At 67.6% G+C, this 54,655-nt stretch carries 57 protein-coding genes, 1 tRNA gene and 2 pseudogenes (2 of these 60 running past the window's edge); 29 read left to right on the forward strand and 31 right to left on the reverse strand.

The features are described 5' to 3' along the window. From MJQ72_RS20900 to MJQ72_RS20910, 3 genes are all read right to left on the reverse strand, one after another. A protein-coding gene (locus MJQ72_RS20900; RefSeq protein WP_240601055.1) for an Asp23/Gls24 family envelope stress response protein crosses the window boundary here: on the reverse strand, nucleotides 1-231 show its start. Its footprint begins 336 nt before the window's first position; the window shows 231 of its 567 coding nt (coding positions 1-231); its start codon is at nucleotides 229-231; its stop codon lies off the left edge, out of view. Continuing rightward, on the reverse strand, nucleotides 222-803 hold the full coding sequence (locus MJQ72_RS20905) for an RNA polymerase sigma factor (protein WP_240601056.1): 582 nt from the start codon (nucleotides 801-803) through the stop codon (nucleotides 222-224). The genes MJQ72_RS20900 and MJQ72_RS20905 overlap by 10 nt, the downstream gene beginning before the upstream one ends. Nucleotides 804-950: 147 nt before the next feature. Then, nucleotides 951-1,724, reverse strand: coding sequence for an ABC transporter permease (locus tag MJQ72_RS20910; RefSeq protein WP_240601057.1), 774 nt, complete (start codon nucleotides 1,722-1,724; stop codon nucleotides 951-953). A gap of 192 nt (nucleotides 1,725-1,916) precedes the next feature. On the opposite strand from MJQ72_RS20910, the gene MJQ72_RS20915 reads away from it, so the two are divergent. After that, nucleotides 1,917-2,390 (forward strand): MarR family winged helix-turn-helix transcriptional regulator, encoded by a 474-nt coding sequence (locus MJQ72_RS20915; RefSeq protein ID WP_240601058.1) that lies wholly within the window; start codon nucleotides 1,917-1,919, stop codon nucleotides 2,388-2,390. An 11-nt stretch (nucleotides 2,391-2,401) separates the two neighbouring features. Here the strand turns inward: MJQ72_RS20915 and MJQ72_RS20920 are convergent, their stop codons facing one another. Both MJQ72_RS20920 and MJQ72_RS20925 read right to left on the reverse strand, forming a co-directional pair. Next, nucleotides 2,402-3,565 (reverse strand): FAD-dependent monooxygenase, encoded by a 1,164-nt coding sequence (locus MJQ72_RS20920; protein ID WP_240601059.1) that lies wholly within the window; start codon nucleotides 3,563-3,565, stop codon nucleotides 2,402-2,404. Between the two features lie 58 nt (nucleotides 3,566-3,623). After that, on the reverse strand, nucleotides 3,624-4,769 hold the full coding sequence (locus MJQ72_RS20925) for a CaiB/BaiF CoA-transferase family protein (RefSeq protein WP_240601060.1): 1,146 nt from the start codon (nucleotides 4,767-4,769) through the stop codon (nucleotides 3,624-3,626). Between the two features lie 137 nt (nucleotides 4,770-4,906). Between MJQ72_RS20925 and MJQ72_RS20930 the strand changes: the two genes are divergently transcribed. Continuing rightward, nucleotides 4,907-5,725, forward strand: coding sequence for an NAD(P)H-binding protein (locus MJQ72_RS20930; RefSeq protein ID WP_240601061.1), 819 nt, complete (start codon nucleotides 4,907-4,909; stop codon nucleotides 5,723-5,725). Nucleotides 5,726-5,734: 9 nt separating this feature from the next. Here MJQ72_RS20930 and MJQ72_RS20935 read toward each other — a convergent pair whose 3' ends face one another. Then, on the reverse strand, nucleotides 5,735-6,172 hold the full coding sequence (locus MJQ72_RS20935) for a DUF5994 family protein (protein WP_240601062.1): 438 nt from the start codon (nucleotides 6,170-6,172) through the stop codon (nucleotides 5,735-5,737). A 149-nt stretch (nucleotides 6,173-6,321) separates the two neighbouring features. Here MJQ72_RS20935 and MJQ72_RS20940 point away from each other — a divergent pair, with 149 nt between their 5' ends. From MJQ72_RS20940 to MJQ72_RS20970, 7 genes are all read left to right on the forward strand, one after another. Further along, entirely contained in the window at nucleotides 6,322-7,470 is a 1,149-nt protein-coding gene (locus MJQ72_RS20940) for a N(5)-(carboxyethyl)ornithine synthase (RefSeq protein ID WP_240601063.1), read from the forward strand. Between the two features lie 73 nt (nucleotides 7,471-7,543). Beyond that, nucleotides 7,544-7,804, forward strand: coding sequence for a hypothetical protein (locus MJQ72_RS20945; protein WP_240601064.1), 261 nt, complete (start codon nucleotides 7,544-7,546; stop codon nucleotides 7,802-7,804). Between the two features lie 9 nt (nucleotides 7,805-7,813). Beyond that, on the forward strand, nucleotides 7,814-9,205 hold the full coding sequence (locus MJQ72_RS20950; protein ID WP_240601065.1) for a cell wall metabolism sensor histidine kinase WalK: 1,392 nt from the start codon (nucleotides 7,814-7,816) through the stop codon (nucleotides 9,203-9,205). Next, nucleotides 9,202-9,864 carry a response regulator transcription factor gene (locus MJQ72_RS20955; RefSeq protein ID WP_240601066.1) on the forward strand — a complete coding sequence of 221 codons (663 nt, stop codon included), beginning with the start codon at nucleotides 9,202-9,204 and terminating at the stop codon, nucleotides 9,862-9,864. The genes MJQ72_RS20950 and MJQ72_RS20955 overlap by 4 nt, the downstream gene beginning before the upstream one ends. Nucleotides 9,865-9,924: 60 nt before the next feature. Continuing rightward, nucleotides 9,925-10,509, forward strand: a complete 585-nt coding sequence (locus MJQ72_RS20960; protein WP_240601067.1) for a DUF4956 domain-containing protein — start codon at nucleotides 9,925-9,927, stop codon at nucleotides 10,507-10,509. Further along, nucleotides 10,506-11,270 carry a polyphosphate polymerase domain-containing protein gene (locus MJQ72_RS20965; RefSeq protein ID WP_240601068.1) on the forward strand — a complete coding sequence of 255 codons (765 nt, stop codon included), beginning with the start codon at nucleotides 10,506-10,508 and terminating at the stop codon, nucleotides 11,268-11,270. Before MJQ72_RS20960 ends, MJQ72_RS20965 begins: the two co-directional genes overlap by 4 nt. 58 nt (nucleotides 11,271-11,328) lie before the next feature. After that, nucleotides 11,329-11,832, forward strand: coding sequence for a hypothetical protein (locus tag MJQ72_RS20970; RefSeq protein WP_240601069.1), 504 nt, complete (start codon nucleotides 11,329-11,331; stop codon nucleotides 11,830-11,832). 25 nt (nucleotides 11,833-11,857) lie between these two features. Here MJQ72_RS20970 and MJQ72_RS20975 read toward each other — a convergent pair whose 3' ends face one another. Then, nucleotides 11,858-12,013, reverse strand: a complete 156-nt coding sequence (locus MJQ72_RS20975; RefSeq protein WP_240601070.1) for a hypothetical protein — start codon at nucleotides 12,011-12,013, stop codon at nucleotides 11,858-11,860. 222 nt (nucleotides 12,014-12,235) lie between these two features. Between MJQ72_RS20975 and MJQ72_RS20980 the strand changes: the two genes are divergently transcribed. The 5 genes from MJQ72_RS20980 to MJQ72_RS21000 all read left to right on the forward strand — a co-directional run bounded on the left by MJQ72_RS20980 (nucleotide 12,236) and on the right by MJQ72_RS21000 (nucleotide 17,284). Then, nucleotides 12,236-12,312: transfer RNA gene (locus tag MJQ72_RS20980), tRNA-Ile, on the forward strand. Nucleotides 12,313-13,274: 962 nt separating this feature from the next. Continuing rightward, on the forward strand, nucleotides 13,275-15,056 hold the full coding sequence (locus MJQ72_RS20985) for an AAA family ATPase (protein ID WP_240601071.1): 1,782 nt from the start codon (nucleotides 13,275-13,277) through the stop codon (nucleotides 15,054-15,056). Nucleotides 15,057-16,129: 1,073 nt separating this feature from the next. Beyond that, nucleotides 16,130-16,303, forward strand: a complete 174-nt coding sequence (locus MJQ72_RS20990; protein WP_240601072.1) for a hypothetical protein — start codon at nucleotides 16,130-16,132, stop codon at nucleotides 16,301-16,303. Continuing rightward, nucleotides 16,296-16,862, forward strand: a complete 567-nt coding sequence (locus MJQ72_RS20995; RefSeq protein WP_240601073.1) for a hypothetical protein — start codon at nucleotides 16,296-16,298, stop codon at nucleotides 16,860-16,862. The genes MJQ72_RS20990 and MJQ72_RS20995 overlap by 8 nt, the downstream gene beginning before the upstream one ends. Continuing rightward, nucleotides 16,859-17,284 (forward strand): hypothetical protein, encoded by a 426-nt coding sequence (locus tag MJQ72_RS21000; protein WP_240601074.1) that lies wholly within the window; start codon nucleotides 16,859-16,861, stop codon nucleotides 17,282-17,284. Before MJQ72_RS20995 ends, MJQ72_RS21000 begins: the two co-directional genes overlap by 4 nt. Before the next feature lie 524 nt (nucleotides 17,285-17,808). On the opposite strand, the gene MJQ72_RS21005 is transcribed toward MJQ72_RS21000, so the two are convergent. Beyond that, complete coding sequence (locus MJQ72_RS21005) at nucleotides 17,809-19,422, reverse strand: TROVE domain-containing protein (protein ID WP_240601075.1); 1,614 nt, start codon at nucleotides 19,420-19,422, stop codon at nucleotides 17,809-17,811. A gap of 320 nt (nucleotides 19,423-19,742) precedes the next feature. Next, nucleotides 19,743-20,021, reverse strand: a complete 279-nt coding sequence (locus tag MJQ72_RS21010; protein WP_038516826.1) for a DUF3892 domain-containing protein — start codon at nucleotides 20,019-20,021, stop codon at nucleotides 19,743-19,745. Between the two features lie 220 nt (nucleotides 20,022-20,241). Between MJQ72_RS21010 and MJQ72_RS21015 the strand changes: the two genes are divergently transcribed. Then, complete coding sequence (locus MJQ72_RS21015) at nucleotides 20,242-20,811, forward strand: hypothetical protein (RefSeq protein ID WP_240601076.1); 570 nt, start codon at nucleotides 20,242-20,244, stop codon at nucleotides 20,809-20,811. Between the two features lie 13 nt (nucleotides 20,812-20,824). Here the strand turns inward: MJQ72_RS21015 and shbA are convergent, their stop codons facing one another. Next, nucleotides 20,825-21,886, reverse strand: coding sequence for an RNA polymerase sigma factor ShbA (gene shbA, locus MJQ72_RS44835; protein WP_315860888.1), 1,062 nt, complete (start codon nucleotides 21,884-21,886; stop codon nucleotides 20,825-20,827). A gap of 291 nt (nucleotides 21,887-22,177) precedes the next feature. On the opposite strand from shbA, the gene MJQ72_RS21030 reads away from it, so the two are divergent. Continuing rightward, nucleotides 22,178-22,429 carry a WhiB family transcriptional regulator gene (locus MJQ72_RS21030; protein WP_315860889.1) on the forward strand — a complete coding sequence of 84 codons (252 nt, stop codon included), beginning with the start codon at nucleotides 22,178-22,180 and terminating at the stop codon, nucleotides 22,427-22,429. Between the two features lie 106 nt (nucleotides 22,430-22,535). Here the strand turns inward: MJQ72_RS21030 and MJQ72_RS21035 are convergent. Together MJQ72_RS21035 and MJQ72_RS21040 are read right to left on the reverse strand one after the other, a co-directional pair. Continuing rightward, nucleotides 22,536-24,100 (reverse strand): annotated as a pseudogene (locus tag MJQ72_RS21035) (MDR family MFS transporter). A gap of 37 nt (nucleotides 24,101-24,137) precedes the next feature. Continuing rightward, complete coding sequence (locus tag MJQ72_RS21040; RefSeq protein ID WP_240601078.1) at nucleotides 24,138-24,764, reverse strand: TetR/AcrR family transcriptional regulator; 627 nt, start codon at nucleotides 24,762-24,764, stop codon at nucleotides 24,138-24,140. 100 nt (nucleotides 24,765-24,864) lie between these two features. On the opposite strand from MJQ72_RS21040, the gene MJQ72_RS21045 reads away from it, so the two are divergent. Both MJQ72_RS21045 and MJQ72_RS21050 read left to right on the forward strand, forming a co-directional pair. Beyond that, complete coding sequence (locus tag MJQ72_RS21045) at nucleotides 24,865-25,608, forward strand: SDR family NAD(P)-dependent oxidoreductase (RefSeq protein ID WP_240601079.1); 744 nt, start codon at nucleotides 24,865-24,867, stop codon at nucleotides 25,606-25,608. A 174-nt stretch (nucleotides 25,609-25,782) separates the two neighbouring features. Beyond that, nucleotides 25,783-26,982, forward strand: a complete 1,200-nt coding sequence (locus MJQ72_RS21050; protein ID WP_240601380.1) for an LCP family protein — start codon at nucleotides 25,783-25,785, stop codon at nucleotides 26,980-26,982. On the opposite strand, the gene MJQ72_RS21055 is transcribed toward MJQ72_RS21050, so the two are convergent. After that, entirely contained in the window at nucleotides 26,891-27,811 is a 921-nt protein-coding gene (locus MJQ72_RS21055; protein ID WP_240601080.1) for a bifunctional 2-polyprenyl-6-hydroxyphenol methylase/3-demethylubiquinol 3-O-methyltransferase UbiG, read from the reverse strand. The two genes, MJQ72_RS21050 and MJQ72_RS21055, sit on opposite strands and share 92 nt — an antisense overlap. Before the next feature lie 508 nt (nucleotides 27,812-28,319). After that, on the reverse strand, nucleotides 28,320-29,519 hold the full coding sequence (locus tag MJQ72_RS21060) for an HNH endonuclease signature motif containing protein (RefSeq protein ID WP_240601381.1): 1,200 nt from the start codon (nucleotides 29,517-29,519) through the stop codon (nucleotides 28,320-28,322). A 404-nt stretch (nucleotides 29,520-29,923) separates the two neighbouring features. On the opposite strand from MJQ72_RS21060, the gene MJQ72_RS21065 reads away from it, so the two are divergent. Beyond that, on the forward strand, nucleotides 29,924-31,303 hold the full coding sequence (locus MJQ72_RS21065) for a neutral zinc metallopeptidase (protein ID WP_240601081.1): 1,380 nt from the start codon (nucleotides 29,924-29,926) through the stop codon (nucleotides 31,301-31,303). Nucleotides 31,304-31,358: 55 nt separating this feature from the next. On the opposite strand, the gene MJQ72_RS21070 is transcribed toward MJQ72_RS21065, so the two are convergent. From MJQ72_RS21070 to MJQ72_RS21115, 10 genes are all read right to left on the reverse strand, one after another. Continuing rightward, on the reverse strand, nucleotides 31,359-32,528 hold the full coding sequence (locus MJQ72_RS21070) for an acyl-CoA dehydrogenase family protein (RefSeq protein ID WP_240601082.1): 1,170 nt from the start codon (nucleotides 32,526-32,528) through the stop codon (nucleotides 31,359-31,361). A 1-nt stretch (nucleotide 32,529) separates the two neighbouring features. Beyond that, on the reverse strand, nucleotides 32,530-33,459 hold the full coding sequence (locus tag MJQ72_RS21075; protein ID WP_240601083.1) for a 3-hydroxyacyl-CoA dehydrogenase NAD-binding domain-containing protein: 930 nt from the start codon (nucleotides 33,457-33,459) through the stop codon (nucleotides 32,530-32,532). Next, nucleotides 33,456-34,202: an acetoacetate decarboxylase gene (locus tag MJQ72_RS21080; protein WP_240601084.1), complete on the reverse strand. Its 747-nt coding sequence runs from the start codon at nucleotides 34,200-34,202 to the stop codon at nucleotides 33,456-33,458. The genes MJQ72_RS21075 and MJQ72_RS21080 overlap by 4 nt, the downstream gene beginning before the upstream one ends. A gap of 1 nt (nucleotide 34,203) precedes the next feature. Further along, on the reverse strand, nucleotides 34,204-34,971 hold the full coding sequence (locus MJQ72_RS21085) for a crotonase/enoyl-CoA hydratase family protein (RefSeq protein WP_240601085.1): 768 nt from the start codon (nucleotides 34,969-34,971) through the stop codon (nucleotides 34,204-34,206). A 9-nt stretch (nucleotides 34,972-34,980) separates the two neighbouring features. Further along, entirely contained in the window at nucleotides 34,981-36,138 is a 1,158-nt protein-coding gene (locus tag MJQ72_RS21090; RefSeq protein ID WP_240601086.1) for a CaiB/BaiF CoA-transferase family protein, read from the reverse strand. Between the two features lie 111 nt (nucleotides 36,139-36,249). After that, a complete protein-coding gene (locus MJQ72_RS21095) occupies nucleotides 36,250-37,158 on the reverse strand; it encodes a LysR family transcriptional regulator (protein WP_240601087.1) in 909 nt (302 codons plus the stop codon). 4 nt (nucleotides 37,159-37,162) lie between these two features. Continuing rightward, nucleotides 37,163-38,512: a HAMP domain-containing sensor histidine kinase gene (locus tag MJQ72_RS21100; protein ID WP_240601088.1), complete on the reverse strand. Its 1,350-nt coding sequence runs from the start codon at nucleotides 38,510-38,512 to the stop codon at nucleotides 37,163-37,165. Further along, a complete protein-coding gene (locus tag MJQ72_RS21105) occupies nucleotides 38,509-39,198 on the reverse strand; it encodes a response regulator transcription factor (protein ID WP_240601089.1) in 690 nt (229 codons plus the stop codon). The genes MJQ72_RS21100 and MJQ72_RS21105 overlap by 4 nt, the downstream gene beginning before the upstream one ends. A gap of 12 nt (nucleotides 39,199-39,210) precedes the next feature. Beyond that, nucleotides 39,211-39,375: a hypothetical protein gene (locus MJQ72_RS21110; protein WP_240601090.1), complete on the reverse strand. Its 165-nt coding sequence runs from the start codon at nucleotides 39,373-39,375 to the stop codon at nucleotides 39,211-39,213. Next, entirely contained in the window at nucleotides 39,372-39,740 is a 369-nt protein-coding gene (locus MJQ72_RS21115; RefSeq protein ID WP_240601091.1) for a hypothetical protein, read from the reverse strand. Before MJQ72_RS21115 ends, MJQ72_RS21110 begins: the two co-directional genes overlap by 4 nt. A gap of 73 nt (nucleotides 39,741-39,813) precedes the next feature. Here MJQ72_RS21115 and MJQ72_RS21120 point away from each other — a divergent pair, with 73 nt between their 5' ends. Genes MJQ72_RS21120 through MJQ72_RS21140 form a run of 5 tightly spaced genes read left to right on the forward strand, consistent with a single transcriptional unit; the run spans nucleotide 39,814 to nucleotide 43,792 of the window. After that, nucleotides 39,814-41,646 carry a CocE/NonD family hydrolase gene (locus MJQ72_RS21120; RefSeq protein ID WP_240601092.1) on the forward strand — a complete coding sequence of 611 codons (1,833 nt, stop codon included), beginning with the start codon at nucleotides 39,814-39,816 and terminating at the stop codon, nucleotides 41,644-41,646. Between the two features lie 10 nt (nucleotides 41,647-41,656). Continuing rightward, nucleotides 41,657-42,313, forward strand: a complete 657-nt coding sequence (locus MJQ72_RS21125; protein ID WP_240601093.1) for a hypothetical protein — start codon at nucleotides 41,657-41,659, stop codon at nucleotides 42,311-42,313. A gap of 10 nt (nucleotides 42,314-42,323) precedes the next feature. Continuing rightward, entirely contained in the window at nucleotides 42,324-42,761 is a 438-nt protein-coding gene (locus MJQ72_RS21130) for an SRPBCC family protein (RefSeq protein ID WP_240601094.1), read from the forward strand. Between the two features lie 51 nt (nucleotides 42,762-42,812). Then, the gene (locus MJQ72_RS21135; RefSeq protein WP_016332589.1) at nucleotides 42,813-43,394 is read left to right on the forward strand and encodes a TetR/AcrR family transcriptional regulator; all 582 of its coding nucleotides are present in this window, start codon (nucleotides 42,813-42,815) and stop codon (nucleotides 43,392-43,394) included. Between the two features lie 35 nt (nucleotides 43,395-43,429). Continuing rightward, nucleotides 43,430-43,792, forward strand: a complete 363-nt coding sequence (locus tag MJQ72_RS21140) for a helix-turn-helix domain-containing protein (protein ID WP_016332590.1) — start codon at nucleotides 43,430-43,432, stop codon at nucleotides 43,790-43,792. Here the strand turns inward: MJQ72_RS21140 and MJQ72_RS21145 are convergent. Next, nucleotides 43,777-44,394, reverse strand: a complete 618-nt coding sequence (locus MJQ72_RS21145) for a TetR/AcrR family transcriptional regulator (RefSeq protein WP_240601095.1) — start codon at nucleotides 44,392-44,394, stop codon at nucleotides 43,777-43,779. The two genes, MJQ72_RS21140 and MJQ72_RS21145, sit on opposite strands and share 16 nt — an antisense overlap. An 84-nt stretch (nucleotides 44,395-44,478) precedes the next feature. Between MJQ72_RS21145 and MJQ72_RS21150 the strand changes: the two genes are divergently transcribed. The 3 genes from MJQ72_RS21150 to MJQ72_RS21160 are packed head-to-tail and all read left to right on the forward strand — an operon-like array spanning nucleotide 44,479 to nucleotide 48,104. Continuing rightward, nucleotides 44,479-44,991, forward strand: a complete 513-nt coding sequence (locus MJQ72_RS21150) for a PH domain-containing protein (protein ID WP_240601096.1) — start codon at nucleotides 44,479-44,481, stop codon at nucleotides 44,989-44,991. Continuing rightward, nucleotides 44,988-46,493 carry a PH domain-containing protein gene (locus MJQ72_RS21155; protein WP_240601097.1) on the forward strand — a complete coding sequence of 502 codons (1,506 nt, stop codon included), beginning with the start codon at nucleotides 44,988-44,990 and terminating at the stop codon, nucleotides 46,491-46,493. The genes MJQ72_RS21150 and MJQ72_RS21155 overlap by 4 nt, the downstream gene beginning before the upstream one ends. Nucleotides 46,494-46,553: 60 nt before the next feature. Beyond that, complete coding sequence (locus MJQ72_RS21160) at nucleotides 46,554-48,104, forward strand: recombinase family protein (protein ID WP_240598123.1); 1,551 nt, start codon at nucleotides 46,554-46,556, stop codon at nucleotides 48,102-48,104. 242 nt (nucleotides 48,105-48,346) lie between these two features. Here the strand turns inward: MJQ72_RS21160 and MJQ72_RS21165 are convergent, their stop codons facing one another. Further along, nucleotides 48,347-49,219: a DUF6338 family protein gene (locus MJQ72_RS21165; protein ID WP_240601098.1), complete on the reverse strand. Its 873-nt coding sequence runs from the start codon at nucleotides 49,217-49,219 to the stop codon at nucleotides 48,347-48,349. A gap of 140 nt (nucleotides 49,220-49,359) precedes the next feature. Here MJQ72_RS21165 and MJQ72_RS21170 point away from each other — a divergent pair, with 140 nt between their 5' ends. Continuing rightward, complete coding sequence (locus tag MJQ72_RS21170) at nucleotides 49,360-50,889, forward strand: HEPN domain-containing protein (RefSeq protein WP_240601099.1); 1,530 nt, start codon at nucleotides 49,360-49,362, stop codon at nucleotides 50,887-50,889. A 101-nt stretch (nucleotides 50,890-50,990) separates the two neighbouring features. On the opposite strand, the gene MJQ72_RS21175 is transcribed toward MJQ72_RS21170, so the two are convergent. The 5 genes and pseudogenes from MJQ72_RS21175 to MJQ72_RS21195 form a co-directional block, all read right to left on the reverse strand. Beyond that, nucleotides 50,991-51,173: a hypothetical protein gene (locus MJQ72_RS21175; protein ID WP_240598120.1), complete on the reverse strand. Its 183-nt coding sequence runs from the start codon at nucleotides 51,171-51,173 to the stop codon at nucleotides 50,991-50,993. After that, nucleotides 51,163-53,342, reverse strand: a pseudogene (locus tag MJQ72_RS21180) (FtsK/SpoIIIE domain-containing protein). Before MJQ72_RS21180 ends, MJQ72_RS21175 begins: the two are co-directional and overlap by 11 nt. Beyond that, nucleotides 53,339-53,671 (reverse strand): hypothetical protein, encoded by a 333-nt coding sequence (locus MJQ72_RS21185; RefSeq protein ID WP_240598118.1) that lies wholly within the window; start codon nucleotides 53,669-53,671, stop codon nucleotides 53,339-53,341. Before MJQ72_RS21185 ends, MJQ72_RS21180 begins: the two are co-directional and overlap by 4 nt. Further along, entirely contained in the window at nucleotides 53,668-54,000 is a 333-nt protein-coding gene (locus tag MJQ72_RS21190; protein ID WP_240598117.1) for a WhiB family transcriptional regulator, read from the reverse strand. The genes MJQ72_RS21185 and MJQ72_RS21190 overlap by 4 nt, the downstream gene beginning before the upstream one ends. After that, nucleotides 53,997-54,191: a helix-turn-helix domain-containing protein gene (locus MJQ72_RS21195; protein ID WP_240598116.1), complete on the reverse strand. Its 195-nt coding sequence runs from the start codon at nucleotides 54,189-54,191 to the stop codon at nucleotides 53,997-53,999. Before MJQ72_RS21195 ends, MJQ72_RS21190 begins: the two co-directional genes overlap by 4 nt. A 167-nt stretch (nucleotides 54,192-54,358) precedes the next feature. Here MJQ72_RS21195 and MJQ72_RS21200 point away from each other — a divergent pair, with 167 nt between their 5' ends. Further along, on the forward strand, nucleotides 54,359-54,655 hold the 5' portion of the coding sequence (locus MJQ72_RS21200; protein ID WP_240598115.1) for an XRE family transcriptional regulator. It continues 90 nt past the right edge of the window; only the first 297 of its 387 coding nucleotides appear in the window; the start codon lies at nucleotides 54,359-54,361; its stop codon lies off the right edge, out of view.

Raw genomic sequence — 54,655 nt, forward strand, 5'->3', positions numbered from 1 at the left:
GGACATGATGCGGCTGGTGAGATCCGGCGACGGCTCGGCGTCGTCTTCGGCCAGTTCCCTGGTCAGCCCCCGCAGCACCAGAAGGCTCTCGCGGGCCGCCCGGCAATGCGGGCAGTCGAGTTCGTGCGCGTCCGCCCGGCCGGCGTCGACCTCGTCGAGCCGTTCCCAGACCTGTTCCACATCACGGCCGCACGGCAGCAGGTAGTCGCGGGTCGCGTGGTTCATCGCCATGGCGCCATCACCTCCGCCAACTGTGCTCGTGCTCGCGCGATGCGTCCGCGCACCGCGGTGGTGGTCGCCCCGATCGCCTTCGCGATCTCCTCGTAGGAGCGCCCGTGGACCTCGCGTAACAGCCAGCAGGCCCGTTGCTCGGCGGTCAGCTGGTCGAGTGCCCCGGTCAGCGCCGCCATCTGCGCGCTCGTCTCGGCCGCGCGATCCGGCCGTCCCGCCGAACCGGTGGACTCCTGCTGATCCAGCTCGACGTCGGCCACCGGCTTCCTGGCGCGGATCACGTTCAGGCACCGGTTGGTCGTCATCCGGTAGAGCCAGCCGACGAACGCCGCGTCCTCCTGCAGCTGGTCGAGCCGCCGCCAGGCGACGAGGAACACCTCCTGGACGACGTCCTCGGCGTCGCCTTTGTTCCCCAGCATCCGCAGCGCCAGCCGGTACATCGGCCCCTGGAACCGCAGGACGAGCTGCTCGTACGCGCGGATCTCGCCGTCGCGGGCGCGCGCCACGAGCGTCGCGTCGTCCAGCACCGTTTCGCCGGCCGCGAGTGGCTCGGTTCTCGCCGAAGTCGTCATCGAGCGCACCTGTGCAGCGCCGTCATGCCGAAGCTCCCTTCACCCCACCCGGGCAGGTGGTCACCCGTAAGACACCGCTTCCCCGGAAACGTCACGCGGGAAACCCGATCCAGCCGACCACGGCCCGGCGGATCGCGCACGCCGAAGTCAGGTGATCGCCCGGCGGCGGAACGCCCGGAGACCCGCGGGGGTGAGCACGACCAGCGCGAGGACCAGCGCGGACGCGCAGAGCCATGCGGGCAGGTGGGCGACTTCCGGGGTCAGCGCGCCGCGCAGGCCCTCGCTGACATAGGTCATCGGGTTCAGCGCGCACAGGGCGCGGAACCAGGGGACGGCGGTGAGCTCGGGGAACGGGAACTGGGCGGAGCCGGTGAACAGCAACGGCGGCATCACCAGCGAGAAGGTGACCCCGATCCGGGCGGGGGAGACGAGTGAGCCGATCGTCACCCCGGCCGCGCCGCCCGCCAGCGCGCCCAGCACCGTGTAGCCGAGTGCCGCCGGGAGACCGGCCGCCCGCCAGGACAACTCGCCGAGCACGAGCGCGCCGACCGGGACCATGAAGACGGCCGTGACCACGCCGCGCGACGCCGCCGCGAAGATCCGCTCGACGACGATCCAGGCGAGCGGCACGGGTGCCCGCAGCCTGTTCTCGATGGTGCGGGTGGCGAATTCCATGGCCAGCGGGAAGGACGCGTTCTGGGCGGCGGCGAAGAACGCGTTCAGCGCGACGAGCCCGGGCAGGAGCAGCCGCGCGTAGCCGGGCGGGGTGTAGCCGAGCGCGCCGAGGACCTTTCCGAACACGAGGAGCATCAGCAGGGGTTGCATGAGCACCTGCGCCAGTACGCCGCCGAGCTGCTTCCGGGTGATGAGCAGATCGTGTTCCAGCAGGCCCCAGAACACGCGCCACGGACTCGGGGTCATATACGAAGCTTACGCTTGCTGATTTTCGGTCAGGGAGGACCGCTGGACCTCGGGGTCGAGCACTCGCCACGCGACCGAATCGGCGATTTCGCGTGACTGTACGGACGGCACTTGTGATCCGATGGACGACACGCGTGCTTAGGCGGCCATCGCGTCCTGAGTCGCCGTATTGCCAAGTGTTAGCGTTGTATCATGAGTGAAGCCACGCAGGTCGCGGAGTCGGTGCGCTGGGCCGTTTCGCGGTTGTCGTCCCGGCTCCGCGCCGAGCAGCCCGGCGATGAGCGGAGCCTGAGCAGGCTGGCTTCGTCGGTACTGGCGAACCTGCGGCACAGCGGGCCGCTGACCGTCGGCGCGCTCGCCGCGATCGAGGGAGTGCAGCCGCAGTCCTTGACCAGGGTGCTCAACGCGCTCGAGACGGAAGGCCGCGTCGTCCGGCGTCCCGACGAGCACGACCGGCGGGCGCAGCGGATCGCGATCACCGAAGACGGCCGCGAAGCCCTGCGCGCACACGTCCGCGACGGCAACCGCTGGCTGGCCGCGGCCCTCGGCGAAACGCTGACCCCCGCGGAACGTGAGATCGTGCGGGTGGCGGCGGGATTGCTGCTCCAGGTCGCCGGCCACGGAGCCGTGAACGACCGCGGCCGGGGTGCCCCGCCGCCGCTCTGACCGGCCTCGCTTCAGCCGTGCCGGACGAGCGCGGGGTACTCGTCGAGGGTGATGTCGGTGGCGAACTTGTCGGTCACCCACAGCATCCCGCGCAGCAGGAGCCGTCGCCGGAACATCTGGTCGCGCAGTTTGATCCGCAGTGCGGTCGGCGGCGCGAGGAACGGCCCGGCGTTGGCGTTGCGGGCGATCTTGGCGTAGCCCGAGAACTTCTCGTCGTACCGGTGGAAGGCGAGTTCGTGGTCGCCGTCCGCGGCGGCGAGTTCGCCCGCGATGACGTACGCGGCCACGATGGCGAGCCCGGTGCCGAAGCCGCCCAGCGTGTTGCCGTACGCCGCGTCGCCGAGGAGCGCGACGCGTCCGGTGGAGTAGCCGTCCATCTTGACCCGGGCGATCGAGTCCAGGTAGACGTCGTCCGAGCGCTTCACCGCCTCCATCAGCTCGGGCAGCCGCCAGCCGCCGCCGTCGAACGCGGCGGCCAGGATCTCCTTCTGCCTGCCGATGTCGTAGCGGTCATAGCCGATCTCGGGCGAGGCGAACACGAAGAACGCGGTCGCCTTGGGCCCGCCGGTGGCGGCCATCCGGCCGGGCTCGTTGTACATCACGGCCGGGCCGCCGTCGGTTTCGCCGGTCTCGACCAGGGCGTAGTAGTGGCCGAGGTGCTCCACGTAGTCGGCTTCCGGGCCGAACGCCAGCCGTCGCACGGTGGAGTGGATGCCGTCCGCGCCGAAGACGAGGTCGAACCGCCTCGGGGCTTCGCGCTCGAAGGTGACGTCGACCCCGTCGGGGGTCTCGGTCAGCGAGGTGATCGAGTCGCCGAAGACGTACTCGCAGTCCGACGAGGTCCGGTCGTACAGGATCCGGGCCAGATCGCCGCGCCGGATCTCGACGTCGCCGCCGGTGAACTCGCCGGGCAGGACGGCGAGCGGCCGCTCCTCGGCGTCGATGATGGTCTGGTCGAGCCCGCCGGTCTGGTGCCGGTGGATCTCGTCGAGGATGCCCATGCGCTCCAGCACGGTGCGGTGGGTCGCGCCCTTGAAGTCGACCGCCTGGCCGCCGGGGCGCAGTTCCGGCGACCGTTCGACGACGGTGACCGCGTAGCCCTGGCGGGAGAGCCAGAAGGCGAGCGCGGGACCGGCGATGCTCGCGCCGGAGATGAGGACTGTCCTGTTCGTCATGGCAGGAGCTTCGCGGCCGGTGTTGACGAAGCGCTGACAGCCCGCTGACCGCTCCCCGTCAGCTCCAGCCCGGCAAGGGAAGGGTGAGTTGCCCGGGCACGTCCGGCGGCGCCGTCTCGTAGCGCGGTGGTGTCGCCGACAGCCCGATCGGGTTGCGGGTCAGCCGCACGGAGGTGCCGTCTGGCCGCGGGAGATCGACCGTCGGGGCCAGCCCGAGCCGTTCGGCCAGCGCGAACGCGCCCGCGACGTCGTTGACCTCCCCGGCGGGCACGCCTGCCGCGCTCAACTCCGCCGCCCACTCGGCCGCGGGGCGCCTGCCCAGGTGGTCTTCGAGCAGTGCGCGGAGCTCGCTCCGGTTCGCGACCCGGGCCGGATTGGTCGCGAACCGGCTGTCCTCGGCGAGTTCCGGCAGGCCGATGACCTCGCACAGCGCCGCGAACTGCCGGTCGTTGCCGACGGCGAGCGCGAGTTCGTGATCGGCGCAGGGGACGAGTTCGTAAGGGGCGATGCTGGGATGCCGGTTGCCCATCCGCGCCGGGACCGTCCCGCCGGAGGTGTAGGCGCTGCCCTGGTTGACCAGGGCGGCGAGCAGGCTGGAGAGCAGGTCGATCTCGACGCGCTGGCCCTGCCCGGTCCGGTCGCGGTGGCGCAGGGCGGCGAGGATGCCGACGCTCGCGAACAGCCCGGCCAGGACGTCGACGAGCGCGACGCCGACCTTCTGCGGTTCGCCCGCCGGGTCACCGGTGATGCTCATCAGTCCGCCGACGGCCTGGATGAGCAGGTCGTAACCGGGCAGCGCGGCGCCGCCGCCGGTGCCGAAACCCGTGACGGAGCACAGGACGAGGCCGGGGTTGGCCGCCAGCAAGGTTTCCGGGCCGAGGCCGAGGCGCTCCATCACGCCGGGCCGGAAGTTCTCGACCACGACGTCGGCCTCCAGCGCGAGCGCGCGGGCCTGGGCGAGGTCGTCCGGATTCCCGAGGTCCAGCGCCACACTCGTCTTGTTCCGGTTCACCGACTGGAAGTACGTCGCCTGACCGGTCGCGTCGTAGGGCGGGCCCCAGCTGCGGGTGTCGTCGCCGGTACCCGGCCGCTCGACCTTGATCACGGTCGCGCCGAGGTCGGCCAGCAGCATGGTGGCGAACGGGCCGGCGAGCACCCGCGAGAAGTCGAGGACGCGAAGCGGGCCGAGCGCGGTTTCGGACATGGACCCGACCCTAAGCGGCCGCTCGCTTCTTCGAAGTTGTGATCGCGCTCACGAACCCGATACTTTCCTCTAGGTACCTACTATCCCCAGGAAGGTAGCTTCGGTCGCGTCAACGCAACGTGATTCGAGGAGAGACCATGATCGTGGTGACCGGAGCGACCGGGAACGTGGGACGGCTGCTGGTGGAAACCCTTGCCGCCGCAGGGGAAAAAGTGACGGCGGTGTCGCGCCGGATCTCGGCGGCGGACGTGCCCGACGGCGTGCGGGCCGTGCAGGCCGACCTCACCAGGTCCGACGGATTGAAGCAGGTCTTCGACGGCGCGGATCGGGTTTTCCTGTTGACGTCGGGAGAATTCATGGCGGCGGGTGGCGACGTCGCGGAAATCATCGCGGCGGCCGGGGGAGCGCGGATCGTGCTCCTGTCCTCCCAAGGCGTCGGAACCGGGCGGCACGCGCCCGCGTTCGAAGCGGCGGTCAAGGCTTCGAGTCCGGAGTGGACAGTGCTGCGGCCGGGCGGTTTCGCGTCGAACGCCTTCCAGTGGGCGCCGGCGATCCGGGCCGATCGGGTCGTCGCCGCACCGTTCGGCGACGTCGCCTTGCCCGTGATCGACCCGGCCGACATCGCCGACGTCGCGGCGGCCGTGCTGCGGGAACCCGGGCACCACGGCCGGACCTACGTGCTCACCGGACCCGAGCCGATCTCGCCCCGGCGGCAGGCGGCGGACCTCGGCGAGGCGCTGGGCGAGCCGCTGCGCTTCACCGAACTGAGCGAAGCCGAGGCCCGCGCCGCGATGTCGGAGTTCATGCCGCCGGTGGTCGTGGAGGCCACGCTCTCCATCCTCGGCACGCCCACGGAGGACGAACTGCGGGTCAGCCCCGACGTCGAAAAGGTGCTCGGGCGACCGGGGCGCACCTTCGCCGAATGGGCGGCGCGGAACGCGGCGGCGTTCAAGTGACCATCGCCGTCAACCGGCGGCGAGCAGGGTCTCGATGTCGCCGGTGCTGTCCCGGTGGGCCGCGGCCATGAGCAGGCGGTGTGCGAGGTCCGGTTCGGTCTCCGGCGGGACGACCAGCAGGGTCAGCCGCCGCCTGCCCGCGGTGCCGATCACCGTCACGGTGTCGGTGTGCTGCGAGTGGAATCCTTCGAGCCGGACCTTGCCGCTCTCGACCGCGAGCCGGAGGGGAGCGGGTGGCCAGGCCGTGAGGTTGTAGGTCACCCGCTCGACGCGCTCCAGCTGGACGGCCAGTACCACCAGCAGGAACGGTAGTTCGGTGGCGAGGTCACGGGAGGCGGGCCACCACGCGCCGTCGACGTGTCCGGTCGCGGGCGCCGTGGGCTTGAGGCGCAGCCGGGCGACGTGTTCCGGATGAGCGGCGGTGTTCGTGGTGGGGACCGTCTTCATGGCGGTGCTCCGTCCCGGGCCGAGTGGCCGGATGGGGCCGAGGACGACGCGGACTCGAACGCTCGCGCACGGAATGCTCTCGGACACCACCGAGCCTACGCCGTCGCGGCCCACTGTGCTTAGACTGAGGTCTAATTAAGGGGCCCCACGTGGACCAGCTCACTCTCGGCGTCATTTCCCGCTCGCGCAAAGAAAACGAGCGGCGGGTTCCGATCCATCCGCGCCATCTCGAACGGATCGACCCGGATCTCCGGCGAAGCATCTATCTCGAACAGGGCTACGGCGACCGCTTCGGAATCCCGGACGAGGAACTGGCGCCGCTCGTCGCCGGCCTCCGCACCCGCGAGCGGCTCATCGCGGACTGCGACATCGTCCTTTTGGCGAAACCGCTCGCCGGTGACCTCGCCGATCTCCGGCCGGGGCAGATCCTGTGGGGCTGGCCGCACTGCGTCCAGGACGACAAGCTCACCCAGCTGGCCATCGACCGGAAGCTGACCCTCATCGCCTTCGAAGCGATGAACCATTGGCGCCGTGACGGTTCCTTCTCCCTGCACGTCTTCCACAAGAACAACGAGCTGGCGGGCTATTGCTCGGTGCTGCACGCGCTTCAGCTGATCGGCGCGACGGGCGACTACGGCCGTCGCCTTCGCGCGGTCGTGATCGGCTTCGGCGCGACCGCGCGCGGTTCGGTGACGGCGTTGAACGCGCACGGGATCCACGACGTGCACGTCCTCACCCATCGCGGCGTCACCGCGGTCGGGTCGCCGATCCACTCGGCGAACATCGTGCATCTCGACCACGACCTGAAGGGCCCGGCGGATCTCCGCCGTAGTCACGCGATCACCGAGGACGGTCGCGTGCCGCTGGCGGATTTCCTCGCCGGGCACGACATCGTCGTCAACTGCGTACTGCAGGACACCAAGGCGCCGTTGACCTTCCTCGACGAGGAGGACCTCGCCGCGTTCCGGCACGGAAGCCTCGTCGTCGACGTCTCCTGCGACGAGGGCATGGGGTTCAGCTGGGCCAAGCCGACGACGTTCACGGAGCCGACCTTCCAGGTCGGCGGCCTCACCTACTACGCCGTCGACCACAGCCCGTCCTACCTCTGGGACTCGGCGACCTGGGAGATCAGTGGTGCGCTCCTGCCGCATCTGAGGCAGGTGCTGGCGGGGCGATCCGCGTGGGCCGCCGATCCGACGCTCGACCGGGCGATCGAGATCAGCGAGGGCACGATCCGGAATCCGGACATCCTGGCCTTCCAGCATCGGTCGGCGGAGTACCCGCACGCGCACAGGTGAGCGGCGGGCTCGATGAGAAAGTTCTCATCGAGCCCTCATCGACGGCTCACCCTCGCCGGGCAGCCTGGGTGACATGCGAGTCCGAATCATCGTCCTGGCCGGGGTCGCCGCCGTCGTGGTGGCGGCCACCGGCACGTTCGCCGTCATCGCGGCCACCGCTGCCTCGCCACCTGACCTCGGTCCGGCCGTCATCGCCCCGGCCGGGCAGGTCGTCACCGGGCCGGGTGAAGCGGGGGCGCCGCCCGCCGTCGTCCCGCCCCGGCTGGCCGGGCACGACGACGACGTCGATGATGACCCTGATGACGCCGATGACCACTTCGACCTCGACGACTGAGCCGGGCCGTTGAGCGCCCGCGCCCGGATCCTCGCGTGGGTCCTGCTGGTCGTGCTGCTCGCGCTCGCCGGGTCGCTGCTGGCGACCCGGACCGTCCTGCACAACCAGCTGGACCAGCGCCTCGACAACGAGATCGCGCACGAGACCGGCAAACTCCGTGCCTTCCTGGCGTCGCCGGACGCCCGCCCGGCCGGGCAGCCCGCCACCGTCGAGGCGGTCCTCGGGCGCCACCTGGAACGGAATCTGCCCGAGAAGTACGAGACGTTCTTCTCGATCAGCGACGGTGTCGCGTCGAGGCGGAGCGCGATCGAGCCACCGGTCCGCCTGGACACCGACCCGAAGTTCGTCGCCGAACTCTCCCTGGCCACGAGCCCGGCGTACGGCACGGTCACCACCGCGGTCGGGTCCGCGCGTTACGGGGTCGTCCCGGTGACCATCGAGGGCTCACCGGGTCGCGGCGCGCTGGTGATCGTCGAGTTCGTCGACCACGCCGCGGGCGAGATCAACGACGTCGTCGGCGTGATGGCCGCGATGTCCGGGGCGGCGCTGGTGCTGGCCGGGCTGATCGGCTGGCTGGTCGCCGGCCGCATCCTCGCGCCGGTGCGGGAGGTGCGCCTGGCCGCCGAGCAGATCGGCGAAACCGATCTTTCCCGCCGGATCGAGGTCCGGGGCTCGGACGACGTCGCCGCGCTCGGACGCACCTTCAACACGATGCTGGACCGGCTCGAAAGCGCCTTCGCCGGGCAGCGCGACTTCATCGACGACGCCGGGCACGAACTGCGCACGCCGATCACGATCGTCCGCGGTCATATCGAGCTGATGGGCGAAGACCCGGAGGAGAACGCGGCCACGCGGCGCCTGGTCCTCGACGAGCTCGGGCGGATGCAACGGATCGTGGACGATCTGCTGGTGCTCGCCAAATCCGGCAACCCCGACTTCCTCGCACCCGGCGACACCGACCTCGCCGACCTCACCGTCGAGACCCTGGCCAAGTCCCGTCCGCTGGCCGACCGCGTCTGGCGGCTCGACGCGGTGGCCGAAGTGAAGGTCCACGCGGACGGTCAACGGCTCGCGCAGGCCTTGCTGCAGCTGGTCTCCAACGCCGTCCGGCACACTTCGCCCGGCCAGGAGATCGCCCTGGGCTCCGAGGTGACGGCGACGACGGCGCGGCTCTGGGTCCGTGACACCGGCGAAGGGGTCCCGCCGGATTCGAGGAGCCGGATCTTCGAACGGTTCAAACGCGGCAGCAACTCCAGCGGCGACGACGGGGCCGGGCTCGGCCTGGCGATCGTCGCCGCGATCGCCGAAGCGCACGGCGGCCGGGTGCTGCTCGACACCGTGCCCGGCGAAGGCGCGACATTCACCATGGAGATCCCCGTCGCGGAAGGTGCGGACCGGTGACCAGTGTGCTCGTGGTGGAGGACTCCGCCAGGATCGGAGCCTTCGTCGAGAAGGGCCTGCGGGCGCAGGGTTTCGCGACCCGCTGGGTCAAAACCGGCTCCGAGGGGCTGACCGAGGCGCTGACCGGCGCGCACGACCTGGTCGTCCTCGACCTCGGTCTCCCGGATCTCGACGGCTCGGATCTGCTGCGGGCGCTGCGCGCGGCGGGCCGGACGGTGCCGGTGATCATCCTGACCGCGCGGGACAGTGTCGTCGACCGGGTCGCCGGGTTGTCCGGCGGCGCCGACGACTATCTGGCGAAACCCTTCGCCTTCGAGGAATTGCTGGCGCGGATCCGGTTGCGGCTGAGGGGAAACCCCGAAGCCGAACCGGCGGTGCTGCGCGCCGGGGACCTCTCGCTCGACCTGCGCACCCGGCGGGTTTCGGTGGCGGGGGAGGAGAAGGACCTCACCGCCCGCGAGTTCGCGCTGCTGGAGACGTTGCTGCGCAACCGCGGCCAGGTGCTGTCCCGCGAGCAACTGCTCGGCGGGGTCTGGGGTTTCGATTTCGACCCCGGCTCGAACGTGGTGGACGTCTACATCCGTTACCTGCGCGGGAAGATCGGCGCCGACCGGATCGAAACCGTGCGGGGGATGGGTTACCGGCTCGGTGAGTCCTGATGAGACGGTTCTCATCGGGATCTCACGACGGTCTCTTTCACGGGCCGCACAGTGGTTTCCATGACCACGACATTGCTTCATCTCGCCGTCGATCTCGTCGCCGCCGTGATCCTCGCCTACGGTATCTACGCCCGTCGCCACCACCGCGGTGACCTCGCCTGCGCCTATCTCGCGCTGAACGTCGGCGTCTGCGTTTCGGTCGCCGTGCTGTTGTCCGTGTCGACCGCGAGCGCGCTCGGGCTCGGTCTCTTCGGCGTGTTGTCGATCATCCGGCTGCGCTCCGATTCGATCAGCCAGCAGGAGGTCGCGTACTACTTCGTCGCACTGGTGCTCGGCCTGGTGAACGGGCTGCCGTCCGCGGACTGGCGGATCGTCGCCGTCTTCAACGTCCTGCTGCTCGCCGTCATGTACGTCGCCGACCACCCGTCGCGCACCCGCGGCCCGCAGCGGCGGACGGTCGTGCTCGACACCGTGTATCCCGACGAGCAGACGATGCTGATGGAACTGCGGGCACGGCTCGGCGGCACGGTCGTGCGGCACACCGTGTCCGAAGTGGACTATGTCCGTGAGGTCACCGTCGTCGACGTCCGGTTCCGGCCGGACGCCGCCGCGGTCGTCCACGGTGCTCCGGCGGGGCACCGGTGAGCGGGCGCGGGACCGCCACCGTCGCGGCGGTGGCGAAAAGGCTTCCTTCGCTGTCTCTGGCCGAAGTCGTCGCCACGAGCGGGCTGATGAGCCGGACGGATCGCAAGTACGTCCTGCCGCTCAACGACTTCCTGGCCGTCGCCGACGTGCTGTCGCTCCGCTGCCTGGAGATCGGCGCGCAACGGGTGTTCGGCTACTCGTCGACCTATTTCGACACGCCGGACCTGGCGATCTTCCGCGCGCACCGGCAGGACCGCCGTCGCCGGTTCAAGATCCGCACGCGGACCTACACCGACTCGGCCGACACCTACTGCGAGCTCAAGGTCAGCGGACGGCGCGACGAAACGGTCAAGGTCCGCCGCCCGCATCCGGCCGAGGCGGCGCACGGCCTGACCGCGTCCGCGCTGACGTTCCTCGACGACGCCCTCACCGCCGCCTACGGCCGCCCCGCGCCCAGGCCACTGATCCCCGCGCTGGTCACCGACTACCGGCGGACCACTCTCGTCACCGCCGACACGCGGATCACCTGCGACACGTCACTGGTCTGGCGTTCCGGCCCGCGGAGCCTGGCGGCCGGTGACGACCTGGTGCTGCTGGAGGTGAAGTCGGCTTCCGACCGCAACAGCGTCACCGAAGCGCTGGCGAAGCTGCGGATCCGGGAGCAGTCGGTGAGCAAGTACTGCGCGGGCCTGGTGGCGCTGGGGCTGGCGACCGGCGGGAACCGGTGGCGGCCGGCGCTGCGGCGGCTCGGGGTGGCGTAACGATCGCGGCACCGGCGCCGACCCTTGCTTTCGGGTTTCCGAGCGAGGGAGGACGAACATGAGGACCAGGGAGAAGGCCGCGCTCGCCGTGGCGGGGCTGGCCGTCGCGGCGGCCGGGGGCACGGTGTTCGCCGGGACGTCCGGCGCCGTCGGCCCGTCGCCGGCGCCGAGCGTGCAGGCCGCGGAGACGTCGTGCGTGACCGACGGCGCCGGGATGTGCACCGTGCAGCACGCGCTGGGCGCGGTCCCGGCGGTGGTGGTCGTCTCGGCGAACACACCGGGGCAGTTCAACGCGTACATGCTGAACACGGTGCAGGGTTCGTACACGGCCACCACGTTCAAGGTGCGGGCGATGTTCGACCAGACCACGCCGAAGGTGGGCGGGGCGATCTGGTTCAGCTATGCGGCCTATGGCGGGGCGCCGGTGACGAGCAGCCCGACCCCGACCCCGACGAAGACCACGCCGACCTCACCAACGCGACCGCCCACCACGACACAGGAGCCGACAACGACGCCTCCTGGCACGACCACCCTGGGAGGTGGCTCGGGCCTGGGCAGCTGACCGTCCAAAGAGGACCGGTAATCGACTACCGGGGCCGCGGCGGCCGGTCGTCCAGCTCGTCGGACAGGATCGCGTCGATCCGGAGACCGGCTCGCCGCAGTACCCGGATGCTCGCCCTCAGTGACAACACGATGGCGACGACCGCCACGACACCGAGCCCGATGGCGACCGGATTCGCCACGAGCGCCTCCCTGCCCGACGGGCCCGGACGGCGTGCCGCCCGGCGCTGGTCCCTGAAACCTAGACGAGACGGCTTTGCCCGGCGTCGGAAACCAGCTGATCGGCCTAGGCGATCGGGGCAGGTGAACGCTGTGATAGCTTGGAGCGAACTGGGACTTCTGTGCGTTCGCAAACCCGCTGTTCGGGCTGGGACTGCTCCCGCGGAGGTGTCAGGGCACCGTTGGGGCCGGTAGCTCAGTTGGTTAGAGCAGGGGACTCATAATCCCTTGGCCGTCGGTTCGAGCCCGACCCGGCCCACCACATCGACATCGTCGCCGACCTGCCGGGATGTTAGCCCCTCGGCGGCAATTTCGACTCGGCGTTAATCGCGGTTGCTTACGTTTGCTCCGGTGTGCCGATAGTAGGAGAAAGTGCTTTGCGGAGCCGGTGGGTGGTGTAACAGCCTTTCTGCTTCCTCGTCACAACCGCTGTGGTGGGGGACTTCAGTAGCTTTGGAGCCCTTCGCTTCCATAGCTGGACAAGCTGGGTGTGATTCGTGTTCTCGAGCAGAAGGCCGGCGACGTACACGGTTTCACCCTCGCACTGCGCATCTTGGAATCGACGCGGTCACTTCAGGCGGTGAACTTGAGGTAGGGCGTGGCGTACCCGATGGAGCCACGAGCCCGGCGTCGTGCTGGTGTTTGGCGAGTTCGATCTGTTCGGGGCCGTGGGTGTACTCGTTGTCCGCTTTGGCTTCGAACAACCCGGCGTCGGGCGGAGACCTTGGTTCGGGTCCAAGCGGGGAGCAAAGCCCAGGTCAGATTTGCCGCCTGTCCAGCGCTCCCGTTGACGCCGCCTACCTGCGGCATCAACGGCTTCCGATCGGGTCAACTGAGCGCCGGGGTTCCGTCGAGGTGCGCGAGGCGCGATGAAGATGGCGGCTGCGCGTGGTACTCCCGCGTGGCCGGTTTCGGCGGTCCGTATCGCCTTGCGGGAAGTGGAGTCGTTCAGGAGGAACCTCCTGGCGTGCGAGAACAGCAAACTTGAACCCCTCACTGCCAGTCAGGTTTGGGCAGGGTGCTGACCTGCGGTTATCGAGAACCTGCTGGTCGGCTGGAGTGGTTGTGGTCTGAAGTGGCCACACTCGTGGCACAGCCCCTGCAGGGCCTGCTAGAAGAGCGGGTCGTGGCAACCGCTCCCGGGACACGGCTAGCTGCCGGCGCCGTAGCGCTCGCTGGGTGCCCGTGCGGGGCTATCTTACGTGCTGGAGGAGGGGGTAAATCGTGACCGAGACCGACGTCTTCTCGGTGGTGATGCCTGACGTGCCGGTGGTGGACGTGGTGTTCCTGCATGGTCTGGGTGGGGATGCGCGCGCGACGTGGATGAACGGTGAGGCGTTTTGGCCGGACTGGCTGGGTCAGGACGTGCCTGGTGTGGCGGTGTGGTCGGTGGGGTACGCGGCCTCGCCGTCGGGATGGCTGGGGCGGGCGATGCCGATTCAGGATCGGGCGGTCAACGTTCTGGCGGCTTTGCAGAACGTGGGTGTGGGCGAGCGCCCGCTGGTGTTCGTGACTCACAGTATGGGCGGGCTGTTGGCCAAGCAGATGCTGCGGCACGCGGACAGCAGCTCCACGTTCGCGTCGTTCGCCGCTATGGCGCGCGGTGTGGTGTTTCTGGCCACCCCGCACACCGGCGCCGACATGGCCAAGGTCCTGACCGGTTTGAAGACTGTGTTGCGCACGACCGCGGCCGGAAAGGATCTGGCGCGCAATGCCGCACATTTGCGAGATCTGAATGTGTGGTACAGGCATTGGGTGTTCAAGACCGGCATCGTGAGCCTTGCGTTCTTCGAGGCGAACAAGACACTCAGTGTGCAGGTCGTGGACGCGGGCTCCGCCGACCCTGGTGTGGCCGGTGCGGACCCGATCGCGATCGACGCCGACCACTTCACGATTTCCAAACCGGCTGGCCGCGGCTCGGTGGTCTACGGCCAGGTGCAACGCTTCCTGACCGGGATCCGTGATACCACGCCGCCGTCCACGACGACTCGTGCGGCGTCGACGACACGACCGCCGCGCCCAGGCGACACCGCTACAGGGTATCTGGATGCCTCTCAGCTGGAGGGCTCGCAGCACGCGATCCTGGCCGATGTTCCTCCGGCGGAGTCAGCGTTGTTTGTAGTACGTGGTGAGGAGTTGCGGCGTCTGGATACACCCGAGCCCCACCCACCGTATCTGGCCGATGCGGCGCCACTGAACCAGATTCTGTCCGAACTGGACGGACTGGTCGGGCTAGTCGAGGTAAAGAACGCCGTGCGCGGCTTTGTCGCGCTCGCCGAGCTACGCCGATTGCAGCCGAACGGCCGAGGGCGACCGGTCGCCCCGCATTTGCTGTTCGTCGGGCCTCCCGGCACCGGCAAGACAATCGTGGCTGGCTTGACAGGTCGGGTGCTCGCCGAGGTTGGCCTGCTGGCCAAGGGGCATCTGGTGGTCGCGAGCCGTCGCGATCTGGTGGCAGGCTATGTCGGCCAGACGGCGATCAAGACCAGGGAGACGGCCCTAAAGGCGCTGGATGGCGTGTTGTACATCGACGAGGCCTACGCGCTGGGCCAGGCGAACGACTTCGGCCAGGAGGCGGCGACCGAGCTGGTCGCCATCATGGAGGAGTACCGGGGCAGGCTTGTGGTGATCGCCGGAGGCTATGCGGAGCTGATGGAAGGGTTTTTGCGCCTCAACGAAGGGCTGGACTCGCAATTCGGCGAGCGATGGATCTTCCCTGAATTCACGTCCGCGGAACTGTGCCAGAACTTCGAGCAGCTTGCCCAGGCGCGCGGCTATCAGTTGGCAGCGGGCACCTTGGCGCGAGCTGCACAGTGGCTGGAGGAACTGAGAGAAAGAGCCGAATCACAAGGCCTCGAGTTCGGGAATGCTCGGGCGGTGCGCGACCTGTTCAGCAGGACCGAGCGTCGGTTCGCCGCGCGTATCATGCGGCTGCCGATAGTCGAGCTTGCTGCGGCGGTCCACACGATCGAGGCCGTAGACGTACCCGACTCGGACACAAGCTGACCTCGGTAGACGGCCATGTCGTCTGCCCAGTGTGCGCAGAACCGGGCAGATTGCAGGGGCTTTCTGTTCGCACGGTCGCGAACGCCCTTCGCGCCGCACACAACACGATCACTTATCACTTCGGGTCCCGCGCCGAACTCCTGGAGACGATCTGCACTCACCCGGCCGAGGCCGCTCGACGCGAGAACGGGCGATGGAATCGTTCTTGACCATCACCCAAACGCCACGTTGGAGAAGATCGCGATCGCAAGTGTTCCCTCGAAGCGGGACCGGTTCTCGAACTCTGAAAGCCGCCCGATCTGGACCGCGTCCTTCGAAGCCTGCGCCCTCGCGGCTCGAGAACCGGACACGGGCTTCCGCCGGAGACACGGGAATCGATAGTGGTCACGCGGGTACGAGGCCGATCCGCTCGGTGAGGACAACCCAGTCGCCTACGCGGTCACGGCGAAGAGCGTTGACATCGTGTGTGAGGCCGGCACGGCTGCGGACGCCACCTGAAGACATGCGAGGGTGGCCTAGCTGGATACGGTTACCGGTTTAGGGCGTGTACTGCGGCTCTTTCTCATGATCGTGTGCAGATGACGGTGCGTGGTGAGTCGTGGTGAACTTGCCGTTTTAGCTGACTGGGGTCATAGCTGGTCGTGCGCTGCGATCTGTTGATGTCAGCGAGACGGCCGATCAGGGCGAGGCAGCGGGCGCAGTGGGCCTGTCGGCTTAGACAGCGGCTGTGGCGTCCGGCGGCTTTCGTTCAGGGCGGCGCACCAGGACCAATTGGAGCAGTGGTCCGATGGCGGGTGATTGTTGTGTTACTCACAGCAAGATCGGCTAACGCGTGCAGTTGTCCATTCAGGATTCCTTGTCATGACTCGAAAGTGCACGTGAGATAAGGAGGTTGCCATCTAGATCGGCGTTGACCGCGCGGTCATGTCGATAACTAACATGACTGCGTTCTATCTTGTTTTGACTGGCCTGGTCGGCGTTGATACTTATTCATCCGATCATTGCGAGGGGTTACTTGCCTGCCTGTTGGGCGGCGTCTTCTTGCTTCGGTGTGGGACTTTGGGGAGGAAGTCGTGCGCTCTGCTCGGCGTGCCTTGGGTGCGGTGGCTTTGGCGCTGACGTTCGTCGTCGACGCTTCCGGGGTGTCGGTGGCTGCGGAACCCGCCGCGGTGTCGGGGGAGGCGCCCGCGGTGGTCGCGGCGTTTGGCCGCGGCGGGGAATTCCGGCAAATCGGTGGTGGTGCCTGAGGAAACCACCGAGTACGCCGAGGTTTTCGCCAATCCGGATGGCACGGTGACCCGCCGGGAGAGCTTCGATCCTCAACGGGTGCGGCGCGGTGATGCGTGGGTTCCGATAGACCTCACGATGGTCGCGCGCCCTGACGGCACCATCGGCCCGAAGGCGGCGATCGTCGATGTGCGCGTAGCCGATGGCGGCGAGGGCGAGCTACCGGCCACCGCGAGAAACACGCCGATACTGGTGCACAACGCGAACCAGGATGACATTTGCGACCTAACGCTCGGCCCAAGTCTCCGGGGACAACGTGCTGATGGAGTGGCTGCCGAGCGAGGGGACAAGGTTCTGCCGCACGAACAGAAGATGGTCAACGAGTCCGGCGACCGCAACGGCTGCTTCACTTGCAAAGCAGGACAATCTGGCTATCGTGACGGCCACTGGACCGGGGACCACAACCCGCCTAATCGGCTGGCACCGAACGGTCCGTGGACGCTCTACCCGCATTGCAAGGATTGTTCCCGCAGGCAAGGAGGAATTGTGAACGGTTTGCGACAGGACTGGTACAAGTGAACATCGATTCGGCAATGATCGAGGAATACGGTGACCGACTCTATGGGGCAGGACTTGCCCGCTTCGATCATGGACTGCTCGTGGTCGCGGCACCGGACAGTCACGACGATCATGCAGGTTGGGATCCCGCTGCGCAGAGCGTGCACGGCGGGCCCGACTCGGTTTTCGTAGCGGTGCAGCAGTCTGCCAGTGGGCCGGTTGGTGTTGTATGCGTAGAGGCGCCGGCGGACGCCCGGCAACTGAACTTGCTGTTCGACGGCGAAATCCACCTGTCAAAGGCGTCTCTTGCGATCTATGACCCAAATCGGCAATTGAGCCTTCAAGTGCCAGTGGAGCGTGAGCGTAATAAGATAACAATCTATGGTGACCATCCGGACGAATCGACGGAGGTTATTATAGTTCTCGGCGCATTGCCCGAATGACTGAGGTATATCTTATTTTTCGGGTTGAAACGATTTCGTGAATTAGGTTGACGCTTTGCGTGCGTGATCGTCGTTCGCCCACGCCGGCCGTGTTGACGGAGCTTGCGGATCCATAGGTTCTTTGCACGTGCGAACGAGGCTGTTCCCCGTGCAGAACGGGAGGCCGCCGCGGTCCAAGCCGAAGCACTGCGCGCCCGCGCCTCCGTCGAAGAGGCCGCCGCTGCTGAGGCCAGGGCTGCAGAGAACGTGCGTGATGCGGCCAGCCTCGCACAGCAGGCAGCTGTGGAAGCAGCGATCACCTTGGATGCTGCCCCCGATATGGGCAGACACGCAGCGGCATTCGGCCCAGGGCTCAAACCGGCGTTGACCTGCACAAAGCGGCAGGATTTGCCATTCAATGACACTGGCTGACATGCCGGAGTTGCGGTCTCATGATCCCTTGGCCGTCGGTTCGAGCCCGACCCGGCCCACCACGACTGTCCGATGAGGACAGACGGGCCCGGCCGGGCTCGCCCGCGAGAAGACTAGAACGGCCAGTCCGCGTCCCGCCCCGCTTCCAGGAGCGGAATCATCGTGAAAGCGGCGTCGGTCAGGCCGCCGAAGGTGTGCCGGTTACCGCGCCCGGACGCCGAGTGCCCGCGCTCGTAGCCCGCGAGGTTCCACGTGTACAACGCCGTGTCCTTCGGCACGGCCTGGTCGACGTTGCCGGACGAGTGCTGCTCGTCGGTCAGGATCACCACCCGGTCGTGATGGCCGGGACGCAGGTGACGCTGGACCGCGCCGACGGTGTCGGTGCCCGCGCCGATGAAGTAGCCGCCGTTCTTCCACCGGTCGAGCCCGCGCAGCAGCGACTCGCCGACGGGCAGCTCGAACGCCTTCGAACCGGTGCCGCCGTAGTAGCCGTTCGAGAACGACACGACATCCGCCGACTCGCAGCGGGCGGCGAGCGCGATCCCGAAGATCGCGGCCGCGTCCCAGCGCATGAGCGTGCCGTCCTTGCTGAACCCCGCGTTCATCGAACCCGAGGTGTCGACGAGGATCAGCGTCCGCCCGGCGAGCCGCGGCACGTTCGCCAACGACTCGGCGATCGCCTTTTCCAGTGCGTACGACCAGCGAAGCGAAGGCGCCGCGCGATACGCGGAAAGGAACCTCATCGGGAACTGCCGCGACTTCGCGACCTGCTCCGGATCGGCCAGCCGCGCCGCCACGCCCTCGGCGACCTCGTCGGACACTCCGGCCTCGTCGAAGTTCCGGAGGTTCCGCAGCAGCGCCATGTAGCCCATGGACGGGATCACGGCCTCCCAGGCGCGCGCGTCCATCGGGCCCTGGAGCCAGCCGGCCAGGGACTCCCACGTCATGCCCGCCCGCCGCAGAACGGACCGTGCGGAATCGGGGTGGCTGAAGAGATCGCGCCGCTTCTCCTTGTCCCACGCCATGAGTTCGGCGCGGGCGCCGAGGACCTCCAGTTCGGCGGGGATCTCACGGCCGGGGTTGAACCGGACGTCGACGATGTGCTTGAACAGGGCGTCCTGCGCCGGGTCCTTCGGATCCGGGTGGGCCAAGCCGAGGACGTCCGCGAACCGGAAGGCACGCGCGTCGGAGTCCCACTTGAGGAACGACTTCTCGTGAAAGAGCCGGACGGCCGCGTCGGCGATGCCGCGCTTGAGCGGCTTCGGGATCTTCCTGCCGTACAGCGAAGTCCAGTACGCGAGCAGTTCGCCGGGTTCGTCGGCGCGCTGGAGCACCGAGCCGACGACGGCACGGTTGGTGAGGCCGGCGTCGGTCGGCGGCGTGGCCGTGCCGGCAAGGCGGGCGCGGACGTATTCGGCGGCGCCGACGAGCGCGGCGGTCCGCATGTTCGCGTCCGTGCGGAGCCAGCGCAGGAACCGCGCGGTCCATTCCGGGTCGGCGAGCGCCGTCTCCTGGACGAGGCCGGCGTACCGCGTGTCACGCTTCTCGCCGGTCTCGTAGAAGGTGTTCTCGCCGACCATGTTGGTGACGGCGAGCAGGAACAGCTCGGACTTGGTGTCCCGCGCGTAGCCGTCCCCACCTTCGTGGGTGACGCCGCCGGGGGTCGGCTCACCGACGATCGGTGAGCTGGTCGCCGGCCGGGTGCCGGCGGTGTTGAACTTCGACACCCTCGACCTCGTTTCGTTCGAGGGGAGCCGTGATTCCGGATGAGGCCCGAGAAAAAGTCGGTGACGGTGCTTGTCCATTGCTCTGCCGACTGAGCTACCGGCGGATGACCGCCGGGCGGGGCTCGAACCCGCGACCCATGGGTAAAAGGAAGTATCCGTCGCCTGCGCACCGGGCACATCTGAAATTGTGGCTCCCGAGAAAAGAACCGGTGACGGTGGCCTGTGAAAGAGGAAGTAGCCGTTACCTGCGCACCGGGAGTGCTCGCTGAACCTAACAGAGTGCTCGTGCGCCCGTCTCCGGAATTAACCGGTCCGCCGCCTCAGAAGCGGGGAAGCTCCAGCAGGTTGTTCTTCCAGATCCCGTCCGCGCGCGTGCGGAGGAACTTCGGGCCGAAGGTCGGCTTGATGATCTCCACGGCCACCCGGTGGATCCCCTCGTCCACGTAGGCCTTCCCGTCGTCGTCCTCGAGCCACGCCACGATCGCCGAAACGAAGCTCTCGCCGGTCTCGCCGCTGCCGGGGTTGATCCAGCGGAGTTTCGTGATGCTTTCGTGGAACTTCCCACCTTCGAGCCGCGCTGCGATGATCTTGATGGCCATGGTGCTACCTCTTCGGCTGGATGCCCTCGAAGCGAACAGGGGTAAAGCGGTACTCGCCACCTGCCCGCACCCCGTTACGCCGTCCGGTCGCCGTGCCTCGAACGTTACGAGTTCGAGCGCCGGGCGTCGTTCTGAGTCAGATGACGCAGACCGCGCGTGGTCCGCCATGTCACTGTCCTCGCGCCGCCGGGAATGCCGGGCGGCGGAGAGGGGAACGGACATGTGCGCTGTCCACAAGAAATCGGCCATGGCGGGAATCGCGCTGGCCGCGGCGGTCCTGGCCGGCTGCGCGCCGGATCCGGCACCGGCGGCCCAGCAGGCGGCGCCGTCGCCGTCCGCGAGGGATTCGGCCGCGGCGGTGGCCTGGATGAACGGCTTCTGCGGCGCGGTCAAGGACTTCATCGACGGCAACAACAAGATGCCGTCGGCGAGCGGGGAGACCGTGGCGGCCGTCAAGAAGAGCACGAGCGACCAGCTCGGGCATTACGCGGCGATTCTGACCAAGACGGTCGACGCTCTCGGTGCGCTGCCCACCGCGCCGGTCCCGGCCGGGGACGCGGCGAAGCGGGAGTTCCTCGCGAAGTACACCTCGGCGCGCGACAAGACCGTGACAGCGAAGGCGGGTCTGGACGCGGCGGGCAAGAACGACACCGTCGCGCAAGGCCGCGCTGTCGACGGGCTCATCGCCGCCCAGAAGGACACGCACGGCGCGCTCGACCCGGTCGCGGCCGTTCTGGGCGCTCCCGAGCTGAAGACGGCCGCCGCGACCGCGGAACGGTGCCGCCCCTGAGCCGCTGCCGTCTTCACTCGTCGGCGAGGATCTTCCGCAAGCGCGTCAAGGCCCGGTGCTGCGCCACCCGCACGGCACCGGCCGTCGAACCGACCACACCGGCGGTCTCCTCCGCCGACAGGCCCACGACGATCCGCAACACGACGATCTCCCGCTGCTTGTCGGGCAGGATCCGCAGCAGTTCGCCCATCCGGTCGCTCAACTCGTTGTGCAGCGCGTGCTGTTCGGGGCCTGCCGAATCCGAGATCCCGTCGGGGACCTCCGCGACCGGCTCGGTGCGGTTGCGGGCGGCGGCACGGCGGGCGTCGGCGACCTTGTGCTGGGCGATGCCGTAGACGAAGGCGAGGAACGGCCGCCCCCGTTCGCGATAGGTCGGCAGCGCGCGGAGGATCGCCACGCAGACCTCCTGCGCGACGTCGTCCGCCGAGGCGTAGGTCCGCTCCTGTCTGCCGATCCGCGACCGGCAGTACCGGATCACGAGCGGGCGGACGGTGGTCAGCAGCTGGTTCAGCGCGCGCGGGTCGCCTTTCCCGGCGGCCGCGACGGGTTCGTCGAGGGTGTACCACTGCGACGGCGTCACCTGCTCGGGTTCCGACTCGGCCGGGGTCCCGGGCGCCACCAAGGCGAGTTCCCTGACCATCGCGCGGTTCTTGATCCGGGCGAGGGTGTCTTCGGCGTCCAGCCCCATCCGCAAGGCGTCGAGGAAGGCGGCGTTGGCGCTGTCCAGCCGGTCGGCGAAGCCTGGATCGTGGTCCGCCAGCCGGCCCCGCGCGTGGCGCAGGGTCGCGCCGACCGCCTCGTCCGCGATCCCGAGCAGCCCGGCGATCTCCGGCGCCGAATAGCCGTCCATCGTCCAGGCCATGGCGAGTTGCTGGCGTTTCGGCAGGCTCCCCAGCATCGTCAGGACGGCCGACGCCTCGTCGGCGAGCGCGATGAGCTTGTCCTCCCGGCCGGCGTCGGCGGAGGCCCAATCGGCCCCGACCGCGGTCTGTTCCTTCGCCCTGCGGTGCCCGACCCGGCGGACCCACGCTTTCGGCTGGGTGATGCCCTGCCAGTCTTCGTAGGCGTTGAGCATCGCCTCCGCGGCCGCGTCGCGCGCGGGGCCAGCGCGAAGCCCGCCTTGCACAGGAAGCCGGTGAGCAGCGGAAATTCGGCGTGGAAGAACTCGTCGAACCCGTCGTGGCCCATCACCCGCACTCACCGCTCTCAGCCGCCTGACGCGAATGCCCTCACAGGACAGGTGCAGTGAGCGGGGCGCTGAGTGTAACGATTCGGTCAAGGTGATGTTTGCGGTGCGTACCCGGCCGGATACCCGGAAGTCGTTTGACGGGGAAGGGAAAATCGAAAAAAAGGAGGTGATAGGAAAATGGAAATGAGGATGGCGGGTGACCTGAGTGAGGCCGCTTGCCGCGGTGAGGATCCCGAACTGTTCTTCCCGGTCACCGAAACCGGTCCCGGCGCACGTCAGGCTGCCAGGGCGAAGGCCGTCTGCGCGCGGTGCCCGGCCGTCTCGGCCTGCCTGGCCTACGCCGTGGACAACGGATTGGCCCACGGCGTTTTCGGCGGGCTGACCGGCAGTGAACGGCGCCACTTGATTCGTGTCGGCAATGCTGCTTGAAGCCGCCTGAAACCATTTGATCGCGTTCATCGAATTTCCACCGTGTTCTTCGTGCGCGCGAAAAGAGGGGCCCGGTTCCGCGAACCGGGCCCCTCTGTCGTGGCGATCAGGCGACGGCGGATTCCTCGGCCAGCCGCTCGTTGCCCGACTGGGTCTTGAGCGGCTTGTGCTTGAGGAAGGCGACGGCGACGATCACCAGGAGCGCGATCGGCGCGCTGATCAGGAACAACTCGCTGGTCGCCTCCCCGTAGGCCTCACGGACGACGTTCGCGACCGGCTCGGGCAGCGTGGCGATGTTCGGCACCGCGCCGCCTTCGCCGCCCCCGGGCAGCGGCCCGAGCTTCTCGCTCATCAGCGCCAGCACCCGGTTCGCGAGCACCGCGCCCAGCGCGCTCACCCCGATCGAGCCGCCGAGGCTGCGGAAGAACGACAGCGTCGAGGTCGCCGTGCCGAGGTCGTGCGCGTCGACGTCGTTCTGCGACACCAGCACGAGATTCTGCATCAGCATGCCGACGCCGACACCCAGCAGCACCATGTACGCGCCGAGGACGACGAGGTTCGTCTTCGCGTCGATGGTGCCCAGCAGCGCCAGGCCCGCGGTCATCAGCGTCGCGCCCAGCAGCAGGTGGCTCTTCCACTTGCCGGTGCGGCTGATCAGCTGACCCGACACCGTGGACGACACGAGGATGCCGAAGATCATCGGCAGGCTCAGCAATCCGGCCACCGTCGGCGACTTGCCGAGCGACAGCTGGAAGTACTGCGACAGGAACACCGTCCCGCCGAACATCGCGACACCGACGAGGAAGCTCGCGAGGGTGGTCAGGGTGACCGTGTGATTGCGGAACAGGGTCAGCGGCAGGATCGGCTCGGCCACCTTCGACTCGACGTAGACGGCGAGGGCGAGGATGACCACGCCGGCCGTCACCAGGCCGACCGTCCACCACGAGCCCCAGGCGAACTGGTGCCCGGCCAGCGACGACCAGACCAGCAGCGTCGAGACACCGGCCATGATCAGGAACGCGCCGAGGTAGTCGACCTTCACGTCACGCCGGATCGTCGGCAGGTTCAGGGTTCGCTGCAGCAGCAGGATCGCCGCGACCGCGAACGGCACTCCGAGGAAGAAGCACCAGCGCCAGCCGAGCCACGACGTGTCCACCATGACGCCGCCGATCAGCGGGCCGGCGATGGTCCCGACGGCGAACACGGCACCGAAGATCCCGAATACTTCCCGAGTTCACGCGGCGAGACGATGGCCGCCATGATCACCTGCGCGAGCGCGGTGAGCCCGCCCGCGCCGATGCCCTGCGCGACCCGGCTGCCGATCAGGAGCTCGATGTTGCCGGCGAACCCGGCGACCAGCGAACCGATCACGAACAGCCCGAGCGAGAGCTGGATCAGCAGCTTCTTGTTGTACAGATCGGAAAGCTTGCCCCAGAGCGGCACCGTCGCGGTCATCGCGAGCAGTTCGGTGGTGACCACCCAGGTGTAGGAGGCCTGCGAGCCGCCGAGTTCGGAGACGATACGCGGCAACGCGTTCGCGACCACCGTCGAGGCGAGGATGGCGACGAACATGCCCATCATCAGCCCCGACATCGCTTCGAGGACCTGTTTGCGGCCCATCGAGCCCGCCGGGGCCTCCGGTTCTCGTGGTTCGGTCATGGATACGGACATGGTGGTCCCCCTTCGTGTTCCTGTGGTGCCGGGCGCGTCAGCGCGCGCGGCCGCCGGGCTCCGGGAGCCCGGCGAGAAGCAGTTCGACGGCGTCGTCCAGCAGGTCGAGCGCGGACACCCGGCCGTCGTGCTGGTACCAGAGCATCAGCACGGCGTTGACCGCGCCGCCGAGCGTGGACAGCAGCAGCGCCGGGTACAGGTCGGCTTTCGGATCCACGCCCGTGCGGCGGGCGATCGCCTCGATCAGCGGCGCGATGGTGTCGTGGTTCATGGCCACCGCGCGCGAATGCAGGGTGGCGTTCTCTTGGATGGCCTTCATGCGGCCGAGCCACTCTTCACGGTTCTCGTCGACTTGGGCGAAGTCTTCCTGCAGCGCGTCCACGAAAGCACGGGGAGTGCTGACTTCCTTCGGTGCGGCAAGGAACTTGTCGATGGTGCGCTGGGTCCGCTCGGCGCTGTCGGCGTGCGCGATGACGACAGCGTCCTCTTTGGACGCGAAATAGTTGAAGAACGTGCGCGGTGAAACCCCCGCCGCCGCGCTGATGTCCTCGACCGTCACCTGGTCCAGGCCGCGTTCAGCGACGAGCCGGACGGCGGTGGTCGCCAGCGCGCGGTGGGTTTCCAGCCGTTTGCGCTCGCGGAGACCTTTGACGGGTTCGGGCATGAGCACCACCCTACGCCTAAAGATGCAGATACTGCAAAATTGCAGTTTGTGAACCGTGCCACTGCCGTCCGGCCACGGGCCGCCTGGCAGACTGCGGCGGGTGAGCGGAACGGTGCTGGTACTGGGCGGACGCAGCGAGATCGGCCTCGCGGTCGCGGAACGGCTCGCCAAGGGCGGGTCGCGCCGGATCGTGCTGGCCGCGCGCCGGAGCGCGGACCTCGGCGCGGAGTCCGAGCGACTGCTGGCCGCGGGGGCGGAGGCCGTCGACGCCGTCGAGTTCGACGCCGACGACCTCGCCGGGCATGGGCCGTTCCTGGAGAAGGTCGTCGCGGAACACGGGCCGCTCGACGTCGTCGTCACCGCCTTCGGGATCCTCGGCGACCAAGCGCGTGCCGAAGCGGACGCCGGGCACGCCGTCGCGATCGTCCACACCGACTATGTGGCTCATGTGAGTGTGCTGACGCATGTGGCCAATGTGCTTCGTGAGCAAGGAAACGGCAGCCTCGTGGTCTTCTCTTCGGTCGCCGGGGTGCGGGTCCGGCGGGCGAACTACGTCTACGGATCGGCGAAGGCGGGCCTCGACGGTTTCGCGAGCGGGCTGGCCGACGCCCTGCACGGCACCGGCGTGCACCTCCTGCTCGTCCGGCCCGGCTTCGTGATCGGCCGGATGACCGAGGGCATGTCGCCCGCCCCGTTCTCCAGTACCCCGGATCAGGTCGCCGACGCGACGGTCGCCGCGCTCCGGAAACGCCGCGGAACGGTGTGGGTGCCGGGACTCCTGAGGCCGATGTTCGCGGTGATGCGCGTGGTGCCACGCGCGATCTGGCGCCGCATGCCCCGCTAGGGAGCGCTGCGCGGTCGGTCCGGCACTCGGTGTCGCCGCCGGCTGTCTGCTTGATCACTCCGAATGGTCCGAACGGGCTTTAAGACCCGGTTATGACACGTTTCTCAGGTAATTCCCAGCTAACGCGGTGATCCTCGAATGCGGGGGATCATTCACGGAAGCGGGGAGAAGGTCGTGCTGCTCACGTCGCGAGGACGGCGGATCGGCGGCCGCGTCGCACTGGGCCTGGTGTCGACGGCTGTCCTGGGGGTCACGGGTTTCGCGTGGACCCAGTTGAGCCGTTTGGACGAAGCGCTCGTCACGGCCGACGTGATCGCCCCTTCCGCGCAGGTGCCCGACGGCCCGGCGGGCGAACCGCTGAAGGTGGCACAGAACATCCTGCTCGTCGGAATCGACTCCCGGACCGACACCAACGGGAACCCGTTGCCGCAGAACGTCCTCGACGCGTTGCACGCCGGAAGCGGCGACGACGGCGGCGACACCACCGACACCATGATCGTGGTCCACATCCCGGCGGGCGGGGCCGGCGCGACGGCCATCTCCATCCCGCGCGATTCCTATGTGGACATTCCGGGTGGATTCGGCAAGCACAAGATCAATTCGGCGTACAGCCGCGGCAAGAACGCCGCGATGAACACGCTCCGCGCCCAGGGACTGTCCGGGCCGCAGCTCGAGGTCAAGGCCAACGAGGCGGGCGCCAAACTCACGATCCAGACGATCGAGCAGTTCACCGGCCTGTCCATCAACCACTACGCCGCCGTCAACCTCGCCGGGTTCTCCGCGCTGAGCGAAGCCGTCGGCGGTGTCGAGGTCTGCCTCAACAACCCCGTGCAGGACAAGTTCTCCGGCGCGTCGTTCCCGGCGGGCAAGCAGCTGCTTTCGGGCCCGCAGGCGCTGGCCTTCGTGCGGCAGCGGCACGGTCTGCCCAGCGACCTGGACCGCATCGCGCGGCAGCAGGCGTTCCTGTCGAGTATGGCCAAGACCGTCCTCGATGCCGGAACCTTCACCGACCCCACCCGGCTGAGCTCCCTGATCGGCGCGATCCAGGGCTCGGTCGTGCTCGACCGCGGCTGGGATGTGCTCAGCTTCGCCCAGCAACTGCGGGGGATGAGCTCGGGGGCGCTGAAGTTCCAGACGATCCCGGTGCAGAGCCTTTCCCTGCCGACGCCTTCCGACGGCGACGCGGTGAAGGTGGATCCGGCCGAGGTGAAGGCGTTCGTGAAGTCCGCGCTGAACGCGACGACCGTCGCCGCGGTGGGGGACCCGGCCGGTGGGATCGGGATCAAGCCGGTGGCGGCCACTTCTTCGATCGCCGCTCCGCCTTCGTCTTCCGTTGCTTCGACGCCGCCCGCGATGGCCGGCTGCGTGAACTGAGGCTCAGCGCTCGTTGTCCGACACGGAGGACGCTCAGATAGCGGCGTGCTGCCCGGTCGTCCATTCGTTCGCGGATGCGCTGGGCGATGGCGTCGAGCAGGGGCTCTCGGACGTCGCGATCGAGTCTTCGGTACAGGGACGTCGAGCGAAGGAGGTCGGCGAACCCCTCCCCGTCGAGCCATTGAACGGCCGGATACCAGCGCACGATCGTCGGACCGAACAATCCGCCGGGATCCTCGACCAGACCCCAACCCTCGCTGGTGGTGCGCACGTCGTCCTCCAACGGCGGACGACCCCAGCCGGGGTTCCCTCGGCAGAACCGCTCATGGAGATCGGCGGTCTCGGCGAAAACCTCCGGCTCTCCCGGCCTGCGGACGACGACGTTACCGAGCAGCGCCAGCCAACCTCCGGGAACAAGCACCTCGTGCGCTCGCCGCCAACCGATCGCCGGGTCGACCCAGTGCCACGACGACGCGGCTACGACAGCATCGAAGTGCCGGCCGCGGTCGTCCCAGTCTTCGAACGTCGACGTCTCGACTTCGACGTTGCTCAGGGTGGACATCCGTTCGCGAGCGAGCGCGGCCATGTCGGTGCCCGGCTCGATGGCGGTCACCGAGCATCCCAGTGCTGCCAGGGAACGCGTCGCCTGACCGGTGCCGCAGCCCACCTCAAGCACCGACGACTTCTTGCCTATGCCGGTGATGGTGCCGAGGTCCGCGAACAGCTCGCCGGGGTATCCCGGACGGACCCGGTCATAGAGCTCCGGCACCTCGTTGAACACTCGGCCGAGTGCATAGCGGTTCGTGGGCAACTCCGGCTCGTCGGTCACGAGCTATGAGTCTCCTTCGCGGACGCGCCACTGGTTTACCGGCAGACACGACGGGCTGCTGCAGAGAGGCACGCTCGTGAGCGCGGGTCGGGGCAGGAACCGGGAACGGACTGAGCCGGCCGGGCTGTACCGGTGGGCGAAGTGCGGCCAACATCGAGGACTCCGCGACGCGGTTGGGCGGGCTTGAGGGTACGGACGCCACTTCGGTTGGGTCGGCATCGGGCCCAGGCGAGTGAAGTTGCGCGTCATCGGTGTCGCGGTCAGCAGGTGTGCCCCACGCGGCTGGCCCAGGGCTCAGCCGGTCACACGGCTCGGCGGGGTCGCGCAGGTAGATCCTGATGAGCCGCACGGGGTCGGCGCCGTGGTGCGTCTCGTCGGGCATCCGGCACCACGAGCCCGTCCGTGCTCCAGCCGAGCGATCGATTCCGTCGGCGATCGGAAGGTCCTGGCCGAGCCGTGGGCATGACGAGGAGCCCGTCGTCGGTGTGCCCGACGGGCTCCTCGGTGGTCAGACGTGGTGCAGGGTGTTGCGCCGGGGTATTCGGAGCGGATCCCGGTATTGGGGTGGGATGAATTCCGGTAGTCCGTCGGCGGCCATGCGTACTTCCCAGTCGCCGTGGTGAATCAGGCGATGGTGGAAACCGCAGAGCAGCACCAGGTTCCGGAGGTCTGTGGGTCCTCCGTCTGCCCAGTGGTGAATGTGGTGGGCGTGGCAGTTCTTGGGTTTCCGATGACAGCCCGGAAAGGCGCAGCCACCGTCACGGATGTTCAACGCGCGTCTCTGCCCGGGTGTGACGAATCTTCGCAGGCGTCCCATGTCGAGGGGTTCGCCTGAGGTGCTCATGACGACTGGGAGCATGAGGCAGTCGCAGGCGGCGAGCCGGGCTTCCCTCGCGGTCATCGTCCCCACGAAGTCGAGGCAGGCGGTGCCGAGACCGGATTTGAGTTCTTCGAGTCCGATGGTGACGTGCACGAGGGTGCGGTAGCCGCTGGTGCCGGGTTGGTCGGGGCAGGCGATGGCCAGGTCGAGCAGGTCGGCCCAGGCGTCGCCCATACGTTCGCATTTCATCCGCAGGTCGGCTTGGCCGAACTCGTCCACCGGCCGTGGCTGGGCGTGGGCTTCCAACGCGGCCGACGTCCGAGCCCCGGTCTCATCATCGAGAAGGCCGGTCAGTTTCCAGAAGCCGTCTTTGCGGCGTTCCAGGGTGATCTCGCGGCGTGGCTCCTTGGGCTCCGGGTCCTTGGGTTCCTTGCCGTCGGGGTCCAACCAGCCCAGCAGGTTCGCTTCGGCCTTGGTGAGCTGTGCGGGTCCGGCGTTCGGGGCCAGGTCGGCGAGGATCTTCTCCGCCTTCGCCCGATCCTCGGCAGAGGTGTCGGCCGGGAGTCGTTTCAAGATCTCCAGGATCTGGTCGATCCGTTCGTCTCCGACCAGTCCTTCGGCGGCGACCGCGGCGGTGGCGGGCGCAACGGCGGGGACTTCGGTGCCGTCCAGAGCGCGGGTGGGGTTCAGGGCGATGGCCCGCTTCACCACCGCACCGGCCTCACCGCGCGACAACCCCGCCATATCCGCAAACCAGCTGGCCGTGCTGCCATGGCCGTACAAGTCTTTGACGCCCCGAGATTCGATCTCCGCCAAGAACTGCCCCAGCGCGGCGGCCGCCATCCGAATCACCTGCAAGGACTGTTGCACGCCATGCGCAAGCTCCAGCTTGCCAGCGCGTCACAGTTCCTGCGGCAACTCGGGGAGGAAGGTCTCGGACACGCCTCCATCATACCCGAAGAAATCGAACACGTGTTCGTAATTTTAAGCGACCAGCGAAACGTGCGAACAACACTGAAGAGTGAAACGGTCGCCAGCGTCGAATCACCTTGGGCAACCCCCGCATTTAGCCGACTAAATGCGAAGGGTGCTGCCGCGGTTAGTCGGATTGCCCCGGGGTGAGCAGGACCGCCCGCCAGGCCTTGTCCGTCAACTCACCTGAAACCACAGCTGGATCACCTACAAGACACCCCCAGGAGGCCCCTGGAGGCAAGCCAAGATTCTTTTGAACCGCATCGCGCCGCCGTCCGTGTCACTGGAGCCGGGGAAGTCACGGACACGGGGATGGTGTGATGAAGCGCTGGACGGTTCTGGTGAGCCTTTCCCTCTGCCTCACCGGTTGTGCCGCGACCGTCGGGGGTGCGGCCCGGCCGGTGGACACGACCCGGGTGGCCGGGCTCGAGATCACCGACGGTCCCAGCGGATTCAAACCCGGCGTGCTCGACGCCGGACTCCCGGTCGACGGTGGTGACGGCGGCGAGATCGACAGGCTCGCCGCCAACGCGGTCGCCGACGTTCAGCGGTATTGGCGCGAGCATCTGCCCGCGACCTTCGAACGCGAGTTCCGGCCGCTGGCCACGCTCGTCTCCTACGACTCGGGCGGCCGCGGCCGCGAGATCTGCGGCACCTCGACCGCCGGGCTGGTGAACGCCTTCTATTGCTCGGGAGAGGACATCGTCGCGTGGGATCGCGGGGAGTTGCTGCCGATGCTCAACGATTCCCTCGGCCCGGCGGCGGTGATGACCGTGCTGGCCCACGAGATCGGCCACGCCGTCCAGTTCCGGCTCGGGCTGCCCGCTTCGAGCCCGTCGATCGTCAAGGAACAGCAGGCCGACTGCTACACCGGCGCGTACCTCCGCTGGGTCGCCGAGGGCAAGTCGCCCATGTTCCAGGTGTCCACCGGCCGCGGGCTCAACGAGGTGCTCACCGCGTTGTTCCAGATCCGCGACTCCGCGGGGGTGGCCTTCGACGACGACGGGGCGCACGGCAACGCGTTCGACCGGGTTTCCGCGTTCCAGTTCGGCTTCACCGACGGGCCCGCCCGGTGCGCGAAGATCGACGAGCGCGAAATCGAAGGCCGGAGCACGCAGGGCGGATTCGGTTCGGCCGCGGCGAACGTCCGCCTCGACGACCGTCAGGCGCTGGCCGATCTCACCACCAGCCTGCGGCGGGCGTTCCGGCTCGCGGCCACCCCACCGACGCTCACCACCGGAGCGGCCTGCGGCGTGACCGTGGAGGCCGCGCTCGCGTCGTATTGCTCGGAGTCCAACCAGATCACCCTCGACCTCGACGGCCTCGTCAGGATCGGGACCCCGCCGCGCAGGGGGCGGCAGGGCGGCATCGGTGACTTCGCCGCGTTCGCCGAGGTCGCGTCGCGCTACACGCTCGCGGTCCAGCAGGAGGGCGGGTTCCGGCTCGACGGGCCGGTGGCCGCGCAGCGCACGGCGTGCCTCACCGGCTTCTGGGCGTCGACCCTCGTGGACGGCGGGGCACTCACGCTGTCGCCGGGCGACCTCGACGAGGCGATCGCCGAGATGCTGACGCGGAACAGCCTGATCGCGGCGGACGTCCGGGGCCGGACGCTCCCGGCGGGTTTCGCGAGGGTCGCCGCCTTCCGCGACGGTTTCTCCTCCGGCAGCCAGGAGACGTGCGGCGAGAAGTACCGCGCGTGAAGGCCCCCTTCCCTCGGATCAGCCGAGGGAAGGGGGCCCTTCACGCGCACTCGGGTCACACGAAGGCGCTCTGGCCGGTGATCGCCTTCCCGACGATCAGCGTGTTCATCTCCCGGGTGCCTTCGAACGAGTAGATCGCCTCGGCGTCGGTGAAGAACCGCATGATGTCGTTGTCCAGCACGATCCCGTTGCCGCCGAAGATCTCACGGCCCCAGGCGACGACCTCCCGCATCCGCGAGGTCACGAAGGCCTTCGCCAGCGACGAGTGCTCGTCCTTGAAGATCCCGGCGTCCTGCAGCCTCGCCAGCTGCACCAGCATGCCCCACGACGCGGTGATGTTGCCGAGGCTCTTCACCAGCAGGTCCTGCACCAGCTGGAACCGCGCGATCGGGCGGCCGAACTGCTTGCGCTCCTTGGCGTAGTCCAGTGCGAGTTCGTAGGCGCCGATCATCACGCCGAGCGCCTGCCAGGCCACGCCGCCGCGGGTCGCGCGCAGGATCTCGGCGACGTCGCGGAAGGAGTCGATGCCCTGCAACCGGTTCGCCTCCGGCACCCGCACGCCGGTCAGCGTGATCTCGGCGTTCTCCACGATCCGGAACGCGAACTTGTTCTCGATCTTGACCGGTACGAATCCCGGCGAGTCCTTCTCGACCACGAAACCCTTGACGTGGTCGTCCGCCTCGTCACGGGCCCACACGATGACGAGGTCCGCGAAGGTCGCGTTGCCGATCCACTTCTTGGCGCCGTTGAGGATCCAGGTGTCGCCCTCGCGGCGCGCCGTGGTGCGCATGCCGCCCGCGACGTCGGATCCGCCGAGCGGTTCGGTCATCGCGAAGGCGCCGATCTTGTCCATCGCCGCCATCGACGGGAGCCAGCGGTCGCGCTGTTCCTGGCTGCCACCCGAGTAGATGCTGTACATCGCGAGTCCGTTGTGGACACCGAAGAACGTGGCCACGGAAGGATCCGTGCGCGTCATCTCCATCGCCATCATGCCGCTCAGCAGGTGGCTCGTGGCCGGAAGGTGCTCGCCGTAACCCTCGTAGGGCAGCCCGGCGACACCGAGTTCGCGGAACTTGCCGACGAGTTCGTGCGGGAATTCGCCCTTGGCCCAGTATTCGTTCACCAGCGGCTTGACCTCGGAGCGCATGAAGTCACGCGTCTTCAGCAGCAGCTTGCGCTCTTCCTCCGGCAGCAGGTCCTCGTAGGCGTAGAAGTCGGCGGTCATTTCAGTTCTCCTCCCTGGCGGCACTGTCCAAAGCGGACAGCACCGCGAGCTGCTTGCGGTCGCGCGTCTCGGCGAGTTCCGAGTACGTGGAGGAGCCGTAAGCGGATTCCACGGCTTCGATGAGCCGTTCCTGTTCTTCGGGGTCTTGCGAGGGCTGCCCGAGGCCCGCCCACATCTTCTTCATCGACTTGCCGATGTGCTCGGCCATATGCCGGTAGCCGCCGGGGCCGCCGCCCAGATGCGAGCCGAGGAACGGCCCGACGGTCGACCAGCGGATGCCGAGCGAGTTCGTCATCACGGCGTCCAGTTCGGACGGTGACACGACACCCTGTTCCACCAGGTAGATCGCCTCACGGCTCAGCGCGTTCTGCAGCCGGTTGCCGACGAAGCCGGGGATCTCCTTGCGTTCCACCACCGGGGTGCGGCCGGCGAGCCGGTAGAACTCCACGGCCCGCTCGACCGACTCGGCACTGGTGCGCTCACCGGGCACGACCTCGACGAGCGGGATCAGGTGCGGCGGGTTGAACGGGTGTCCGATGAGGACTCGCGACGCGTCGTCGAGGTCCGTTGTGAACGCCGTCGAGGGGATCGCGGACGACGAGCTGAGCAGCAGCGCGTGAGACGGTGCTTCGCGGACCAGCGTCGCGAACAGGTCCTTTTTGAACTCGACGTTCTCGGGCCCGTTCTCCTGCACGACATCCGCGTTCCGGACGGCTTCGGCCACATCTGTGGCGAGGTGGACGCGAGGCGCGAGGTCCGCGACGGTCCGGCCGAGATGCGGGGCGAACGCCTCCAGCGCGTCCGCGACGGCGTCGGCGAGGTCCGGCCGCGGATCCGAGACCTGGACCTCCATGCCGTGCGCGGCGAACAGCGCCGTCCACGACAGGCCGATGGTGCCCGCGCCGATCACGGCGGCGGTGCGGAAGGTCATGACCGTGCTCCCTTCAAGTAGTCGAAGACCGGCTTGACCGGGGCGAGCGTCAGGTCGGTGAGGATGTGGCTCGCGGAAACGACCTCCAGCACCGGGAGATCGGCGAGCGGGGCCAGGACATGCTGGAACAGTTGCAGCCGCGCCGGCCCGGTCCACGCTTCCTTGACCACCACGTCGGTGATCTCGGTGCGGACCAGCTCGAACACCCGCGGCGAACCGTCGTAGTCCGGGATGGTCTTGAGCATGAACGTCGGCACGGTGATCTGTGCCTCGGCCTCGGCCACGTCCAGCCGGTGGTGCTTGTAACCCATGGTCGCGGTGGCGACGCGCTGGCTGCCGTAGTCGAGTGTGCCGACGAGCGCGCCGTTCTCGGTGAACAGCTTCGGCGAGCCGATGGTCTTCGGATAGGCGCTGATCTCGCGGCCGGACGCGGTGGCCGGGAAGTTGTCGAGGTACATCGCGTGCAGGTACTCGCCGCGTTCGCCCTCGAAGCTCACCGGGATCGCTTGCCCGGACTCGGTGTACGGCCCGTATCCGCTGACGTCGCCCATCTTCATCACCTCGAACCGCACCAGCGGCTCGCCGATCTCCAGCGGCTCCGGCACGACGGCGCGCAGGGCGTCGGCGTCGGTGCGGTAGACGATGTTCAGGTACTCCCGGTCGGTGAACCGCGGCACCACCGGCGCGTACGCGGGGTTCGCGAGCGGCGTGGTCACATGCCGGAGAACGTCTTGCTGCTTCATGTCACTCTCCAGTCCACTGTGGAGCGCGGCGCTCGGCGAAGGCCTGCATGCCTTCGCGGACGTCGGCCGACTTCATCAGCTCCGTCAGCTCCGAACGCTGGGTGGCAAACGCTTGCGCCTCGGGGACGCCGTCCGCCGCGCGGACGATCTTCTTGACCAGTGCGAGCGCCAGGGGAGCGTTGGCGGCGATCCGCTCGGCCAGTTGCAGGGCGACCGCGGTGGCCTCGCCGGTGGGGACGACCCGGTTCACCAGGCCCAGCTCTCCCGCGCGTTCGGCGCCGAGAGGCTCGCCGGTGAGCAGGAACTCCATCGCCAGGTGATGCGGGATCCGCTTCGGCAGCCGGATCACACCACCGCCGGCGGCGATCAGCCCGCGTTTCACCTCGGGCAGCCCGAACTTCGCGTCCTCGGCGGCGACGATCAGGTCGCAGCCCAGCGCCAGTTCGAATCCGCCGCCCATGGCCCAGCCTTCGACGGCCGCGATCAGCGGTTTCGACAGTTCGGCTTCGGTCAGCCCGCCGAACCCGCGGCCGGGGATCTCGGGCGACTCGCCCTTCAGGGCCGCTTTGAGGTCCATGCCGGCGCTGAACGAACCGTCCGCGCCGGTCAGGACTCCGGCCCGCAGCGTGGGATCGGATTCCAAGAGGTCCAATGCTTCGGCCAGGCCTGCCGCGACGGCGGCGTTCACCGCGTTGCGGGCCCGCGGCCGGTCGATCGTGATCAGCAGCGTGCCGCCGACCCGTTCCGTGCGTACTTCGTCGGTGCTCATGGTTCTTCCTCAGCGAATGGTGGCGAGTTCACGCAGGACGTCTTCGGTGTCCTGGCCCGGCAGGGGAGCCAGGCGCCGGACGGAGCCGGGGGTCCGGGAGAACTTCACCGGGATGCCGATGGTGCGGATCGAGCCCTCGCTCGGGTGCTCGACGACGTCGAGCAGGTGACCGTCGCGGACGTATTCGTCGTCCTGCGCGTGGTCGAGTTCGAGGACCGGGGCCATCGGGATGCTGTGCTTCGCGCAGACCTCGGTCCACTCCTCGGTGGTCAGCGCCGGGGCGCATTCGGCGATCATCGCGGCCAGCGCCTCGTGGTCGGCGCCGTCGATCGCGTCGCCGTTGACCCGCGGGTCCTCGGCCAGTTCCGGCCGCCCGGCGGCGTGGAAGAAGTCGCGGAAGTTCTGCGGGTTGTACGGGATCACGCAGGCCATGCCGTCCTTGGTGTGCACCGCCTGGTGGCCGGGATTCATCGACGGGCCGAAGCCGGTCGGGCCTTCCGCGGGCTCGAAGACGTGCCCGGCGAGATGCTCGACGAGGTTGAACGCGATCAGCGTGTCGGTCATCGGGATCTCGACCCGCTGACCCTCGCCGGTCCGGTCGCGGTGCACCAGCGCGGCGAGCACGGTGTAGGCGATGGTCAGGGAGGAGACCTTGTCGCCGATGATCGTCGGCAGGTAGACCGGCTTGCCGAGCGCGCGGTTCGCGACGTCGACCAGGCCGGACGACGCCTGCACCGTCTCGTCGTAGGCGGCGTGACCCGCGCGGTCGGAGTCGCCGCGGAAACCCTGCGCGTGGGCGTAGACCAGGCCCGGATTGCGCGCGGCGAGATCGGCGTAGTCCATGCCGAGCCTGCTCAGCGCGCCGGGACGCATGTTGGTGATCAGCACGTCGGCGGTGTCGATCAGCTTGAGCGCCTGCTCGCGTTCCTCCTCGTCCTTGAGGTTGAGGGCGACGCTGCGCTTGTTGCGGTTCACGTTTAGGTTGAGCGCGGTCATCCCCGGCGTCGTCCGGAACTTGCCCACCCGCACGGTGTCGGCGGGGGACTCGATCTTGATCACGTCGGCGCCGAGGTCGCCGAGGATCTGCGCGGCGTACGGGCCCATGACGACCGTCGAGAGGTCGATCACGCGAACGCCGTCCAGTGGTCCGGTGGCGGTGTGAGTCATTTTGCTTCCCTTCGCCGTTGTTCGCTCTACCACCGAAGTTAGGCGCGAATTGCGGTCAAGGGAATGATCAAGAAAAGCGGAATGGTATGACCGTGGTGGTCATACCATTCTTCAGGTGGAAAGCGGTTCGGCGAAGATCTCGCGCACCCCGGCCACCAGTTCGGCGAGGTCGCCCTCCTCGGCGCGGTCGCGCCGCCAGACCAAGGCGGTCTCCAGCTGGGGGCGGAAATCCGCGAACGGCAGGATGGTCGCGCCGTCGACCAGGAACAGATGCATCGGGCTGGCCGGATCGAGCATCGTGATCGAGAACGAGGACCCGTTCGCCACCAGTTCGGAAATGCCCGAATACTCGGTTCCGCCGACTTTGAGCCTTTTCCTGATGCCCGAGTTCGACAATTTCCGGTCCATATCGTCCGAATAGGCCGGAATGCTCTCCGACGCCGACGGGATATAGGACAGATCACTCAATTCGGCGATGTCCACCGTTTCCCGTCCGGCGAACCGGGCGGCCGGGACGACTGCCCCGAGCCGCTCCACCTGCACCGGGACGATCTCCAGCGCGGGATCGGTCACCGGCATCCGGACCAGCGACAACGCCAGCTTCCCCTCGTGCACCGCGGCGACCAGATCGGGTGTCGTACCCGGCCAGCGCTTGAGCTCGAAGTGGTCGCGACAGCGCTCTTCGAGCCGTTTGACCCGTTCGCGCAGGGCCGGGTGCACGCCGGCGGGGATGCCGACGAACACGGTGCTCCGCCGGGGTTTCACCGCTTCCCGCAGCCGCCAGGGGATCGCGTTGACCTGTTCGAGGACGTCCCGCGCGATGGGCAGCAGCGCGGCACCCGCCGCGGTGAGCGTGACGTGGTGGGTGCTGCGGTCGAACAGCTTGTGGCCCAGCTCGTGTTCGAGGTCCTTGATGCGCTGGCTCAGCGGGGAGGCGGCCATGTGCAGTCTGCGGGCCGCCTGGGAGAAGTTCAGTTCCTCGGCGACGGCCACGAAATACCGCAGGTGCAACATCTCCACGTGATCACCCTAACCGGAACGCCACGGTGAACGCGGCTCCGCCTTCCGGCGCCGGGCCCGCCGTCACCGTGCCGCCCATGCGGGTGACCAGGCCGTGCGCCAGCGCGAGCCCGATACCCGAGCCGACCGGGCGGCGGTCGCGGTAGCGCCGGTTCAGCACCCCGCGCTCGAACGCGACCGGGTAGTCCTCCGGCGCGAGGCCGGGCCCGCCGTCGCGCACCGCCAGCCGGGCTTGGCCGCCGTCCGCGACCAGCGAGAACACGATCGGCGCACCCGCCGGGGTCACGCGCAGCGCGTTCTCGGCCAGTCCGTCGACGACCTGGCGGAGCCGCCGCGGATCGGCGATCACCGGCACCTCGCCGGGCGGCCGCTCGACCACGAGCGTGACGTCCTGCCGCGCGCACCGCAGCCGCCAGACGTCCGCGCATTCGTCGACCAGCGCGGCGAGATCGAGACGCGCCGGGTCGAGGCGGAACTCGTCCGCGCCCAGCCGCGCCAGCTCCAGCAGGTCGCTGACCAGGCGTTCCAGCCGTCCGGCCTCGCGATGGATGGTCTGCCCGGCGCGGCGCGCGTCCTCGCCTTCGGCCACGCCGTCACCGATCGCCTCGGCGAACCCGGTGACCGCGGTCAGCGGCGTCCGCAGTTCGTGAGACACCGAAAGCAGGAACTCGCGCTGCCGCGCCTCGCTGTACTGCAGGGCGTCGGCCAGTTCGTTGACCGATTTCGCCACGTCCGCGACCTCGGACGGGCCTTCCACCGGAACGCGCAGGTCACGGCGCCCGGCGCGCATCCCGCCCGCCACCGACGCGACCCGGCGCAACGGCCGCGACAGCATCCGGCTCAGCACCAGCCCGGCGATCGCCGCGACCGCCAGCCCGGCGCCGAGCGCGAGCACGATGTTGCGCACCAGCGTCCGGCCGCGTGCCTCGCCGATCTCCGTCGACTGGACCAGCGCGAACGCGGCACCTCTCGTGCCCACCGTGCGGGCTTCGACCAGGTACTCCCGGCCCTCCACCGTCACCGTGCCCGAGCGGGCGAACCCGGTTTCGGTGGCGGCGATCGCCGCGTCGGTCCCGGCGCCGCCGAGTGTCCCGTTCGGACGGCGGACGACGACGTCGATCCCTTGCCCGCGAACGACTTCGGCGACCTTGCCGACGTTGAGCCGGTTGCCGATCCCGGTCTCGTCGAGCTGGCTCGCGACCACGTCGGCCTGCGCCGAGAGCGACTGCCGGAGCACGTCGGTGCCGGTGGTGCGGATGAGCCGCGCCGCGACCAGCCCGGCGACCACCACCGCGACCGCGGCGATCGCGAGGCACACCACGGTGATCCGCAGCGCGAGTGACGTCCGGTTCATCCGGCGTCCGCCGCGTAGCCGATCCCGCGGACCGTCCTGATCGGACTGTGCTCGCCCAGTTTCCCGCGCAGCTGGGCGATGTGGACGTCGACGGTCCGCGTGCCCGCCGACGCCGCGTAACCCCAGACGGAGCTGAGCAGCTGTTCGCGGCTGAACACCTGGCCGGGCCGTCGCGCCAGATGGGTCAGCAGATCGAATTCGGTCGATGTCAGCGCGATCTCGGTGCCGCCCGCCCAGGCACGACGCTGGGTGACATCGACCCGGACGTCGCCCGCGGTGTAGGTCTCGGCGGGCGACGGCGCTCCGGCGGCACGGCGCAGCACGGTCCGGACCCGCGCCGAGAGTTCACGCGGGCTGAACGGTTTCGTCAGATAGTCGTCCGCGCCGATCTCCAGGCCCAGCAAGCGGTCCAGTTCGTCGTCGCGCGCGGTCACGAACAGCACGGGCGTCCAGTCGCCGTCCGCGCGCAGGGCGCGGCAGATCTCGATACCGTCCATTCCGGACAGTCCGATGTCGAGCACGATCGCGACCGGGCGCAGCCGCCGGATCGTGGCCAGTGCCGCGCCGCCGTCCGCCTCCACGTGCACGCCGAACCCGTCCCGCCGCAGGTACAGCGAGGCGAGCTCGGCGATCGCGGGGTCGTCCTCGACGACCAGCACCAGCCCGCGTCCCGGTTGTGTCGTCACCGGCCGATCCTGTCACGGGGCCGGGTCGCCGGCCATGTCCTGCTCGATCGAGTCGAGGGTGTGCTGGACGTCGCTCAGCTGCCCCGGCGCCGGGCTCGACGCGGGCTCGTCGTCGGAACACGCGGCCGTGCCGAACAGCGCGAGCGCGGTGAAACCGGCGGCCAGGAGGCGTTTCACTTGCCCGCCTTGCAGTGCGCGGCGGCGAACGCGTCGAGCTTCTGCTTCGCCGCGGTGAGTTCGGGAAGCCGCCCGTTGCGTTTGTCGGCGCGCTTCTGGAGCCTGTCGGCGGTGTCGTTGTGGCCCTTCTTGCGCTGGCCTTCGGCCCTGGCCTTGAGGTTCGCCACCGAGCCGCGGACCTCGGGGCCGCCGTTGATGCGTTCGGTGAGCTTCGTGGTGCGCTGGGTGAGCTTGGGCAGCCATTCGGCGCACAGCGTCTGGGACTCTTCGGGGCTCAGGGTGATCGGTGCCTGGGCCGAGGCTGCGGGGGCGAGAGCGACGAGGCCGGCCGCGGTGAGGCAGACGGCGATGGTGTGTTTCAGCATGCGAAGAGCGTGGCGCGGCCGGATACGAGGAATGTGGGGGAAATGTTCGGGTTTTGTAAGCGATACTCGGACGATGGGGCTCAAGACCTTGACCGCCACCGTCGTGGCGACACTGCTGTTCACCGCCGCGCCCGCCGTCGCGTCATCCGGGCTCGTCCTGCGTGACGGCGTCAGCGCGCCGGTGTTCTCCTACGAGAAGGCCATCCGGGAGACCGCCTGGGTGGAGACCGGCCAGGACCTCGACCGCGACGGGCAGACCGACCGCGTCGCCGCCGACATCATCCGCCCGGCGGAACCGGCCGCCCGCGGGCAGCGCGTTCCGGTGATCATGGACGTCAGCCCGTACTTCGAGAAGGTCGGGCGCGGCAACGAGCGCCAGCCGAAGACGTACCTCCCCGACGGCACGCCGTCGCAGTTCCCGCTCTTCTACGACAACTACTTCGTCCCGCGCGGGTACGCGGTCGTGCTGGTCGACGTCGGGGGCACCAACCGCTCGTCCGGGTGCTTCGACGACGTCGCGTCCGGCAACGGCGTCGTGAACTGGCTCAACGGGCGCGCGCGGGCCTTCCGCACGCCGTTCGGGCCCGAGCGGGTCCGCGCGGGCTGGGCGAACGGGTCGGTCGGCGCGATCGGGAAGTCGCAGGACGGCGCGACGGCGATCGGGATGGCGGCGTCCGGGATCGAGGGACTGAAGACCATCGTGCCGATCGCGGGGGTCAGCTCGTACTACGAGGTGCACAACTCCCACGGCGCCTACTTCGGCTGGGCCGGCGGTCCTGGGTTCTACAACGAGCGCGCCGAGAAGCTGTGCCGCCCGTTCGAAGAGGACAACGCGCGGCGCGCGGGGACGGACGGGAACTTCAACGAATACTGGCGCGGGCTCGACTACGTCGCGAAGACCGGCAAGGTGCGCGCCAGCGTTTTCGCGTCCATGGGCTTCCACGATCTCAACGTCAACCCGATCCAGTTCGGACCCTGGTGGGAGGCGCTGAACGCCTACGGTGTGCCGCGCAAGGCGTGGCTGCACCAGGCGGCGCACGTCGATCCGTTCGACCTCGACCGGTCGCTGTTCGTGCGGACGCTGCACCGCTGGTTCGACCGCTGGCTGCTCGGCGTCCGCAACGGCGTCGAGACCGAACCCGCGATCCGGATCGAGCACACGCCGGACCGCTGGACCGACGAACGCCGGTGGCCGCCTGTCACGGCGACACGCGTTTTGTGGCCATCGGAGGCGGGCGGGCTGGGGAATCGCCCGTCGCCGGGCACGGCTTCGGTGACCGACGATCCGGCGCGCGGCGCGTCGCAGTGGGTGGAGAACCCGTCGCAGCCCAGCCCGGATCGGGTCGTCTTCGCCGGTGAACCCGTGCGGGCGGACACGCGCGTGGCCGGGACCGCCACCGTGACGGTGACCGCCCGTTCGGACAAGCCGGGCGCGCGGCTCGGCGCGGTGCTGGTCGACTACGGGCCCGCGACCGTGCGGAACACGAAGTTCCCCGCGCTCGGCACGAAGGACCTGACGACCCGCTCCTGCTGGGGCGCGGGTACCGCCGCGGACACCGGCTGCTTCCTCGACACCGTCGCCGATTTGACCACTGTGGACAAACGGATCGTCGCGACCGGCTGGGCGGATCTCGGCCACCACCGGTCACTGTGGCGGGGTGAACCGCTCGTGCCCGGCAAGGCGTACACGATGACGTTCCGGCTGAGCAGCCTCGACCACGTCGTCCCGGCGGGGCACCGGCTGGCGCTCGTCCTGGGCGGGACCGACGGGGACATGTTCGACCCGGCGCTGCCCGCGCTCGGTTCCAGGGTGACGTTCGAGCTGGGCGGGACTTCGCTTTCGGTGCCGGTCGCCGGTCGCGTTCAGTCCTCCGAACGCGAGTGGGGAGGGGCGTCGTCTGGCTAAGGTCGGAATCATGAGCCTGCCCGACTTCTGGCTGCGCCGGCCGCCCATCCCGACGTCGGCCGCCTTGCGCGAGCGGTTCGACGCGATGCTGGACGAAGCGCTCGCGGCCGGCCCCGACCGGCCCGTCGACTATCACGTCGACGCCCCGAAATGGCAGCTCCTGTGCCATGTCGCCGACCGCGCTGACTTCGTCCTGCACGGCTCGGGGAACCCGGGTATCACCGAATTCGTCCCGCGCCGTCCGCCGGACATCACGGACTTCGGAAGCCGGCTCGCGGTGTTCGCGGCGGCCGACGGGATCTGGCCGATGTTCTACGCGATCCTCGACCGCGACAGCGCCCCGGTGTCGATGTGCAACGCCTGCGTGCGAGCGGGTGGCGAGGCCCGTTACCACTTCTCGATCAGCGCGCCCGCCCTCGCCCGGCGGCCATGGCGGGCGGGCACGGTGTATCTGCTGCCTTCCGCCACGTTCGAGCGGGAGCCGGCGGACGGGGAGATCCGATCGACCCAGACCGCCAGCCCGGTAGCGGTCCGGCCGGTCGCCAAGCTCACCGTCCGGCCGGACGACTTCCCTTTTCTCGACGACGTCCACGGCCATCGGGACGCGGAGCTGCTCGCCAGGGCGGCCGCCGCCCCGGACGGCTTCCCCTGGCACGAACCCCGGTGAAGGAGAACGCATGGCGAAGATCCAGCGCATTTCCGTCCACGGCCACACGAGCGCGAGCCCCGATGCCGTCTACGCCCTCCTCGTGGACCGCGAGCATTGGCCCGACTGGTCGCCCATGGGCGCGTTCCGCCTGCTGGACAAGGGGGACGACAACGGTCTCGGCGCCGTCGGCGTCTTCAGCACCAACGGCGTCAACAGCTGCGAAGAGGTCATCGCGCTCGAACCCGGCAAACGCTTCGGCTACTCCCTGAAGAAGGGGCTCCCGGTGCGGGACTACCGCGCCTACGTCGATCTCACCCCCGAGCGGAACGGCACCGCGATCCACTGGCATTCCACGTTCACCGCCAAGATCCCGGGCACCGGCTGGTTCTATCGCCGCTTCCTCGGCCACTTCATCGGGCGCATGGTCGAGAGCCTCGTGGCGCGCGCCTCGCGCGGCGCACCATAAAGTAGGCGCATGGCAGCCCCACGACGCACGCAGGAGGAACGCAGCGCCGCGATGCGCGTCAGGCTGCTCGACGCCACGATCGACTGTCTCGTCGAGTACGGCTACGCGGGCACGACGACCACCCGCGTCGCGGATCGCGCGGGGGTGACCCGCGGCGCCCAGGTGCACCACTTCCCGACCAAGACCGACCTCGTCACCTCCGCGATCCGGCATCTCGCGGCCAAGCGCACCGAGGTCGCGATGGCGGAGATCGACCGGCTCAAGGCCTCGGCCGACCCGGTCGGCGACGCGTTGCAGCTGCTGTGGGAGATGCACCAGGGGCCGGTCTTCTCGGCGACCGTCGAGCTGTGGGTGGCGTCGCGGACCGACGCGGAACTGCGTGCCCAGATGGCGGTGGTCGAGCCGATCGCGACGAGCAGCCTGGTCGAGTTCGGCAAGGCCCTGCTGCCGGACCATTCGGCGCATCCGGAGTTCCTGCACGCGGTGTACACGGCGATGGACGTCGTCCGCGGCATCCTCATCGCCAGCTGGGCGACCCGAGACCAGACCGAACTGGAGGCGCGCTGGGAGCGTGGCCGCCGTCACCTGATCCTGCTGTTCGAGGCGTTGATGCAGCCCGCTCCCTCTCGCTGAGCGTGTTACTCTCCCCGGGAGAGTGAGGAGGTCACGTGCTCGGAAACCCGTACGACCCCGACTGCCCGACCCGCGCGCTGCTCGACCGCATCGGCGACCAGTGGACCGTGCTGATCGTCGGCGTGCTCGGCGACGGCCCGCTCCGGTTCACCGAGATCGGCAAACGCGTGCGCGGCATCTCGCAGAAGGTCCTCACCCAGACTCTGCGCAGCCTCGTCCGGGACGGGATCCTGACGCGCACCGCGTACCCGGAGATCCCTCCGCACGTGGAGTACGAGCTGACCGCGCTCGGCCGCAACCTCGCCGAACCGCTGGAGATGCTCGACAAATGGGCTCGCGTCCACATGGGCGAGGTGCTCGACGCGCGTAAGAACTACGACGGTCAGCTCACCGCCTGACCGAACAGCCGGTCGAGGTGATAGTCCACTGTGGACAGCGCCTCGTCCGGCGTGCGGTGCTTCATCACGATGTTGGTGCCCTGTGAATCGGCGAGCGCCCAGAGGATCGCGGACTCGTGCATCGGATCGGCCGACTTGTCGACATCGCCCGCCTCCTGGCCCTGGCGGATCAGGATCGCGAACAGCTCGAACAGCTGGGGGACGCCGTCGGTGAACGCGGCCGCGAAGGACGGGTCGGAGATCGCGCGGATGAAGAACGCGACGCCCATCAGCCAGTCGCCGCGGCGGCGCTCGTCGAGCGGCAGGATCTCGACCATGATCGCGCGGAGGATGGCCTTGGGCGTCGACGGCAGTTCGCCGGCCTCCAGCTGGGCCTTGATGCGCTCCTCGTACACCTGTGAGCGGCGTTCGACGGCGAACAGCAGCATCTCGTCCTTGGTCTTGAAGTAGTGCTGCACCAAGCCCATCGACATGCCCGCTTCGGCGGCGACGTGCCGGAGGCTGACTCCTTCGAGGCCCCGCGTGGCCGTCAGCCGCGTCAGCGCCTCGGCGATCTCCGCGCGCCGCGCGCCGTGATCCACCTGTTTCGGCACCTTCACCATCCGTTCCGCCGTTTGCAATGCGATCGCATTGCCACTACGGTCGCAGGTTATTACGATGCGATCGCATTGTAAACGATCGTCGGGGTGAACTCGGTGGAAGCCGAACGGGGGAAGGTGCGGCTGAGGCCGCCGCGGAACGCGCTGGATCAGCGGGTCGTGGGCTGGTGGCGGCTGCAGGGAACGCTTTTCTGGGGTGCGCCGGTGCTGGTGCTGGTGGTGCTCGGGCTGCTGATCGCGCCCGCGCGGTCCTGGCTGCTGACGCCGGCGGTGGTGTTCGCGGTGGCGGGTCTGATCTGGGTGATCGCGATGCCGCTGTGGTGGTTCAAGGTGCATCGCTGGGAGGTCACGGAGACGGCGGTGTACGCGCGCTCCGGGTTCTTCTGGCAGGAGTGGCGCGTCGCGCCGATGTCGCGGATCCAGACCGTGGACACCCTGCGCGGGCCGCTGCAGCAGGTGTTCAAGCTCGCGACCGTCACGGTGACCACGGCGTCGGCGCGGGGCGCGGTCAAGATCCGCGGGCTCGACCACGAACTGGCCGCGAGCCTGGCGGAGCAGCTCACCGAAACGACGCAGGCGACGCCAGGGGACGCGACATGACCTCGGGTGAGTTCGAGGGCTGGAACACACTCGACAAGCGGACGCTCGCGGTCACCGCGGTGATGATGACCGGTGCGGCCGTCGGTGCCGCGATCCCGACCACGGCGGCGATCGTGGGCGGAGGCGCGAGGTTCTGGGTCGCGCTCGCCTGGGTCGTGGCCGGCGGGCTGGTCCTCGTCGCCGGCGGCGTGCTGGCGGACCTCTTCTACTGGAAGGGGGTCCGCTACCGCGTCACGCCGGAACGCTTGGAGACGGCGTTCACCCTGGTCTTCCGCTCACGGAAATCCCTGCAGCGCGAGCGGATCCGCAACGTCGACCTGACGGCGAACCCGCTGCACCGGCTGTTCGGCGTCGCGGTGGTGACCATCGGCACCGGCTCGCACGAGTCGGGCGGGCAGGGCCGGATCAAACTCAACCCCGTCTCGCGTGCCGAAGCCGAGCGGCTGCGCGCGGAACTGCTGCGCCGCGCGGAGATCACGGAGACCGACGAGGACGCCCCGCTCGCCGAACTCGACCGGAGCTGGATCCGCTACGCGCCGATGTCGTTCTTGACCCCGGCGCTGGGCCTCGCGGCGGGTGGTGGCCTCATGCAGGTCTCCGAATGGGCGGGCCTGCGGAAGGGCCTGATCGACTGGGTGATCGGCCTGTTCCGCGGTATCCCGCTGGTGGTGGCGATCCTGATCCTGCTGGCGATCGCGATGGTCGTCGGCCTGATCGGCGCGCTGGGCCTGTGGGTCGAGATGTGGTGGAACTACCGGCTCGACCGCGAACCCGGCGGCACGCTGCGGGTGCGCCGGGGCCTGTTCACCACGCGCTCGATCTCGATCGAGGAACGCCGGATGCGCGGGGTCGACCTCGTCGAGCCGCTCGGGAACCGGATCTCCGGCGCGGCACGCGTCGACGCGATCGCCACCGGTATGCGCCAAAGCGACGACAAGGACAAGACCGACTACCACACGCTTCTGCCGGCCGCGCCGGTCGCGACGGCCAACCGGATCGCCGCGGCGGTGCTGCGCGAACCGGTCTCGCCGGCCGAAGCGGTCCGGCTCACCGGGCATCCGCGAGCCGCGCGGGGACGGCTGCTGCGCTGGTGGATCGGCTCGGTGGTGGTCTTGCTGGCCATCTTCGCGCTCCTCGGCTTCCTGCTGACCGGCGTCCTGCTGGTGATCGGCGCCGCGCTCGGCGTGGTGCTGCTGCCCGCGTCGGTGCTGCTGGCGCTGGACGCCTATCGCAACCTCGGGCACGGGATCACCGGGCGGTACCTGGTCGGGCGGCACGGGACCGTGCGGCGGAGCACGTTCGCCCTGGACCGCGACGGCGTGATCGGCTGGACGGTGAAGCAGTCGATCTTCCAGCGGCGCAAGGGTTTGCTGACCGTCGTGGCGACCACGGCCGCCGGTGCCGGGGCGTATTCGGTGTACGACGCGGGGGAGGAGCAGGGGCTGCTGTTCGCGGAGGAGTCCGTGCCAGAGCTGCTGACGCCGTTTCTGGAACGGGCCTGACCCTCGTGAGTGGCAAGGACGGTTCTAGCCAACCCTCTCTTGTCGACCTACGGTTGATCTATGGCGATCAATCATCAGGTTAGTGCAGGTCAGGGTGGTCGGCAGCCGGTATTGGACTCGTACGCGCGACTGTCCCGCAACCAAGCGGGCAAGCTGGAGAAGTGCGAAACCCAGCACGCCGACAACCGTGAGGTGATCGAACGGTTGGGCGGCGTGCTGGGCGAGGAGATTTCCGACCCGAAGCTCTCGGCGTGGAACCCGAGGGTTCGTCGTCCGGGGTGGGAACGGATCATGAAGCGAGTTGCGGCGCGGGCGTGTGACGGGGTGGTGTTGTGGAACACCGACAGGGGGTGGCGTCGCTCGCCCGACCTGGAGGACATGTTCAAGGTGATCGAGGGGTTCGACTCGTTCACTGTGGCGTCGTCACATGGGCGATATGACCTCTCGGACTACAACGATCGCTATCAGCTGCGGCAGGAGGTCGCCCACAACCAGCGCAACTCCGATGAGGCATCTCAGAGGATCTCGCGCCGGTTCGAGACGCTGCGCAAACGGGGCGTTCCGCATCACCAGGGCAGAACGTTTGGGTTCCCCGGGCTGGACCGGACGGTGTCGAAGGACAACGCACTGGACGAGAACGGCAAAGACACCCGTAAGCAGGTTCCGGCGGAACTGGTGGAACGGGAACGCGCAGCGCTACGGTCCGGCACTGATGCCTTGCTCGCGGAAGTGACACTGATCGCGCTGCACGACGAGTGGAAGGCCGCCGGGCTGCGCACGGTCACGGGAAAGGTGTTCTCGCCTGTGCAGATCAGGGAGGTACTGCTGAGGCCTCGCAATGCCGGGTTGATCGAGCACGACGGCGAGGTCGTAGGGCACATGCCCGGTGAGCCGATCATTGACCCGATCAGGTTCGAGCGGTTGCGCGCGATGTTTGCTGGACGCACGCGAGGCAAGCAGGCGGGGCACAGCTATGTCGGCTCGGGGATCGCGACATGTTCCCTATGCCGGAAGTCGCTGTCCGGCCGTCCGCATGTTGGGGAGTACAAGGATGGGCAACGGCGACGACAGTACGCGTGCACGAAAGCGCGTGGCGGGTGTGGCAAGGTCGCAGCCGACATGCGGATGCTTGATCGCGAGATTCGCGGCATCGTGATCGCTCGCTTGTCGGACAAGAGCCATGCAGCGGCGATTAAGGCAGCACGGGCCCGAATCTCCGATCGGCTCAAGCAGGTGCAAGAAGCACTCACCAAATGCAACGCTCGACTTGAGGCGATCGCTGCGAAGTTCGGGGCCGACAAGATGACCGAAGCGGCGTACGACAAGGCCAACGAACCGGCCATGAAAGAACTTGCGCGACTGGAAGCCGAGCGCGACGAACTGACCGGAGGAAATCCAGAAGGACCCACAGAACCCTTGACCCGCCAAGAAGCCGCCGAGAAGTGGGATGGCGCCGAAGTCTCCGAGAAACGCGCCTTACTGCTAGACGCGCTCGGTGCCGACGCCCTCATAGTAGACCCATCTACTAAAGCCGGGTTTCGCACTTTCGATAAAGATCGAGTTCGCGTCGAGTTGCGCAACCATGTGAGCAACCGAAGCAAGACGAACTGACCAGGCAGCATTCATGCCAGAGCCTGCAAAGACTAAGGCTTATGCTGCCTGGCCAGGCTATTACTTGTCTTCCGACGATGCGTTTGCGCTGCTTGCACCACTCGGAGTCTTCGGGCCAACAGTTGGCTCTTTTGAGCCTCCTGACGAAGGATTACGCCCACGCTCCTCCGTGTTGGAACGCGGATGTCCACCACCCGTAACGGACCGCTGAGGACGTCCTGTCCGCTGATCGTCACTCACTATTAATACTCCTTAACTTCTTGTTTCTCTGTTTCAGGGGGTTCAACCGACGACCCATCTTCAACTTGATCTGGCATTGATAGCCATTCGACAACTACACCGTCCGACACTGGTATGTACACCCCGCGTGTGCCCTGGATCTTATGAAGAAAGACTCCCTTTTCATTCAGGGCCCACTGAGAGCGTATAAAAATATCCTTCGGCTCCGGGTAGCCGCTCACGAAACTTTGTTCGTCAATCCATCCGCCGAAGTATACGCCATCCGACAAGCGAACGCGGATAAAGCACCCGCCCTCACGAGCAATGTAATCCCAGGCGGTCGGAGTGGTCCTGTAGTGGATTTTTAGCGCGTCGGCAAGGCGCTTCTTTATGGAAATTTCGCGAGATGTTTCACGAAATGCCGATTGAAAATGTACGCAGAATGCCGCCAGTGCGGGCACTGCTCCCGCCAAGAGAGCCACCCAGAGTGCGATCTCACGTGGATTTGCGGTAAATATTGAAAGCAACGACGCTTGACGTCCCGGCGCAGGATGCGCGAGTTGAACTAACTTGGGCCCAAAGGCCAAGGCGTATAGTACGTCAAGTGCAGCGCCGACTGCGATTGCGCGCAAGATGCGAGTGCTAGCGTCCTTGTCTTCCGGGGTTGGGCCGCGTAGACGCTGCAAGGTTGTACCAAAGACAATACCCGGTAGTACCAGGGCGACGGCGACTATTAACTGGTACGAAGTTCCCGGAATCAAAAAGCAACCTCCCGCGCCGAAGTCGTCATCGCGTATCCGCCTCCACGGGCAAGCATCCTGCGTCCCCCGGTGACGGCACCCTTCCTTGAGGTCATTCAGGTTGGCGCGCGTTACCTTGGGCTTGTCGAACGACAATACGCTTAGGGTTCCAGGTTGTCACCCCGTCATCTCGTGCGAGGTAGCCTAGCTACCGCCGCGCAGAAGATGAGAGATACTGGACGTCGACATAGCCAGAAGCGCCACTCTGGAAATTCCGTGCACGAAAGGATTGCAGATTGACAAGAATTAACAATCTGGATGAACTTGACATACTGGTCGACCTGGCGTTCAGGGTGGCAGTGGATGTGCTGCAAAAGTCGGCTGAGCTAGACAGGTCTGGCCACGAATTTAAAACAATCTCACTGCCTGCGTTTGTTGATGATCGCGTCGATTATCGCACCGTGAAGTCGGGCGCCAGCGTGGAGCGCGCACTAGACCTCGACGGCGCTTTCACAAACGATAACAGGTGGGGCACGAAATACCAGTACTCGGAGCTTGATGGATTCGAAGCCCTTATAAATTATGTAATTGACCATGATGACCTCAAGCGATTTCATTCCCTCGCTGGCGGCAGGGACGAGTTCATGGAACACGTCCTACGTGTTAACGTAGGAAAGCTTCCTGTTATTGCAGCCGAGAAGCATGTCTTTGAGAACGGCTGGGAACTGAACACCGAGGCGCTTCGAGAGCATGTTCTCAAGTTAGCGGCCTGGTGGGTTCTTGATGAGGTTCCGATAAGGCTAGTGGTACCAATTCTCAATATTTCATTCGAATCCGATCGAATCGAATTAGACGAGAAAACATTTATTGAGCGAATGGATGACGGGCTTCAGCTTGCGCGCGCATCTGGAAACCCTCGCGTGAGCGCCTATAAGGAGCTAATTCCCATGGCCACACATGCGATAGTGCTGGAAGGATGGACCCTCCCGAACCCAACTGCGTTAACTTGGCTATGGACTCCGGAGGATAGTCCAATCGAGGCCCCTGTTCTAGATAGATTCTTTCAGGTCTTATCAACATTTGCCGAAGAGCCAACCGGATATGTGCAGGTCCTATATCGCCCTGTAGGATGGAGTCATGAGTTTACGGGCCCACTTCCCGAGGTGCTCCCAGGTCCATTCTTGCCGCATTATTCAACCGCTTTAAAGGCCGCAACCGAGCCCACAAAGACTCTAAGCGGATCAGAGATTGAGCTATTGCGAGAAGGCTTTACCTCCCTGGGACAGCAGGAGAATATTGTTTCGGTAGCGGCACAGCGCTTACTGGACGCGGAGCGGCGTCCGAGTGACGTTGACAGACTTCTGGACCTCTGCATTGGAATTGAAGCTTTAGTTGCGGGCAATCCAGGTGACGCCACATACAAGGTGGCCATACGTATAGCAGCAGTCCTCGCTGAACTTGGAATAAGCAATTCCGCCGAAGTGATCGAGGCGTCCAAGTCTCTATATTCCCTGCGATCTGCCATTGTTCACGGTCGCAAGAGGCCCGCTAAGGCTGTGAATGTAACCCTGCACGGCCGTCAAGTAGATACTATCGAAGCGGCCAGGTACTTTCTTCGGAATCTTCTCCGTGCCAGATTGCAGTGGCCAGAGCTCACAACGGATGATATCGATTCAAGAATAATTGCTGGCGCACTGGCATTGTGGGGCAGGCGGTTGAATCGACTCGCGACCAGGGTGTCGAAACCGAGCAAGTTAGTTCCAGTGATAACACCAATGGGCCAAGTGACTCCTAGGCGAGATCGGATTCCTTGCTATTCTAAATAAAAGCTGACACCGAGTGGTTACTGCGAACCTTCCGGGAAGTAAAGTTAGTAAACTTATTGAATAGTGGCTCATCACCCTAGTTTAGAATAATGAGCCACTATTCAGGCCTGCTTCCAGTTTTCTGCAAGACGTGTCTCGATTCGGTTAAGAACTATCGCGATCGCCTGAATCTGTTCGTCTGTCATCGGCGGCCAATCGGCCATGATTACCGCCCAGCGGTCGACCGCTTCCGCGTCCAAACGCGCCTGCTCTTCGGCGTAGCTCTCCCGCTTGTCAGCCGTCATCCGGCGCCGCCTCACCCGCTGTGACACGTTCGATGGCGGCCCGGACATCGGCTGTGAGGTAGCCGCGTACGCGTTTGGTCTCCCCGTCAATACCAGGTACGCGTTCCCTGCTTGGGCGGCATCCGTAGTCGCCCATCGCTCGCCCGAACGCGGTCGGTTCGACGTCGAGCGCATCGACCAGTTCGGACGTCGGCACGAACGCCCTGCCGCCGTCATCCAGGTCGTCACCGAGGTAGGCGACGACGGACGCGAGCGGTTCCGGTAGCTCCACGACGTCCGCCGGGGCCGGTGTCCGCCCGGTGGTGGCCCCCGTGCCGATCGCGCGAGCGACGGCGGCGTGATCGAGTGTGGGTGTGGTGTCGTGCCCCGCCGCGTGTCCGGACAGTGTCCCGGCCGCTTCGCGCAGCGCGCGGCCTTGTTGGCAGATCGCCTGCCAATCCTCGTTCGGCATGTAGTAGGTCCGGACCGTCATCGCGAGCACATCGGCCCCGGCGGCAGTGTCCCCGTCCGGCCGCAAGATGCCCACGCCCTTGTGCGACGGGAGGAGACGGCTGGAGTCGTAGCCCCGGGTGTTCATCTGCTCTCCGAGCACGATGTTGGAGTCTCGCCAGTCCATCACCCGCAGGGCGAACCGTGAGCCGAGTACCGCGCGCAGACCGGACGGGATGGTCTTGGAGTCCGGCCGTTGTGTGGCGAGGACAAGCACGATTCCGGCGGCTGGTCCTTTCTTCGCCAACCAGGTCAGCAACTCGCCGATGTACTCACCCGCAGGGACCTTCTTTCCTTGCACGACAACAGGTGTCCGGTCCTCTAGCGGTAGCTGGACCTCATCGATGATGATCGCTGTTATCGGCATGTTCAGAGCGTTGTCCCGGACATGTCCGGGGTGACCTTGGATTCCGGGCACGTCAGGTCGTCAAGGTCCCGCATCCGCCGGTATCGGCCCTGAACCTCCGCGACCAGCTCAACGAGCCAGTCCACTAGCGACAAGACGTGCTCGGGTTCGTCGCCGGACATGAACCGATGCGCCAGCTGGCCAGCTGCGTCCCAGTCCTTACCTCCCTTGAAATCCGCCACGTACAGCCGGACCCACGCGTCCAAGATCAGGCCTGCTGCGGCGAGGCGTGCCGCGAATGTCTTTCCCTGTCTCGGAATCGCGCCGATCAGAAGCGACGTCCACACCAACGGCAGATCGATCCGTCGATCCCGTGCGTCACGACCGAACGGCACCGCCCGCCACGCATCCCATCTCGTCACACCCAACAACGGTGTCCGCAATGGAGGGGATGCGTACGGGTCCTCATCGGCGACCCACATCGACACGCGCCCGGCGTGTCCGCCGTTACCCCGGACACGTTCCACGATGAGCTGTACCTCATCGACCGCCAGCGCTGACGCGAGGGCTTCGCGGTTCTTCACCACGTCGGCCGCCTTGCGCGTGGCCGGAAGGTCGACCGTGATCGCCCAGCCGTCACCGATCCGGTGCGCTCGCTCCACCAGACGCAGGCTCTCGTCCTTCCCGATCAGCTTCGCGTCCCGGAACGCGTCCACCAGCACTTGCGGGTCCATCGTCCACGTCAGCGAGCGCGGACCCGCCAGCGCCGGTTTTCGGCCCGGTGTGCCGTCCTTACGGCGACCGAGGATCGCCAGCGTCACCGATGCGGCGGCTCCGGCTATCCACAGTGGATCGCTCCCGTACACGAGATGGACGATCGCGACCGCGACAGCCGCCACGACGAGTACCGCGCCGGTGACCTTCCATCGGAACAAGGTCAGTTCACGGATGTCCGTGAACTTGTCGGCGAGCTTGTCCGACTCTTCGGCCGCCGTGCGGTAGTCCCGCACCGTGACCCACGTGCGCCACCACCGGGCACCGGCCACGAGACCACGTACGACCGCGCGGAGATAGCGCCACGGCGACTTCAGCACCGCCACGACCGCGTCTTTCAGGGCCTGTACCGCCTGAGGCTTGCTCTTCAGCCACAACGGCACCAGAGGCGAATGCAGCCACCACCGCACCAACCGGCGCCGGACCGTCCGGCCGCGAGGCTGCGGCAACGTGTCATCGATCAGCTCAGCGTCGAGCACTGGCCCGATGTGTTCTAGCTCTCCTGAATCCTTGTGTGCCAAGGCAGACGTGCCGTTCACGGTCTTGTCGTCCGCGTTCATCGGCGACCACCACCACCACGGGATGTGGTGTCCAGCGATGTCACGGTGAGCGCGCGAGTCAGCACGTGTGCCGCGATCAAGTCCGGCACTGCGAGCACCACGAGCAGCAGCGTTGGATTGCCGGGGTGGGTGATCACCAGCCACTGAACGCCCACGAACGCGGCGCCCGTGAACAGGACGCGTCCGGCAAGCGAGACGACCCGGACGCCTGCCCTGGCCACGTCGGCCGCCTGCCGTGCTTTCCGGGCGCTGAACCGCCACACCACGAACAGGACGAGCAGGACACCGATTCCGGCGAGGATCTGTGTCGGCGTGAGGTTGACCGTCATCGCACCTCACCGCCCCGGCTGCGGCGCCAGACCGGATACAGGGCCCGTCGATCCGTGTCCGGCAACGCGCCCCACACTCCGACCGTGTTCGCTCCAGCCGTCCGCAGGTCGAGTTCAAGGCACTCGTCGATCACCGGGCATCCCGCGCACAGTCGTGCGGCTAGCTCCCGGTCTGGCGGGTCGTCTCCGGTCAGTTCCGGCATGTCGGTCCTGTCGAACGCCCAGAAACACAGGCCATCCCTGGTCACCGCTTCGGCCAGGACGTCGTCCGGGACGCTGGCGTAGCGGTCAAGCCGGGCGGTCATCTCCGTGTATTCGTCGTGGTTCATCGCGCACCGCCGTCGAGCACGCGCCGGAGAGCGGCGGCCGGAATCACCAGACGGGAGCGGCGCCGGACGAGAGGCAGTACACCGAGCCGGATAGCGCGGTGGATCTGGTCGCGGTCGACGCCCAGAATCCACGCCGCGTCCGCTACCGAGTAGAACGCCGGATGCCCGGCGCCGTGAGTTGTCTTTTTCATCAGAATGAAGTCCTAACGTGAGATCGCTGATTTAGTCGCGAAAAAAGAGCTGATTTAGTCGCACAATGGCGTGAGAATGGTCCGAATGAGCGCCACGGCCCGTCGCCGGCGCCGCGGAATCGCCTTAAGCGCTAATGTCGGCGCTGAGGCGGACCACGGAGGAATGGGTGTCGGAAGATTGGGCGGCGGTCGCGAAGGCCATCAACGAGCGCGTCAGCGAACTCGGATGGAAACAACGCGAACTGGCCGAACGCTCGCAGGTTTCGCAGGCGATCGTCCGCGAAATCCAGAACCACACTGTCGAGCGCAAGCGCAGCGATCGCACGCTTGAAGCGCTCGCGTTGGCCCTTGGCCTGCACCCGCAACACCTGCTGGCCGTCTTGCATGGACGGATACCGCCAGCGTTGGGGCAGCCCCGTGAGGACATGGAAGACGCGGTATCGGCCCGGCTGGCAGTGATCGAA

Origin of the sequence: Amycolatopsis sp. EV170708-02-1, from assembly GCF_022479115.1 — a bacterium.
Taxonomy (GTDB): domain Bacteria; phylum Actinomycetota; class Actinomycetes; order Mycobacteriales; family Pseudonocardiaceae; genus Amycolatopsis.

What these genes read in the sequence shown, in the direction of transcription:
- MJQ72_RS20905 (WP_240601056.1), bottom strand. Translation starts at nt 803, where the DNA reads ATGACGACTTCGGCGAGAACCGAGCCACTCGCGGCCGGCGAAACGGTG.
- MJQ72_RS20910 (WP_240601057.1), bottom strand. Translation starts at nt 1,724, where the DNA reads ATGACCCCGAGTCCGTGGCGCGTGTTCTGGGGCCTGCTGGAACACGAT.
- MJQ72_RS20915 (WP_240601058.1), top strand. Translation starts at nt 1,917, where the DNA reads ATGAGTGAAGCCACGCAGGTCGCGGAGTCGGTGCGCTGGGCCGTTTCG.
- MJQ72_RS20920 (WP_240601059.1), bottom strand. Translation starts at nt 3,565, where the DNA reads ATGACGAACAGGACAGTCCTCATCTCCGGCGCGAGCATCGCCGGTCCC.
- MJQ72_RS20925 (WP_240601060.1), bottom strand. Translation starts at nt 4,769, where the DNA reads ATGTCCGAAACCGCGCTCGGCCCGCTTCGCGTCCTCGACTTCTCGCGG.
- MJQ72_RS20930 (WP_240601061.1), top strand. Translation starts at nt 4,907, where the DNA reads ATGATCGTGGTGACCGGAGCGACCGGGAACGTGGGACGGCTGCTGGTG.
- MJQ72_RS20935 (WP_240601062.1), bottom strand. Translation starts at nt 6,172, where the DNA reads ATGAAGACGGTCCCCACCACGAACACCGCCGCTCATCCGGAACACGTC.
- MJQ72_RS20945 (WP_240601064.1), top strand. Translation starts at nt 7,544, where the DNA reads ATGCGAGTCCGAATCATCGTCCTGGCCGGGGTCGCCGCCGTCGTGGTG.
- MJQ72_RS20960 (WP_240601067.1), top strand. Translation starts at nt 9,925, where the DNA reads ATGACCACGACATTGCTTCATCTCGCCGTCGATCTCGTCGCCGCCGTG.
- MJQ72_RS20970 (WP_240601069.1), top strand. Translation starts at nt 11,329, where the DNA reads ATGAGGACCAGGGAGAAGGCCGCGCTCGCCGTGGCGGGGCTGGCCGTC.
- MJQ72_RS21010 (WP_038516826.1), bottom strand. Translation starts at nt 20,021, where the DNA reads ATGGCCATCAAGATCATCGCAGCGCGGCTCGAAGGTGGGAAGTTCCAC.
- MJQ72_RS21015 (WP_240601076.1), top strand. Translation starts at nt 20,242, where the DNA reads ATGTGCGCTGTCCACAAGAAATCGGCCATGGCGGGAATCGCGCTGGCC.
- shbA (WP_315860888.1), bottom strand. Translation starts at nt 21,886, where the DNA reads ATGCTCAACGCCTACGAAGACTGGCAGGGCATCACCCAGCCGAAAGCG.
- MJQ72_RS21030 (WP_315860889.1), top strand. Translation starts at nt 22,178, where the DNA reads ATGGAAATGAGGATGGCGGGTGACCTGAGTGAGGCCGCTTGCCGCGGT.
- MJQ72_RS21040 (WP_240601078.1), bottom strand. Translation starts at nt 24,764, where the DNA reads ATGCCCGAACCCGTCAAAGGTCTCCGCGAGCGCAAACGGCTGGAAACC.
- MJQ72_RS21065 (WP_240601081.1), top strand. Translation starts at nt 29,924, where the DNA reads ATGAAGCGCTGGACGGTTCTGGTGAGCCTTTCCCTCTGCCTCACCGGT.
- MJQ72_RS21070 (WP_240601082.1), bottom strand. Translation starts at nt 32,528, where the DNA reads ATGACCGCCGACTTCTACGCCTACGAGGACCTGCTGCCGGAGGAAGAG.
- MJQ72_RS21075 (WP_240601083.1), bottom strand. Translation starts at nt 33,459, where the DNA reads ATGACCTTCCGCACCGCCGCCGTGATCGGCGCGGGCACCATCGGCCTG.
- MJQ72_RS21080 (WP_240601084.1), bottom strand. Translation starts at nt 34,202, where the DNA reads ATGAAGCAGCAAGACGTTCTCCGGCATGTGACCACGCCGCTCGCGAAC.
- MJQ72_RS21085 (WP_240601085.1), bottom strand. Translation starts at nt 34,971, where the DNA reads ATGAGCACCGACGAAGTACGCACGGAACGGGTCGGCGGCACGCTGCTG.
- MJQ72_RS21090 (WP_240601086.1), bottom strand. Translation starts at nt 36,138, where the DNA reads ATGACTCACACCGCCACCGGACCACTGGACGGCGTTCGCGTGATCGAC.
- MJQ72_RS21100 (WP_240601088.1), bottom strand. Translation starts at nt 38,512, where the DNA reads ATGAACCGGACGTCACTCGCGCTGCGGATCACCGTGGTGTGCCTCGCG.
- MJQ72_RS21115 (WP_240601091.1), bottom strand. Translation starts at nt 39,740, where the DNA reads ATGCTGAAACACACCATCGCCGTCTGCCTCACCGCGGCCGGCCTCGTC.
- MJQ72_RS21120 (WP_240601092.1), top strand. Translation starts at nt 39,814, where the DNA reads ATGGGGCTCAAGACCTTGACCGCCACCGTCGTGGCGACACTGCTGTTC.
- MJQ72_RS21125 (WP_240601093.1), top strand. Translation starts at nt 41,657, where the DNA reads ATGAGCCTGCCCGACTTCTGGCTGCGCCGGCCGCCCATCCCGACGTCG.
- MJQ72_RS21130 (WP_240601094.1), top strand. Translation starts at nt 42,324, where the DNA reads ATGGCGAAGATCCAGCGCATTTCCGTCCACGGCCACACGAGCGCGAGC.
- MJQ72_RS21135 (WP_016332589.1), top strand. Translation starts at nt 42,813, where the DNA reads ATGCGCGTCAGGCTGCTCGACGCCACGATCGACTGTCTCGTCGAGTAC.
- MJQ72_RS21145 (WP_240601095.1), bottom strand. Translation starts at nt 44,394, where the DNA reads ATGGTGAAGGTGCCGAAACAGGTGGATCACGGCGCGCGGCGCGCGGAG.
- MJQ72_RS21155 (WP_240601097.1), top strand. Translation starts at nt 44,988, where the DNA reads ATGACCTCGGGTGAGTTCGAGGGCTGGAACACACTCGACAAGCGGACG.
- MJQ72_RS21160 (WP_240598123.1), top strand. Translation starts at nt 46,554, where the DNA reads ATGGCGATCAATCATCAGGTTAGTGCAGGTCAGGGTGGTCGGCAGCCG.
- MJQ72_RS21175 (WP_240598120.1), bottom strand. Translation starts at nt 51,173, where the DNA reads ATGACGGCTGACAAGCGGGAGAGCTACGCCGAAGAGCAGGCGCGTTTG.
- MJQ72_RS21185 (WP_240598118.1), bottom strand. Translation starts at nt 53,671, where the DNA reads ATGACGGTCAACCTCACGCCGACACAGATCCTCGCCGGAATCGGTGTC.
- MJQ72_RS21190 (WP_240598117.1), bottom strand. Translation starts at nt 54,000, where the DNA reads ATGAACCACGACGAATACACGGAGATGACCGCCCGGCTTGACCGCTAC.
- MJQ72_RS21195 (WP_240598116.1), bottom strand. Translation starts at nt 54,191, where the DNA reads ATGAAAAAGACAACTCACGGCGCCGGGCATCCGGCGTTCTACTCGGTA.